Consider the following 49,730-nt stretch of genomic DNA (forward strand, 5'->3'; position numbering starts at 1 on the left):
GATATACCGTCCTCGGAATCGGAATCAAAATATGAACAATATTTGAATGCCCTCTTTAGCACTTGGGCTGAGTGATGGGACGGTACAATCCTAATTACACAGAAAACATAAATGAGAGCAATATGTGCGCTAGACGTCTGCGTGGAATCGTCACGGTTCTCGTTCTGTTATTCGTGGCGGGCTGTGCCGGCCAGTCACAACCCATAAAACCTGAGACGCTGGGGCCACCGACGGACGTCTATTTACTACCCATAGGTGACTTTCCATATAAATATACCGTGCAGCTGGCGCACGAATTAAGTAAGGAACTGAAGATTCACGTACGCGCATCGCTGCCGATGGGAATCGGAGATATGCATCCGCTTCCAAATCAGTCTCAACTGGCGGTCCGGGATATCCTGGCGCGAGCACATGAGGTCGGGCTGCGGCTGCCGGATACGAGTAAAAAGCTTGTCGTCATCGCGCTCACGACGCGTGACATAAATGACTCGTCTCAGTCACTTCGTTTTCTGTTTGCGAGGAATGACCGGATAACGCGCACGTCCGTCATTTCAATCGCTCGAATGTTCGGATCAACCACGCTTGCGAAGAGTACTCGAGCACAAGTCGGACTTCGTATATACAAGATGGTAAAACGAGCCATAGGGGAGCAGTACTTCGGCCTTGCACGTACGTCAGACATTTCGGAAATTATGTACGCTCCGATCATGTCCCTAAAGGATATTGATGCGATGGGGCTCGATTATAAACGATCGCAATCCGCTGGGGCCGCGCCCCCCGAGTTCCCGAGCGAGACACGGGAATTGGAAAGTGCGGCCAGAGCAGGGGATGCGATGGCGCAGTACAGCCTCGGCCTCGACTACTACAATGGGACCGGTGTACCACAGGACGCTGCGCGTGCTATTCATTGGTGGAAAATGGCCGCGGCGCAAGGATTTCCGGAAGCGCAGTACAGTCTTGGTATCGAATATGAAATGGGGCGGGGCGTACCACGGGACTATGCCAAGGCCGTCTACTGGTGGAGAAAGGCTGCGACACAGGGTGTTGTCCGAGCACAGTACAATCTCGGAGTCGCGTACCACGAGGGGTTAGGTGTACCCAAGGACTACGAGAAAGCCAACTACTGGTACAGGAAGGCTGCCACCCAGGGTTTCGATCAGGCGCAATTCAGTCTCGGGGCCGATTATCACGATGGGCTCGGTGTGCCGCAGGATTTTGGCAAGGCAGCGCATTGGTCCAAACAGGCCGCGGAGCAGGGATTCGCTAGAGCGCAATTCAATCTCGCGCTCATGTACTACAATGGGCAGGGTGTACGGCAGGATTTTGGCAAGGCGGCGCATTGGAACCAACAAGCCGCGGCGCAGGGACTCGCTGCAGCGCAATACTACCTAGCGGTCATGTACTACAGGGGCCAGGGGGTTCCGCAGGACTATGGAAAGGCCGCGCATTGGTGCCAACAAGCCGCGGCACAGGGACTCGCTGCAGCGCAATATTACTTAGCGGTCATGTACTACAAAGGTCAGGGTGTGCCGCAGGACTATGGCAAGGCTGTCGACTTGCTTAAGAGGGCCGCGTCGCAGGGCTTGGCTGCGGCACAGGACTCCCTCGCGGTTACCTACTACAAAGGCGCCGGCGTGGCCCAAAACCGCGCCCGCGCTTTGTATTGGTGGCGCAAGGCCGCGGCGCAGGGTGACCTAAGAGCGCAGCGAGCTATTCGGTTGCTGAAGAACGGTACATTGCTCAATCACTAGGATGCCTGAGCGGACCAAAGCGAACGCCCATTAGCCGGCCCTGTGTCAAGAGCGAACAGCGTCCAATGCCGCTGGTTGTGGCAGCGGCGAGGTCATGGGAAAAGGGGTCGGCGACAAACGATTCTTATTTTTCACCGACCATTTTTACAGTTGCAGGCAATCGTTAGATTGCATAAAGGATCGCGCTTTGAGGGACTACAGCGGCGACACGGTCCCCATCCTCCAGTTCGACACCGGCGAGGTCCGTGAGGCGCTGATCTTCGTTGCCGTGCTTGGAGGATCCGACGTCTACGCCGAGGCGACCTAGCCCCAGCAGTTGGTGGACTGGATCGGCCCCAATGTTCGCACCTTCGAGCACATGCGGTGCGCGGCCGTGCTCCTGGTCCCTGACAACCTCAAGAGCGCGATAGCCAAGGCGTGTCGCTTCGAGGCCGAGGTGTCCCCCTTATTTCTCAAAAAGAAACCCCGGTGACCGACGATGTTCGTCCGTCCCCGGGGCGCTGTGCAGCGGACTCGCGTAAAAGCCGCTGATCTAGTCGTCTGTGCCTACGTTGTATACCTTAAGATCGTGCGCTTCGCTAATTTTTCCAGTGTATCCCTGCGCCCGAATGATTTTCTTGATTAGTGGCACGTTTGGCGCGCTGATCGGGGTCAGGTGCGAAAGCACGAGTTCGCGTGGATTGGCCATAGCCGCCACTTGTCCCATCCGGGTCGGCGTAGTGTGCCGCTTGGCGAATGGCGAGGAGGGCGGCGGCTGGTTGTCGAGGATCGACGTGTCGTAAATCAGAAGGTCAGCGCCCTGAGCTAGCTTCACCATATTGTCGGTAGTAGAGTGCGTATCGCCCGAGTAGACGATGCTGTACCCCTTGTACTCTATGCGGTAGGCAACGGCTGGGGCTTCCAAATGGTCCACCGCGATTTCTTTGATCACCAACCCGTTTTCGTTCACGATCGTATTGACCGTGGCGCCCTGGAACACTGGCGAAAGATCGTGAGCTTGATAACCGAACACCCCGAGTGCGGGAGGACCGTCCGCACCATCCACGAAGGAACGGAGGTAGCGGAACAGACCCGTCGGCCCGAACAACCCGTCCATGAACTGGGTGGTGGATGGGAACATCGGGTTATCCGTGCCCGGGCCGTAGACCTGGATTGGTGCCGTGTGAGGATCGCCCTGTTCCCGGCCGTCGAAGTATATGCCCTTGATCACCCCGGGAAGATCTGCGGTGTGGTCAATGTGCAAATGGCTGAGCAGGATATAGTTTACTTGCGCGACATGGGTACCGCTCATGGCAAGGCTCTTGAAGGTACCGCTGCCCAGATCCATAAACACCCGTGGCTGACCGTCCGTAAACACCAGGTAGCCGGCGCTCGCCCTACCGCTCGCCTGCAGCATAGGGCCACTGGACCCCAGCACCATGACAGAGAGTGGACCGTGGACACGGTGTACGGCGGGACCCCCTTCGGTGCTGTCCGCACGAGCGGCGACTCCAAGTACACACGTCAGCAGCCCGAGCAGCAGCGCCAGGGCGGTTCGTGTTTGTCTTCTAATCATGATTCACCTCCTCTGATTAGTTGATCTACTTTCTTCACGCTATGGGAAAGCGTCGTGCAGTACGTTGCGGAACTGGACCACTGGTATCGGCGTTGCATCCTAGCCTAACTGCCCGCCTGCCATCGTGGATGGCCGCGAGCCCCCCTGTCAAAACACTCTAACACATGGGGCGCGCTAGTGTGGTGTTGCATTCTTGATGGAACCGATATGAACTGTGTGTCTTCAATGCCCACGAAAGGCAGGGTGTCATGGGCGTAGCGTATTTCCGCGCACGGAATCCGTAGCTAGGCATATCCGTACTGGCCCGGTCCAACGGCCGTGCTTTCGGTTCGGGCCGTAGTCACGTGCAGGCTATCCGCAAGCGGTGTTGGAGGTGATCGTTGATCGGCGGTTATTGTTGTTGGTCAACCGGCACGGGATGCCAGCGAATCGAAGACGCCGAGCGTGCGCTCGGCGGTCTTTGCCCATGTGAACTCCTGTATCCGTCGTAGTCCGGCGTCGCGCATTCGTGACCGCAGATCTTCGGAGCCGGCCAATTCGGTCATTGCGTTTCCGATGTCATCGACGTCATGGGGATCGATATAACGTGCTGCTTCCTGTGCCACACCCCTGCAGCCGCCCGTGGTGGGCAGGATGGCTGGGCACCCGCAGGCCATGGTTTCGGTAACAGGCAGCGGGAAACTTTCATACAAGGTGCAGAGGATGAAGAAGTCCGCGAGGTTGTACGCGTGGACGATTTCCTCGTTGGGGATGAACCCGGTGAAATATACGCCTTCCAGGGCGGTTTCATCGAATCCGCGTCGGTGCAGATAGGCATCGATGTCCCGCCCCACGACCACCAGGGGGAGTCGGCCGCCGGCGGCCCGGTATCGTCGGTAGCCGCCGATGAGGTTCTCGTTGTTGCCGCCCGGGTATTCGAGAACCCCACCGTGCCCGGTGTGGTAGGCCCGTGCGACGGTAAGGATGAAGCGCTCCGGAAGGTGATGGCGCTGTGCGAATGCCTGCAGCGCGGTACGATCATTGATAGGCCGGAAGTGTGGTCCCGGTGCGGCGTAGCTCGGAGTGACCTTAGTGGCGTCGATGTTGGCGTACTTAACCATGTCCGCCAAGGCGATATCGGATATCGAGAGCAGTTTGGCCGCCTTGCGACAGTACAGAGGCAACATTACCCGAATGTAGAGGTTGTCCCACCACGTGTAGTTCCCGGGGTTAACATACCAATCAGATCCATGGAGGACGAAGACACTTGGGCGCATCGATAGGAACGGGATGGAGAATTTCGGGTTGAAGATGATGTCGGCGCCCACTGACCGAGCCGCCCTGGCTACGCTGATCTGATCCCACCACAGCTTTACACGGGCCGGAATCACGCGGGTTTCTGCATTGGGATACGATTGGAATGTAGCAGCGTGCTTCGGTGTTCGCAGCAGTATGACGTAGCGGCTGGCAGGATCCAGTTGCAACATGTTGCGCAGCAATTGCAGGGTGTAGACGCCGATCCCGTCATCCTGATCCAATGGCCGGCCCATCACGCAGATCACTCGGCTTCGGATTTGTTTTGTGCTCATGGGGATGTTTCCATAGGCGTAAAAATACCGGTGTTGGGATCCGACGGTTAGCCGTGCCAGGCTCAGTGCGCGAAGTGCTGGGATCGGATGAAGCTGCGGACTTTTTCCGGGATCACCTCGCGCAGATGCCGGCGTCCCTCGCCCGGCAGGAATCGTAGCCACTCTCCCTTGATGCGCGCAATCGCGGGGACCGGCGTACGGAGTCGGCGGATGCGTCTGAAGTCCAACCCGACGCCGAATACCGACCTCAGCCCGGCTTCGTGTGCGAGTTCCAGAGACAACTCCGAGCCTAGCTGCCAGGGGTAGGCCAGATGCCTGGGGCGGGTGCCAAGCTCCCGGGCGAAGAGCGCCGCGGCCTGCTCAAATTCCGAGGCGACGAAGGAGCGCAAGGCGCCAGGGGGAATAGGTGTCATCGCGCCCCGGTGCTGTTTGATGACGGCCCGTAGCTGGGCTGCCCAGCCCGGCCGCTCGAAGAACATCGCACCGCCTGCCTCCGATACCATGCGTCCGCAGGCATCGGCGGCGGCCTCGTCTTCGATGATGCGGTGATGAGCGCTGAGCAGGGGCTGCGCTTCATAGATCGGGGTGCCCAACGCGGGACGGCCTAGGGCGTCGCATTTGGCTTCGCGCCGCATCGGCCAGTCGAAGATGTGGTGCCGGCGCAGCAGCTCCGGGGAGGCGAATCCGACTAGGCGGTTCGAGGTGAAGACCAGGGCGTGACGGTGCCCATGGAGTTGGACGTCGACCAACCCCGATTCCAGACAGGTACGCAATCCATCCCAGGACATGAAGCCATCGCGCCCCGACGGCGCTACGGTGGCCGTTTCGGATTCGGACGCCGCGCCGCGCATCCAGAATGTGGGGACGAACAAAGTCGCTGGGCATTCGTATTGCCGCAGCAGAGGGAGAGTAACGTCATAGAAGTTTTGAACCGCGTCGTCGAATGTCAGCAGTACAGCTCGCTCGGTGCACGGGCGCCCCTGACGTTCCAAGTACTCATCTGCGCTGAGGCACCGATAGTGATTTCTGCGCAGAAACTCCAGGTCGGCCGCGAATTCGTCAGGCCGTACGTCATGGAAGACGAAGATCGGGATCTCACCCGGATGGAGACCGGCACCGAAAAGAAATCTTGGGTAATGGGTTTGACCCAGCCGCCGCAGGGAGCGGGACAATCTCCGAAGTGACGACAGATCAGGCACTGTGCGGACTCCCCATGGTGGTGTGTACCGCAACGCCACGGAGCGGCGGTGGGTGCGACACTACACTAGCGGGGCAGCTGCGTTTCAGTCCCGCGCGGAGCACCACGTGTTTGGTGCATCTTTTGAAACTTGCCCCGGACTGTTGGTTCCCGCACGTTACGGTTCGCCCGCAATGCGATCGACACGAGCCTTTAGGACTGTTTCCCCTGGGATCATTATAGCCACGCCCATGATTTCTGCATAGGAGGTGGGGCCATGCCGATGCCCAGCTTGGAGTCCGGGCCGCGCCCGGTGCGCGGTATGGCGACTATGACCCTCGTTGGTGCGTGTTTGTTTGGAGGAATAGCCTGCTATAGTGGCCAACGGAGTCACTATGGGAGTTTGGCGCGTGCATAGCCGGATTGGACACCGTTTTCGGGGGAGTGACCATGGACGGTGGCACCGCCACCGGGTCCTGTGTGCCCCGATGGTGGTCGTGGCGGGGGTAGGGATGCGGCTCTCGGCTGCGCGCGGCGCCGTTTCCGCGGCGGCTTGCTGAGGCGCGCGGCCCAGTGTCCATTTCCAGGCCCACACTGGCTCGTCTACTGTTCTCGTTTGTTGCGGTTGGGATTCTGGCCTACGTTGTCAACTGGGGCCAGTTCTACGATACCGTACGCCATGCGCGTGGTGGCCTTATTCTCCTGGCCTATTCCCTGTACGTGTTAGATCGGTTCCAGATGAGCTACAAATGGGGTCTATTGCTGCGTGCCCAAGCTTTGCGGGTGCCGTTCTTGGAAAATTGGAGTATCTATTCACTCGCGTCATTGTGGGCCACCATACTCCCTGCAACCGTTGGCGCCGATGCCCTGCGCGCCGTCTGGCTGTGGAGGCGCACCGGGTGCGGTGCCGTAGGAACCGCATCCATTGTTCTGGAGCGGCTGGTGGGTTTTGTGGTGGGCCTGTCGGTCGCGGCGATCTCAGTACTTTACCTGATTTCACGCCACCAGGAGTCTACAGAGCTCCGGGACCTCCTGATGACGGTGGTCGTGGTACTCGGGTTGACTTTGGTGGGGACTGGTCTGTCGTTCAGCGGCGTTTTTCGAGGCTGGCTCGCGGCTTTTTTCCAGAAGAAATCCGATTCCAGAGTAGGCCGGTTACTCGTCCGCGTGGGCGATGCCTATCTTGCTTACCGCGCAACGCCCGGGGTACTCATGGTATTTACTCTGCTGACCGTGGTTGAGCAGCTGACCTCGCTGTTAATGGGGTACTTGATTGCCCTCGCGGTTGGGGTGCACGTCGGTGCACTGGAGTTCGTCGCTGCGCTATCGGTGGCACTCCTGGTGTCACGTTTGCCTATCGCGGTGGATGGCATCGGCGTGTTGGAGGGTATTCTGGTGCTGTTGTTAGCCATGGCCGGGATCCCGCCCGCGCAGACCGTGGCCTTCGCGCTGATTGGCCGTATCATGAACGTGCTGGGGTTTGCACCGGGTGCGGCGGTGGCGCTGTTCGTTCTAGACCTGCGTCCGCGAGATCTGCGCACTGAGATCAACCAGAATCTCCCTGCGGGCTAGCTGGCCTGTCTCATCGATCTCCTGCTGCGGCGTTTTCTTTGCCATGACAGAGCGTAGTCCCTGTGCCCGTCTTTGATGTGGCGTCGAGTGTATCGTCGGCGTCGGTGGGTGCGCGACTGCCACCTGGGCGGTGCGCCTAGGCACCGGTGCAACGAACACCCGTGAGTAGTGCGGGGCGAGCGGAAATAGCACTTAGTTTCAGTGCTGCATCGCTAAAATTTAGCGCGGAACCCACTGATCATGGCGCGAAGTTTTCGTGCATTTCGCGGATGAACCCAACGCTCTGGTCCGGCTTCAACGGCTGGGATTTATGCGAGTGCCACGGCCTAGGGGGAAGTAGTCAGGCGCACGTCGGTGGGTATCGGGGGCGCGGACGCGGCGGGGACGGCACTAACCACAAAGGTCCCGCTGACGGTGTTCCAGCCGTCATAGGGGCCGGTGCCTGAGAAGACCATGACGAAGCTGCGCCCGTCGGGGCTCAACCACTTCTGCGGAAAGCTGAAGCCGAACTTCGGCTGATTGTCGATCCATTGCGCGTAGTAGGCGACCGTGGTCCAGGGTCCCCAGGGCTCTGGGGCATCGAAAATTCCCCAGGATCCGTCCCAGCTGTGCCAAGTCGTGAGCAGATAGCGCTTAATGCCGGGATCGTAGTCTACGCGTACTGCCCAGCCTACACCGTTAGGGTCGCTGAACACGGGTTTGCGCGCGTTTATGGCCGTTGTCCAGATGGGGTTGCCGCTGGCGTCCAGGCCCGCGAAGTATTCGTAGGCACTCCGGTTCATGACCTGGTCCTTCGGTACCCGGGCCATGGCGATGGTGTTGGTGCGCCATACGTTGTCGTGGGTGGCGCGCTTGTCTTGCGAGTAGGCGTAGACGTAGCTGTCGCGTGCCCCTTGGTAATCCTTGCCGAAGTTCAGGAAGCTCATGTCGCTGAAGGCACCGTCCGGCTCGTCGAAGTCCCAGCTGGTCAGTGAGTTGAACTGCCAGGTCTGACCGTGGTCAGTAGAGCGCGCGAGCTTCAGTTTGAGCCATTGATCCTGCAGCTCCAGGGTCATGTATAACACGCCGTTGACTGATAGCATGCCGCCCGCCTTGCCGACGAAGGTAGCCGACGTGAGCGCGCTCACGCCACCAAATACATTCGTGGCGCTGAGGCTGCTGGGTGTCCCAGTGATGCGCGCGAACCCGATACTCACACGTCCTAGGCTGTTGGTACCACCGAAACCGCCCCCGTCGCCCCAGGAGGTGTACAGATTGCCGTCGTCCGCCCAGGTGACCGGCCAGAGGTCGCTACCCGGGGCGGCACTGCGCAGACTGGAGAAGTCCCAGTTGACGCTGGTGACAACGGGGCTGGGCGCGTACGGGGGCGAGGCGGCGAATGCCGCTGTGCAAACGCCGCAGACTGCGGCGAATGTGACGGCCCGGATCAGATTCTGCAAGCGCTGTGTCTCCCCGCGATTCCCTGGCTTGCGCCGTGCCAGATCATAGGCCGGCACACACGGGCGCTGAGTATCCTGACTCGCCTGTATTGTTATACGCCGTCACCCGGAAACACACTTGGTCACCGGTCCGCAGCCGCAGGTCGTTCCAAGCGTTGAACTTCACGCTGGGGGCTGAGGCATTGAAGCCAGTGGAGCCCGTGGTGAGGTCTGTGACCCGCTGGGTCGCGGTAGTGGCCGTGCTTCCATAGTACACCCGGTAGCCCTGCACCGCTTGGGCGCTCGGGTCCCACGCCAAGGTCAAGGTCGCGGTAGCGCAGGTGGTGCAGTTGACGGTGACGGTGACGGTGGCGGTCGCCATGTCGCCGTTTGCATCCGTGACCTTGTAGGTAAAGAGGTCCTGCCCCGCGAAATCGGTTGCGGGAGTGTAGGTAATGGACTGGTCGGCATTGATGGTGGCGCTACCGTGGGACGGGCTGCCCATCAGGCTCAAGGTGATCGGGACATCCTGAAGGCCGGAGTCGTTGGCCAGCACGTTGATCGTGATCGGCGTATTGAGGCCGGTGGTGGTGGTGTCATTTGCGGCCACGGGGATGTGGTTCACGGCGGGTGGCGGGGTCGTGCCGCCGCCCGTGGGGATGGGTGTCGGCGTCGGGGCCGGCGTCGGCGTCGGCGTCGGCGTCGGGGCCGGGGCCGGGGCCGGGGCCGGGGCCGGGGCCGGAATTGAGTTCACGGTCACGGCTACCGACCGGGCGGTGCTGCCACCTGCGCCGTTGCAGGTCAGGGTGTAGGTGGCAGTGGCGCCCAGAGCGCCGGTGCCCGTGCTGCCCACCGCGGCGCGGGCCCCGGACCAGGCGCCGGCCGCGGTGCAGGAGGTGGCCCCCGAAGCGGACCACGTCAAGGTCGCGGAGCCGCCCGCGGTCACCGCGGTCGGCGTCACGGACAGGGCGACCTGGGGCGCGGGTACGGTGAGGGGAGCCGCGGCCGCGGTGTTGATGGCGTCGAGGGTATTCTGGGAAGCGCCGGCCACTTGGACGATTGCGTTGGCTAATGCTGTGTCTACGCCCGCGGGCAGGGCCGCGGCGACCTGCTGGGGCGTTGCGCCTGCCGGCAGGCCCTGAAGGGCCGTTTCCAGGGTGCCCAATATGGGAGCCGAAGAGACCGCCCGGGCGGCGCGCACCGCGCGTTGGGCCTCGGCCAGAATTCCATCCGTGGTGGCCACGTTAGTGATCACCACGGACGCCGGCGCCGATGGCATGGTGAGTCGCAGGGCGTTGTCGAGGGCCGGCATCGCATTGACCCCATCGACCTGAAGCTGATTCGACAAGGTTTGCACCAGGATCTGGGCAGATACCACGTTGGCGGTGGCCGAGATCCGGGGATTGACACCGGCAGGTCCGCGGCCGTCCAGGCTCCCGTCCGCGGCATCCGCGGCCAAGGCCTGCGCGATCTCGTCCTGGCTGGCGGTCATCCCGCCGACCTGGAGGGCCTGTTGAGTACCCTTGATCAGCTCCGCTACCGCTTGGTTGGCTCGCAGCACGCCGGCCACGTTCAGCGGGGTCACCGGAGTGGAAACGGGGTCCGCGACCTGGGCGGGATCCAGGCCGAAATTCAGCGCTTGCAGGACGCCCTGACGCGCCTGGGTCAGGTTGGCAGCCGTCAGGCCACCCGGCAGAGCCTCGGCGGCCCGCACAATAAAGGTAGTGATGGGGTTGAGGTTGGCAGTGCGCTGGTCCGCGGACATTGCAGCGGACATCAGGGTGAATCCCGGCGCCGTCTGACTCACCATGTCGGTGCCGCCGAGGGCGGTGATCCGGATCGGGTAGACGGTTCCGGTAGGAATAGTAACGGTATATTTGGCGGTGGAATCGCTGAGCGTCTGGGCCGAATGTGCGCCCGAGGCGTCGGTCACCGTGACGGTCGCGCTTTGCACCGGTCCGTCCCCGACGCTACCGCCGATCTGGGTGGGGGCCAGGGTGGGTCCGGTGCCGGGGCCGCCACCACTGGGTACGCAGGCGGATGTTAAGAACGTTATTGATATCAATAGTATAAAATAAATATCTTGTCTCAGGGCGCGACCTGTTGGGGGAGGCACGCGGCGCGTTGCCGGCTTTCCGTTCGATCCCAGGGGATTCATGGCAGGCGTTCGACCTCATGGTCGGTAGGATGGCAGGGGCCAGGGTTTGCCGGCCGGACGAGAGTCATCATAGAGACGATCGGTGTTGGTGTTTGGGAGGGTGTTCACAAATCCTGTCATTGCCGGGCCGACGGGATTCGGGGTGCGGGATTACCACCCGCGTTGAACCCGAGCCGCTGGTTGTGTAAAATCCGTACACCGAAGCGGGGCTAGCAAGCGGATTGGGGCGGTCTGAACGACGTTCCGGTTTCCCGCGACCATCTAGAGGTAGACGGTGGCAGGCCCCGGTGAGGGCCTTTTTTGCGCCCGTGTCTTTCGCAGGGGCGCAGCCCGCGGGGACGCGTGTGGAGTGCGGTGTCGGCGGTTTTGTAGCGTAAGCCGATTTAGGGTGTTGGGTTTTTGGAGTGGGCCTCGTGCCCACTTTTTGTTTGCGGGGTCGTGAGGGTGCGCGGCGCAACGAATGACTTGCAGCAACTGCTGGAGCCGGTGGTCGGCACCATGGGCTACGAACTGCTGGGAGTGGAAGTTCACCCGCACGGTGGTGGTACGCTGCTGCGGCTCTACATTGATCAGACTACCGGCATCACCTTGAGGGACTGCCAGCGGGTGAGCGAACAGGTAAGTGGGGTATTGGACGTGGAAGAGCCTATCGTCGGGCACTATGTTCTGGAGGTGTCGTCGCCGGGAGTGGACCGGCCGTTGTTCAACGCACCTCAGTTCGCACGCCACGCCGGCAGCCGCGTTCGGATCCAAGTGGAGGCCGCGCTCGATGGGCGGCGCAAGTTCACCGGCCGTCTGCTGGGTATGCGTGACGACCAGGTGGTGATCGAGGAAGACGGGAACGAGATCGGCATACCGTTGGAGCAGATCGAGAAGGCGCGTCTGGTTCCGGAGCGGTAGACGAGTGGTTCGGAGGTCGTGGTCATGAACAAAGAAGTACTGCTGGTCGTGGACGCCGTCTCCAATGAGAAGGGTGTTGGCAAGGAGGTCATCTTCGAGGCCATCGAAGCCGCGCTCGCCTCGGCGACCAAGAAGCGCTACGGCGGGGAGATCGAGGTGCGTGTCGCCATTGACCGGGATACCGGCAATTACAGCACGTTCCGCTGTTGGGCGGTTCTTGATGACGGCGCCGAGATCGAGCAGCCCGAGGCCCAGCTCCCGCTGACAGAGGCCCGTGGGCGTGATTCACAGGTGGAAGTGGGGCAGTTCATAGAAGAGCCGCTGGAATCGATTACTTTCGGCCGCATCGCCGCCCAGACCGCGAAGCAGGTCATCGTTCAGAAGGTCCGCGAGGCGGAGCGTGCGCAGGTCGTGGAGTCGTATAAGGACCGCACCGGAGAACTGGTGAGTGGGATCGTCAAACGCATGGAGCGCGGCGGGGTGGTTCTGGACCTGGGGAGCAACGCGGAAGCATTGATTCCCCGCGAGGAGATGATTCCTCGGGAGGCTCTGCGTCCGGGTGACCGGGTGCGGGGGTTTCTATATGAGGTTCATCCAGAGCCGCGTGGGCCACAGCTGTTCGTCAGCCGTACCCGTTCTGAACTGCTGCTGGAATTGTTCAAGCTGGAGGTGCCGGAAGTCGGGCAAGGCCTGATCGATATCATGGCGGCGGCTCGCGATCCGGGCCTGCGGGCGAAGATCGCGGTGCGTTCCAACGATGCGCGGATCGATCCGGTAGGCGCCTGCGTGGGTATGCGGGGTTCCCGGGTCCAGACGGTGTCCAATGAGCTCACGGGGGAACGTATCGACATCATCCTGTGGAATGAGAATCCGGCGCAATTCGTGATCAACGCCATGTCGCCGGCGGAAGTGCTATCGATAGTCGTTGATGAAGATTCGCACAGCATGGACATCGCGGTGGCGGAGGACCGGCTCGCGCAGAGCATAGGCCGCGGGGGTCAGAACGTCCGGCTCGCCAGCCAGCTTACCGGTTGGGAACTCAACGTAATGAGCGAAACCCAGGCCGAGGAGAAGAGCGAGGCTGAGGGGCAGGCACTACAGAAGATGTTCATGGACCAACTCGACGTGGACGAAGAAGTGGCCGTTATCCTTGTGCAGGAGGGTTTCTCCAGCATCGAGGAGGTCGCTTATGTGCCGGCCGGAGAGTTGGTCAACATCGAGGAGTTCGATGAGACGATCGTGGAAGAGCTGCGCAACCGCGCTCGAGACGTTCTGCTGATCAAGGCGATTGCCGACGAAGAGAAGTTGAGCGCGGTGGAACCGGCGCAGGATCTGCTCGAGATGGACGGCATGGATCGTGAGCTGGCTTATCGGCTCGCCAGCGGCGGGGTGGTGACGATGGAGGATCTGGCCGAGCAGTCCGTCGACGAGTTGAAGGATCTCGCCGGCGTGGAAGATGAGCGGGCCGCGCACCTTATTATGACCGCGCGTGCGCCCTGGTTCGAGAACGAGCAGCAGCAACAGAACTGAGATCGAGGATCGTTATGCCGGAGGTTACCGTAAAGCAGTTCGCCGAGGTGGTCGGGATACCCGTCGAGCGCCTGCTGGATCAGTTGGGCGAGGCGGGCCTGCCGATCTCTACCCCGGATGAGACCATCAGTGACAAAGACAAGGTGCGCCTTCTGACTTTCCTGCGGGAGGTGCATGGCAAAACCTCCGTGGTCGCCGCGGAACCGAAGAAGGTCACGCTCAAGCGCAAGGTGCAGAGCGAGTTGCGGCTCAGCAGCGGTGGGCAGGGGCGCGGTGCCACCAAGACGGTGGTCAACGTCGAAGTCCGTCAGAAACGAACCTACATCAAACGCAGCGAGATCCTGAAGGACGAAGCCAAGCGGCGCGAGGATGAGGCCGAAGAGCAGGCCCGTCAGGAGCAAGAGCGCGCCGCCGCCGAGCAACGTGCCCAGGCGGAGGCCGAGGCGCTTCGCCAGGAGCTGGAACGCAAAGCTGCGGAGGAGCAGGCCCGGCTCAAGGCTGAGGAGGAAGCGCGGCTTGCCAGTGAACAGCAGCGGGTGGCCGTGGAGCAGGCGCGTGCGGCGCCCGCCCCGGCGGCAGCCGCGCCCGAGCGCCCGTCCAAGCGCAAACCGGCCAAGGACGACCGCGAGACCCGTTACGGGCGCCAGGAACTCCACGTTGCGGTGGACAAGAGCGGGCGGCGCAAGAAGCGCTCCCGGTCCCGGCCCGTGGCCCTGAGCGGTACCGCTCAGCACGGGTTCGAACGTCCGACTGCGCCTATCGTGCGCGAAGTGACGATTCCGGAGACGATCACCGTTGGTGACCTCGCCCAAAAGATGGCGATCAAGGCGGCGGAACTGATCAAGGTCATGATCGGCATGGGTATCATGGCGACCATCAACCAGATAATCGACCAGGAAACCGCGGCGCTGGTGGTGGAGGACATCGGCCACAAGCCCAAGTTGCTCAAGGATACCGATCTGGAAGCGGAATTGGTGCCGGGGCATCACGCCAACGTCGACGCCGTGTCGCGTCCTCCGGTGGTCACGATTATGGGCCACGTTGACCATGGCAAGACGTCCTTGCTCGATTATCTGCGCCGTACCAAGGTGGCGGCGGGTGAGGCGGGTGGGATCACACAGCATATCGGCGCTTACCATGTGCAGACCACCAAGGGTGTGGTCACTTTCCTGGATACGCCGGGCCACGCGGCGTTTACCGCCATGCGTGCGCGCGGCGCCAAGGTGACCGACATCGTAGTACTGGTGGTGGCTGCTGACGACGGTGTGATGCCTCAGACCATCGAGGCGATCACGCACGCCAAGGCCGCCGGAGTTCCGATCGTGGTGGCAGTCAACAAGATCGACAAACCGGACGCGGACCCGGATCGTGTGAAACAGGAGCTTACTCAGCACGCGGTGATCCCGGAAGAATGGGGTGGCGACGCGATGTTTGCCAATGTCTCTGCCAAGACCGGTGACGGGGTGGACGGCCTGTTGGAATCCATCCTTCTGCAGGCGGAGGTCATGGAGTTGATGGCTGTTGCTGAGGGTCCGGCCAGTGGCGTGGTGCTGGAGTCCAGCCTCGACAAGGGGCGTGGACCAGTGGCGACGATACTGGTGCAGAGCGGGATACTGCACAAGGGCGACGTGGTGCTATCCGGCAAGGAGTTCGGTCGGGTACGTGCGTTGTTCGACGAGGCCGGAAAGCCGGTGGACGCAGCTACGCCGTCGATACCGGTGGTGGTACTGGGGCTCTCGGGCCTGCCCAATGCCGGGGACGATGTCACGGTGGTGTCGGATGAACGTAAGGCCCGCGAAATCGCCTTGTATCGTCAGGGCAAGTACCGTGACGTCAAACTGGCCCGCCAGCACGCCGCCAATCTGGAGGACGTGATCTCCCAGATGGGCGAGGGTGAGGCCAGCAGTCTGAATCTGATTATCAAGGCGGACGTGCAAGGTAGCGCGGAGGCGCTTGAGGAAGCGTTGACCCAGCTGTCCACGGACGAAGTGAAGGTGAAGATCGTCGCCAGCGGCGTGGGGGGCATCACTGAGTCCGATGCCAACTTGGCGGTGGCGTCCAACGCGGTCGTGGTCGGGTTCAACGTGCGGGCGGACGCCGCAGCGCGCAAGGTTATCGCAGAGGCCGGCGTGGATCTGCGTTATTACAGTGTCATCTACCATGTCATCGACGAGGTCAAGCTGGCACTGAGCGGCATGTTGTCCCCGGAGATGCGCGAGCAGATCGTCGGGCTTGCGGAAGTCCGGGACGTGTTCCGGTCATCCAAGATCGGAGCGGTTGCCGGGTGCATGGTGCTCGAAGGTGTGGTACGTCGCAATAACCCGATCCGGGTGCTGCGGGACAATGTCGTGGTGTTCGAGGGTGAACTGGAATCTTTGCGCCGCTTCAAGGATGACGTCAACGAAGTGCGCTCCGGGATGGAGTGCGGAATCGGCGTGCGCAATTACAACGACGTCAAGTCCGGCGATCAGATTGAGGTGTACGAGCGTGTGGAGGTGGCCAGGACCGTTTGAGGTCGCGCATCGGGCGGTGCATTGCCCCATCATCGGGGCCGTGTCCCGGGTCGATGGCCGTTCGGATCCCAGCGCCCCACGGACCACAACCCATGCCTAGGGAATTCAGTCGAACCCGGCGCGTTGGCGAGCAGATCCAGCGCGAGCTTTCCGGGATGATTCAGCGCGAGGTGAAAGACCCGCGCGTGGGCTGGGTGACGGTTACCGGGGTGGAAGTAAGCCGTGACATGGCCCACGCCCGCGTATATGTATCGGTGCTGAGTTCCGACCCGGGCCCAGGTCAGGATGTGGGCCAGGTGGTGACCGCGTTGAACCATGCCTCCGGTTTCCTGCGCCGGCGCCTTTCGCAGACGCTGGTGATGCGTACGATCCCGCAGTTACATTTCCAACATGACGTTTCGATTGAGCGCGGTTCCAGACTCAGTTCCTTGATCGATCAGGCGCTGGCCGAGGACGAGAAGAAGGGCGGCCGATAACGCTGACTGGGAGACCGGTTGGCGAGGCCACAGATGAATGTTAGCGACACGGCAGCGATAGGGAATGGCCCGACTAGGTAAGAAGCGTAGAAACATCAGTGGGATCATCCTGTTGGATAAACCGACCGGCTTGACGTCCAACGAAGCTCTGCAGATTGTCAAACGTCTGTTTTGGGCGCAAAAGGCGGGGCATACCGGCAGCCTCGATCCCCTGGCCAGTGGGTTGCTCCCGGTGTGTTTGGGGGAAGCCACCAAGGTCTCGGGGTTCCTGTTGGATGCCAACAAGCACTATTGGGTGCGGTGCCGGCTCGGAGAGCGCACTACCACCGGGGACGCCGAGGGGGAGGTGGTGGAGCGCCGCCCAGTGGTGGGCCTGGATCGGGCCCGGGTCGAACGGGTTCTGAAGGGCCTCATCGGGACCCAGGACCAAATACCCCCCATGTACTCCGCGGTAAAACACCAAGGCCAGCGCCTCTACAAGCTTGCCCGGCAGGGAGTGGAGGTCGAGCGTGCGCCGCGTACCGTGGTGATACACACCATGACCCTGTTGGGACTGGAGGCGGAGACTCTGGAATTTGACGTGCTCTGTTCGAAGGGGACCTATGTCCGCACGTTGGCGGAGGATATCGGCGAAATTTTGGGTTGCGGAGCCCACGTCAGCGCGCTGCGCCGGCTGGGTGTGGGGCCCTACGAGGCCGCCGGGATGGTGACCCTGGACACGTTACAGTCTCTCGCCGACGAGGATCCGGGCCGTCTCGACAGCGTGATCCTTCCCATGGAGAGCGCCTTGACCGATTGGCCACACGTGCGTTTGTCCGATGATGCGGCCTATTACCTGCGTATGGGCCAACCGGTATTGGTGCCCCACGCGCCGACTTGCGGTTGGGTGCGCCTCTACGCGCGGGACCAGCGATTCATGGGGGTAGGGCAGATTTTGGACGACGGGCGGGTTGCACCGCGCCGTCTGGTGGGCGGCGCTTGAGGGGGTCCTTGTGCGCCTCGAGGCTGGAGACTACAATAGCGGATTGCGATTAGCCGGAGTCCGAGTCGGGAGCCATTTCATGATCAACAGCGAACAGAAGTCGCAGATTGTACAAGACTATCAGCGCGGGGCTGATGACACTGGATCCCCCGAGGTCCAGGTTGCGCTGCTCTCCGCCCGCATTGACCATCTGACCGGTCACTTCGCTACCCACAAACACGACCACCATTCCCGCCAGGGTCTGTTGCGGCTCGTCAACCAACGGCGCAAGCTGCTGGATTATCTGAAGCGGACCGAGCACGCCCGCTATCAGGAGTTGATTGGCCGCCTTGGTCTGCGTCGCTAGGTCCGCGGGCGGGTAGCGCGCCCCTTCCTCTCCAGTTTTATATCCGATACAGGAATGTTGAACGTGAAACCCGTGAAGAAGAGCTTCCAGTACGGTGATCATATGGTCACCCTGGAGACCGGTGAGATTGCCCGACAGGCGAGCGGCGCAGTCGTAGTGAATATGGCCGATACTGTGGTCCTGGTGACCGCGGTTGGGTTAAAGGAAGCACGCGAAGGGAGGGATTTTTTCCCCCTGACGGTGAATTACCAGGAGCGGACCTATTCCGCGGGCAAGATCCCTGGAGGGTTTTTCCGGCGTGAGGGGCGACCTTCCGAGAAAGAAACCCTGACCTCCCGCCTCATTGATCGTCCGCTCCGCCCCTTGTTCCCGAAAGGTTTCCGCAACGAAGTACAGATCATCGCGACGGTAATGTCGCTGAACAAGGACGTGGATCCCGAGATCCCTGCCATGATCGGCGCCTCGGCGGCGCTGGCGATTTCCGGGCTCCCGTTCAACGGTCCGATCGGGGGTGCCCGGGTCGGCTACAAGGACGGCCAGTACCTACTGAACCCGTCCATGACCGCCCTCAAAGACTCGCAGCTGGACTTGGTGGTCGCGGGTACCGCAAACGCGGTCCTGATGGTGGAGTCGGAGGCCAAGGAGCTGGCCGAGGACGTCATGCTGGGGGCGGTGGTGTTCGGCCACGAACAGATGCAGATCGTGATCCGCGCTATCCAGGAACTGAAGGCCGAAGTTGGGGCGCAGCCTTGGACGTGGCAAGCCGTTTCCGAAGATCAGTCCTTGGGCGCCGCGGTGGCAGAGGCCTGCGAGGCGGCGCTGACCGAGGCCTATCAGATCAAAGAGAAGCTCACGCGTCAGGATCGCGTCGCCGAGATTCGAGCGGACGTGGTGGCCCGTCTCGCCGCGACCGATGGTGCCGGCTGGACCGCGGAGGCCATATCAGGTGGCATCGACCGGCTGGAGAAGCGCGTCGTCCGCCGGCGGGTGATCGCTGGCGAGCCGCGCATCGATGGCCGCGACACGCGCACCGTGCGCCCGATCACCATTCGTACCGGTGTGCTGCCCCGTGCCCATGGCTCGGCCTTGTTCACTCGGGGCGAGACCCAGGCTTTGGTGGTAACGACGCTGGGTACCGGCCGTGATGCCCAGATCATTGATGCCATCGAAGGCGAGCGCCGCGACCCGTTCATGCTGCATTACAATTTTCCACCCTATTGCGTCGGAGAGACCGGCATGGTGGGCTCCCCGAAACGCCGTGAGATCGGCCACGGCCGTTTGGCCAAGCGCGGGATCCAGGCGGTGATGCCGACCATGGAGCAGTTCCCCTACGTGCTGCGCGTGGTCTCCGAGATTACTGAATCCAACGGTTCTAGCTCCATGGCATCGGTATGCGGGACCAGTCTCTCGCTGATGGACGCCGGTGTGCCCATCAAGGCCCCGGTGGCCGGTATTGCCATGGGCCTGATCAAGGAATCCGACGGTTTCGCGGTGCTGACCGACATCATCGGTGATGAAGATCACCTGGGCGACATGGACTTCAAGGTCGCGGGGACCCAGGCCGGTATTACCGCCCTGCAGATGGATATCAAGATCGATGGGATTACACGCCAGATCATGGACACCGCCTTGCAGCAGGCGCGGGACGCGCGGATGCATATCCTGGACCGCATGCAGGAGGCGATCGCCGTGCCGCGTGCCCAGATGTCCGAATACGCGCCGCGTATCATTTCCTTCCGGATTGATCCGGACAAGATCCGCGATGTCATTGGCAAGGGTGGCGTGACCATCCGGAGTATCACTGAAGAGACCGGCACCACCATCGACATCACCGATGACGGCACGGTCAAGATCGCGTCGGTGGATAAGGCCGATGGCGAGGAGGCACGACGCCGCGTCGAGCTGATCACCGCTGACGTGGAGGTGGGCAAGATTTATGATGGACGCGTGGCGAAGCTTATGGACTTCGGTGCGTTTGTGACGATCCTGCCGGGCAAGGACGGTTTGGTGCATATCTCCCAGATTTCCGAGGAGCGGGTCCAGAAGGTCAGCGACAAGCTCTCGGAGGGTGACCTGGTGAAGGTTAAGGTCCTGGAGGTGGATAAGCAGGGCCGCATCCGTCTCAGCATCAAGGCGGTGAACGACTGAATGTCACTCTCCCGCCGCTCAAAAAGGGGCCTATGGCCCCTTTTTTGTGGTACCCGGGTGGGTGAGCAACAGGCTCTTCCCCCGGTGGGATAGCCCGCTTATAGTGTAGCCACCGTGCGCGTTCGCAAGGGGGTTGGAGGTTGATCATACGGCGCTATCTAGTCCGCGAGATCGCGCTTCCGTTCCTGGTAGTCACGGCCATCCTGTTAGTGATCTTCGCGAGCCATCGCATCGCCTTGCTGCTGGCCGATGCGCTGTCCAGCGGCTTGTCCGGTCGGGTGGTTGCCATTCTGCTCGGCCTGAAACTCATCGCGTCGCTGGATATCCTGCTTCCGATCTCCCTGTATCTCGGCACGCTGATCGCGTTTGGACGTCTGTACAGTGACCGGGAGATGACCGTACTGGCGGCCTGCGGCCTGTCGGAACGCCAGATCCTGGGGGCTGTGCTGGGCCTCGCGGTGGGCTTTGCCATTCTGGTGGCGGTCCTGTCCATGTTCGTAAAGCCGTGGGCGGCCCACATGGCCGATTCGGTGCGCCACCAGGCAGAGTCGTCGGCAGGCGTGGCGGGGATCTCGCCGGGCCGCTTCCACGAGCTTATCGGTGGACGCGGTGTGGTCTATGTGGCAGGGCTCGGCGCCCAAGAGCGCGAGATGCGGGATATCTTCGTGCACATGCGGAGCAAGGGCATCGACCAGGTATACGTGGCGCGCAAGGGATACCACTATCTCGATGAACAGACCGGGCGTCATGCCATTGTGCTGGAGAACGGTCATCGCTATGATTCGGACGCGTCCGGATCTGTCTACCGCGTGGTCCGTTACGACAAGCTCACCACTTGGTTGCAGCGCGCCTCGCAGGACTCATTCGTACACCAGCGCATCGCCGCGCCCACCTTGAAACTGCTGCGTTCCACCAATCGATGGGATATCGCCGAGTTTCAATGGCGCCTCTCGATGCCGTTGGCCACGGTGATCCTGGTCTTGCTGGCAGTGCCACTGAGCCGCATGAACCCGCGACAGGGCAAGTATGCACGGGTGTTCACCGCGATTCTGGTGTACGCGGTTTACTACAATTTGCTTGGTGTTGCTAAATCCTGGGTGGAACGCGGAAAACTCCCGGTGGACCCTGGTCTGGGGGTGGTGCATGGGTTGATGTTGCTGGTAGCCATTGTGTTGTTGTTGCAACCGTGGCTGTCGCTGCGCTGGAGTCGGAGCGGTAGCACGGCATGAAGCTTCTGGACCGCTATATCGCCGGCAAAGTGGTCGAGAGCGTTCTACTGGTTCTGCTGGCGTTGGTGGTTCTGTTCGCCTTCACCAATTTCCTGGGGGAACTGGGAGACGTGGGGAAAGGGCGTTACGATTTGCCTCTTGCCCTGATCTATGTCCTGCTGCTCACGCCGCGCCAGATATTGGAGCTGTTCCCGGTCTCCGCGCTCCTAGGCTCGGTCGTAGCCCTCGGATTGATGGCCAACAACAATGAATTGGCGGTGATCCGCGCTGCCGGGGTGTCCGTAGCCAGGATCACCTGGCCGGTGTTGAAGGCGGGTGCGCTGCTCATGTTTCTGGCGCTGGTGCTCGGGGAAGGCTTGGCACCGCCCGCGGAACGATACGCTCATGATTTGCGGGTATCGGCCATCACCGGGGAGCCGGCGCTGCGTACCTCTAGGGGAATTTGGATCCGCTACCAGGAGGGCTTCATCCACATCGGCGATGTCGTTGCAGGTGATGCCCTGCGCGACGTTACTGTCTACGAGTTGGACGACCAGTACCAGTTGAAACAAACCGAGTCCGCGCCGCAGGCCCGTTACCGAAACGGCCAGTGGGTGCTGCTGGACGTGCGCCAAGTGATCTATACCGGTGATGGACTGCAGGTCCACAAACTGCGGCGCATGGTCGGCCCTCTGCGCCTCGATCCACGGCAGCTCAAACGCCTGATCATCCCGCCGGAGGACCTCTCCATGGTTGGGCTTTACAAGTACGTCCGCTACCTGGAGCGTACCGGTCAGAACCCGGGACGCTATGCCTTGGCCTTTTGGCACAAACTGAGTGTGCCGTTGGTGACCGGATTGATGGTAGTGCTGGCGGTCCCCTTCGTGTTCGGCTCGCTGCGCTCGGTCACTATCGGCCAACGTATGGTCGCCGCGGCGCTGGTAGGGATTGGGTTCCAGTTGCTGGATCAGACCGCCGGTCAGGTCACCCTGCTGTACAATCTGCCGCCGGCCCTTGGCGCATTCCTGCCCGCGGGCCTGGCGCTGGTGTTGGCGGTGGTACTGCTGCGCCGGGTGTATTGATCGGCGTTGCCCTGGAACTCCTGGGCCGACTTCCGTCCACGCTGCGCAACGGTTTTGTGTCGCGGGCGCCGGTGGGTAGGTCCGCCCGCTGCGCAAGGCGCGGTCGGTCCGGGAATATGCGCCGCTACGGTGGTTCCGAGCCGGCGGTATCCCGGGAAGACGAACGCGCGAGTTCCACCTTAACGCGGATCCGGCGCAGGTCCTGGTCGAATTCCCGGGTCTGGTAGACAACCCCGGTCGCGCTGCTGTCAGAGTGGCGTGCCGCGCCACCGAGCTCGATCCATTTGCCCAGGGTGCCGGTGACTGTAGTCTGTGCGCGTTGCACGTCGATTTCGCCACCACCGCGCGGACTCAGTGTCGCCCGCTGCGGCTGGATTTTCAGGATTACCTGCTGACCAGCGGTACGGGCCACCACCTGGAAGCCTACGGTGAGATCGCGGTAGCGCAGGGTATTCAGCACCTGCGGCTGCGGTCCACCTACCACGAGCGAGGAATCGGCCACTGGAACCGAGCGGCCCAGATCTATGTAGGCGGGACGACCCTCCAATACCTGAATCTGTTGGGTGTCTTCGCGCCCGGAACCGGGTTCGGTCCGGTAGACCCGCGCCCGGAGACCGTTATCGATTGTTCCGCCGCCGGCGTGGTCGCCGATCTGGGGGGGAGCCGTGACCCGGTAGCGGTCTGTTCCGCCGCCGCTGTTGATTTCGACGTCGCTGCGTGAACCCGTGGTGCTGGACTCCTGCTCCACCGTGATTCGCAGCAGGCGTGGTTGCGCATCGATCTTACGGAGCAGGGCGGTCAGCTCGTGCAGATTTTCTGGTGTGGTGCGCACGATGAGCCGGTAGCCGTCACCGGCTAAGGTCCCGGTGGACGCGAGGAACGGGCGCAGCAGCGGCAGCACTTCGGCGGCAGTGCGGTAGTGCAGGGGGATCACCTCTATGGGTTCGGCACTGGGTCCCGCAACGGCGCCGATCGCGAGCGCCAGTCCCGACAGACCAACGAATACGCGCGCGGTCCAGGTTCCGGCATGGCGCAAGGTGATTTTTGGGTTGTCAGGGATCATTTTATCCGTTCCTATAGATATAACCGTTGCAGTTCTGGGTCCGGTTCGCTGCCGGACCAGGCCTCGGCGAAGAATTTAAGCCAGACACGCGCTGCCAGCGGCGCGCGGAACGACGCCCAGCCCTCATAGCGTTCCTCCAGCGGCCGGAACAGAAGGCCGGTCTCATCCGCGATCAGGAAGTGTTCGGTGTGGTCGCGATACTCCGGTTGCGGGCGGCGCAACTCGATCCCCGTGGTAAGCCGTCGGCTGAGCTCGACTAGCCGGTGGCCGCGCCGCACGACCCGTTGCGGTTCCAGGATCATGATCTGTACGCCGGACAGACGGCCGCGGGTGGCCAACCGGCGCACCGCTTCCAAGAACGGAAGGTGATCATAGAGCGCGGGGTCCAGATCCCGGGTGAACAGGCGCAGGGTGTGGCGGGCTTGGTTCACAAGGGCCAGCGCCGCATTGCGGCTGTCCTCACGGAGCGCCAGCGGGATCTCCCTGGCCGTGGCGTCCAGGGCCAGAACATCCCACTGGTGGTTTGCGATGGATTCCGACACTTGGACCTCCGGTGACGGGCGGGTGCGGACCCGCAGGGATCATTATGGCCCATGGCGCCCCGGAACGCCTATGGCCGGAGCGCTCGTGCACCGCATTGGCGCGCGGAGTGGTCCCGGATAGTGCGCTCCGGCCTCGCGCCGGTCGGACGCCGCGCTCGTTGACCGTTTATGGATGGCCTGAAACCTGCAGGCCTAAATAAGGGCAAACGAGGGGCGAGTGGGTCGCGGCGCTCGGGGATGGGAGGTGACGTGTGCGCATTGAAGGCTTGAAGAGCGGGGCAGTACGCGTAGCTCAGGCGATCCACCCGGGTCGGGAGGGGCGGGCCGCTGGAACTTCGATCCCGGGCCCGTGTTATTTCGGGCCCCAGGGCCGGCGTCCCCGGGTGTTGCTATTCACCGGGGACGGCGTGGGGGACGTCAATGGGAGTTTTGTCCTGGCACGGCTCGCCGCGTTTCTGCATTTCTGTGCCCAGGCGGATTCCGCTACCTCCCTGCGCCTACGCGAACCGGTCGTGATATTTCCGGCCGGCGCCGGTAGTCATCCGACCCGGGCCCTTGCGGCGGGAATCCCGTACCGGATCCGCATCCGCTCGCCTGACCCGGGGCTGGAAGAACTGCCGCAGGTTCGACTCTACGGGCCCGCGGACGACGAACGTGCCGATGCCTGCTTGTTCGGCTTGCCCGCGGTGGTGGAATACCCGCCCATCCAGCCGGATGGTAATCCCCGCTTTGAGATTATCCTGGGCAGCGCGGGGCGGCTCCACAAGGGGTACTGCGAGCGGTTGTTTCGGAGCCTGGTGGCGTTCCTGTTGCGTGCCAGCGTGCTGGAAGGGGAGTCTCTGTCCGAAGATGAGGAAGACGATTTGCACTATTTCACCGCGGAGCGGGAGCGCCGCGCCAGTGCCGGCGTCGCCGGGATCCTTATCGCCCTGCATGAACCGGGGGCATGGGTCCAGGCGGGAGAGACCCTCGGAGATATCTATGATCGCTACGATGGCGGTGTACGGGAGTCCATTCCGGCATTGGTTTCCGGGCTGCTCACGGGGGTCCGTTGCAGCGGGCTGGTGGATCGGGGTGACCCCCTGTTTTGTATCCAGCCCCGCCCCCCTCAATCGGCGGGGCGTGGTACCGGCCGACGCTGACCCGGGGCCATGCGATTTCCCACTGCGTGGATCAGTGTTCGGGCGAACCGCACTCAACGTTCCTACAGGTCGCGGATCATGCGCAGGTGCGGGATCCCAGCGTCCGTGAATGGGTCTCCGATCACGCGGAATCCGTGCCGCCCATAGAACGGGACCGCGTGGGTCTGGGCGTTGAGAAACACCCGGTTCAGCCCGCCATCACGGGCATCTTTGAGGAGTTTCAACAATAGCGTCGAGCCCACGCCGCGGCGGCGCCACGCAGCCAGTACCGCCATGCGTCCAATGTGTCCGTCAGGTAGCATCCGTGCGGTGCCGATGGGGGTCTGGCGGTGGTCCGCCGCCAGGACATGAATGGCGGATACATCGCGACCGTCCCATTCCAGCTCCAGGCTGACGCCCTGCTCCCGCACGAACACCGCTGTGCGGACCGCCCGCAGTGCGGCCTGCTCGGTATTCCAATCCGCGGCGCGGACCTGGAAGTCAGCCGGGTTCATGGCCGACGTGGAGCGCACCGTGGTGGTACAGCTCGGTCAACAACGCGACGAAGGCCGGATCGTCCAGAAAGGGTGCGAACACGCCCGCGGGAACAACACCTCCGGCACAGAGTGGGCGCAGGGCGGAATGCCATGCGTCGGGATAGGAATAGCTGCGCCCGTCCACCGCCAAGTAGCGGTATCCGTTGCGGGCGCCGGTGACCGCGAAACGGCAGGCGGGCTCCGGGCGCAGCGCAGCGCCGTTGCGGATCCGTCGGTGCACGGTTGCTGACTTGAGCGGGCGTCGCGGCGGGACGCCGCCCAGACCGGGTTTGGGCTCCGTCACGAAGGCTGTGAACCAGCGCGCCAGGGTGTCTTCGTCCCAACGCAGGGCTTCCGTCAGGATCTCCCGTATCCGTTCCAGGGCGTCTGCGCCGATTTCCACCGGGTCGGCGGATGACCGCAGGGGCGGATCGCAGTAACGCGACTCCGGATCTACCGCGAGTACCTGCTGTTCCATCCACCCGCTCACCAACTCGCGATGGGTAGGGGCCCGGAAGCCGATCGAATACGTCATGCAGGGTTCCAGCGCGACCCCGTAATGGGCCACGCCGGGTGGTAGGTACAGCAGGTCACCGGGCTCCAGTACCCATTCTTCCTCTGCTTCGAAACGCGCCAGGATGCGCAGATCCAGGCTTGGTACCCATTCCAGGGACGGGTGGCGCTGGATTTGCCAGCGTCGGCGCCCGAGTCCCTGCAGCAGGAACACGTCGTAGTGGTCCACGTGGGGCCCCACGCCGCCCGCTTCCGGCGCGTAACTCACCATGATGTCATCGATGCGCCAGTCCGGGAGGAAACGAAACGCTTCCCGGAGCGCGCCGACCGGCGCGACCCGTTTGTCCACGTCCTGTACCAGCAGGGTCCAGTGGGTCTCCGGCAAGGTGGTGAAGTCCCGCTCCTGAAATGGGCCATGGCGCACCTCCCAGGGGCGGGCTCCGGCCCGCTCCAATACGAGTCGCGCCTCCACTTCGTCCGCGCAGGCGAGACCCGCCAGTTCCTCCGGGCTAAGGGGATTGCGGAAGCCGGGGAGGGCACCCGGTATCCGAAGCGGCGCTTTTTGCCAATATCGATCCAGGAATGCCTGGGGATCGGTGCCGAGCTCGATCTGGCTCGGGGGCTTGGGTTGAGTCAAGGGCGGGTCTCCAGGGGTGTGGCGTTCAGCCATCGGGGGCAGAAGAACCGATCCGCGTCAATGTAACTCACTATTCCTGCGCCGTAACCGGCTGGGTGCTTGCCGTGGGCGTAACAACCCCGAGCCGGGGCGCTAAGCTGCTGAAGTTTTGAATCTTCCGGCCGCTATGACCGATTGAGCGGTCGTGCGCCGCCGGGTGCATGGGCGGCAGCACGACCCGGTGCCCCATCCGGTAACCAGGCCACCGGCATATGTATCTCAGTAATCACATTAAACTCTTTATCTTATTAGTTGACCAAATAGAAACGACCCAGGTACGGTGCTGAATTCTTCCCATGCCCCTTCCATTCGCATCCGCAAGCTCCGGAGCAATCCCAACGGGCGATAGGTTTCGCAAGGAGAGAAGCCTCGTTCCGCGCATGAGCGAATATCTCTGCGCCACGCGGATCCCGCGCCCGCCAGGTGGACTCCTATGGCGTTCCTGACCCGGGTCTGGACCTTTTGGAGGCGGGCCCCCCTCGCCCTTCAGGCGCTGATTCTGACCGCCACGCTCGGGTTGTTGGTGTGGACTGCCTCCGGCTACCTCTATGCTCACGACTTGACGCGGGTCTTTGAGCGCCGTCTCGGGGACCAGGCCATGGCCCAGTCCCGCCGGGACTGGGCAGTCTTCGACCGGCGGCTGCGGACCTACCATCAGGCCGCGGTACTATTCGCCGACCGTGAGGCGGTACACGATTATTTGGCATCCACGAGCTGGCAGGGAGCGCTGGCACCTGCCGCGCCCGTCTTATACCACGACTTGCCGCCTCCTTGGCTTCCGAGCCCGGCGGTGATGGGCGCCGTGGCCCGTCCCGAGTACGCGATGCTCGTGGATCAGCATGGGCGGGTCCGGGAGCTGTACGTCGGGCGCGCCGCAGCACCTCCGCCAGCCCTGGTGGCGATTGACCAGCGGTTACTGCGTCTGAGTCAGGGGCAAACCTATCTCACCTCCCTGGACGGCCAACCCTACTTGGTGTCCAGCGCGCCGGTGGACCAGGGCCGCGCCGTGCCGGAAGCGTTCCTGGTCCTGGCCTCGCCATTGGACGGCAGCTTTCTACGCAATTTGGAGGAAAATGAGCCGTCCGGGGACATCCTTGCCCTGCTGAGCCCGGACGGGCGCCGCATCCTGGTCAGTGGCCGGCCCGCCACGCTTCCTTCGAATACCTTGGTGTCCGGGTTGGGAAACCGGTACCTGCTGGTTGACCAGGGACCGATCCATGCCGGCGCGTCCGGTTTGACGGCGCACTTCGCCACCCTGTATTCCACTACGGAGACGCGCCGGTTGATAGGCCGGGTAATGGCGCACGAACGGGGGCAGCGGTTGCTCACCGCCCTGGCCTTCGTGGTGGCCTTCGGCCTGCTCCTGCTTTGGACCACCTACCGCATCCGGTTCATGAGCTTGCGGGTCGGCGAATTTTCCCGCCGCCTGGGCTTGTCGCAGCTGTCCGGGGGCGGCGGGGACGAATTGCAGGGCCTGGAGAGAAAGTTTCAGCACCTGATGGAACAAGTCGTGCACGAGACCTCCAGCCTGGAACATCAGACCCTGCACGATGCGCTCACCAATTTGCCAAACCGGATCCTGCTGTATGACCGTCTCGAGCATGCCGTCCTCAGTGGCCAGCGCGATAAGCGCCCGTTCGGGCTGCTGATGATGGACTTGGATCGTTTCAAGGAGATCAACGACACTCTGGGTCATCACATCGGCGACCAGATGCTGAAGCAGGTGGCCCAGCGTTTGTTGGGGGTTTTGCGGACCACCGATACGGTCGCGCGGCTCGGCGGCGATGAGTTCGCAGTCCTGTTGCCCGCCGCTGCACAGGACCATTCCATGCAGTTGGCGCGCAAGATCGCCGACGCCATCGACCAGCCGTTTTCGGTAGAGGGCCACAACCTCAGTGTGGGCATCAGCATCGGTATCGTGCATTTCCCGGTGCACGGGAACGATGCCAATACCCTGCTGCAGCGTGCCGATATCGCGATGTACATGGCGAAACGCCTCGACAGCGGCTTTGCGATCTATGACCCTGGCCAGGACCAGCACAGTGTGGAACGCATCGCGCTCATGAGCGATCTGCGCGAATCGATCCAGAAAGGAGAGTTGGAGCTCTATTTCCAACCGGAGTTTTGCATGAAAACCGGGCGTGTGCTGCGCGCGGAGGCATTGTTGCGCTGGTCGCATCCCCGGTTCGGACAGATCCCGCCGGATGATTTCATTCATATCGCCGAACAGACGGGCCTGATCAAGCCCCTTACGGTATGGGTGCTCGACAACGCCCTGCGGCAATGCACGCGCTGGGTTCAGGAGGGTATGGACCTGGACGTCGCAGTGAATCTTTCCGTGCGTAATCTTCAGGATCCCAAGATGGCGGATGTGATTGACCAGTTGCTGCGCAAGTGGCAACTTCCGCCCCGGCGGCTGATCGTTGAGGTGACCGAAAGCGCCATCATGTCTGATCCTGGAAACGTGCGGGAAAACCTTCTGCGCTTGAACGCCATAGGAGTGCGGAGCTGCGTGGACGATTTCGGGACCGGATATTCGTCTCTGGCATATCTGAAACAACTTCCATTGAATGAGATCAAGATCGACAAGTCGTTTGTCATGGAGATGGTTCGCAATGACAACGACGCGGTCATCGTGCGGGCCACTATCGACTTGGCGCACAACTTGGGCCTGGGTGTGGTGGCGGAGGGGGTGGAGCTGCGCGAGGTCTGGGAGGTGTTGGAGATTTTGGGCTGCGATGTGGCCCAGGGCAACTATCTCGGCATCCCGTTGCCGGCTGCGGACTTCATCGGCTGGCTTAGTGTCGCCAAGCTGAATCCGCTGGTATCCAATCTGATCCGCGCGCGCGCGCGGTCCGGTCCATAAGGCCGGTAGTCTGGATAATTCCTGGTGGTGATAGAGCCCGTGATTTAGGCGCGCACTGAACGGCGCCTCTAAGCTTGAAACGCCATGCTAAATCTCGTCGGCCTGCTCGCCGGCGTTGCCGGTATACGTCGCCGGCGTAAGGGCCGCAAGCCTGCGCTGGGCGTCTTCCGGGATGTTCAGATCCGCGATGAATCGCTGTAAGGCGGCGCGGTCTACGCGCCGCCCGCGGGTCAGCGCCTTCAGTTGTTCATAGGGCTCCGGCACTCCATAGCGTCGCATCACGGTCTGTACCGCTTCCGCCAGGACTTCCCAGTTCCCGTCCAGGTCCGCGTCCAGGCGTGCGTCATCCACCTCCAGTTTGCCGAGTCCCTTGAGACAGGAACGATACGCGATGAGCGAATGGGCGATGCCCACGCCCAGGTTGCGCAGCACCGTAGAGTCACTGAGATCGCGCTGCCAGCGTGACACCGGGAGTTTGGCGCCAAGGTGCCTGCACAACGCGTTGGCCAGTCCCAGATTGCCCTCGGCATTCTCGAAATCGATAGGATTGACCTTGTGTGGCATGGTGGAGGAACCGACCTCGCCGGCCACGCTCTTCTGGCGGAAATAGCCGATCGACACGTAGCCCCAGAGGTCGCGGCACAGGTCCAGCAGGATGGTGTTGAGGCGCGCGAGGGCGTCGAAGAACTCCACCATGTAGTCGTGAGGTTCGATCTGGGTCGTATAGGGGTTCCAGTCCAGGCCGAGGCCGGTGACGAAGTCCGCGCTGAACGCGCGCCAGTCGAGCTTTGGGTAGGCCGCGAGATGCGCGTTGTAGTTGCCGACCGCACCGTTCATCTTGCCGAGCAGCGGGACCGCCGCCAACTGATCGCGCTGACGCTTGATCCGGTGGACGACGTTGGCCATCTCCTTGCCTAGGGTCGTGGGGGATGCGGGCTGGCCATGGGTGCGCGAGAGCATGGCGCGGTGGGCGTGGCGCCGGGCGAGTTCCCGCAGGGTGTCCAGCAGCTCATCCAGGGCCGGGAGCAGCACTTCGATGCGGGCCGCCCGCAGCATCAGGGCGTAGGCGAGATTGTTGATATCCTCCGAGGTGCAGGCGAAGTGGATGAACTCGGCCACTGCCCCCAGTTCCGCATTGCCGGCGATCTTCTCCTTCAGGAAGTACTCCACTGCCTTGACATCGTGGTTGGTGGTCCGCTCTATATTTTTGACACGCTGCGCGTCCTCCAGCGTGAACTGTTCTACGATGCCGTCCAGAATCTGGGTCGCATGCTGACTCAGTGATGGCACCTCCGGGATACCGTCGGAGCCCGCCAGGGCCTCGAGCCAACGCACCTCCACCAATACCCGGTGATGGATCAACGCGTATTCCGAAAACAGTGGACGCAACTCCCCGGTGGCGCCGTTGTAGCGTCCGTCAATGGGGGAAACGGCGGTCAGTGGTGTCAGTTCCATCGCAGCTCTCGCATGCCGAGGGGTGCAGCCGTCGTCAGGCGGCATCGCGCGCCAGGAGCTGGCGCAACACGTACGCCAGGATGCCTCCGTGGCGGTAGTATTCCCACTCCTGCGGGGTATCGATCCGGACCCGTGCCTGGATTCGTATCGGCGGCCCGTCGGCTGGTGCCGCAGTCACCGTCACTGTCCCTGGCGAACCCTCGCTCAGCCCACTGATAGCGTATTCCTCGAGACCGGTAAGGCCCAGGATCTCGGCGTTCTCGTCGTCCCGGAATTGCAGGGGTAGAACGCCCATTCCCACCAGATTGGAACGATGGATGCGCTCGTAGCTCTCGGCAAGCACTGCACATACTCCTAGCAGGCGGGGCCCCTTTGCGGCCCAATCGCGGCTGGAGCCGGATCCGTATTCCTTGCCGGCCACTACGAGCAGCGGTACACCATTGTCCCGGTAGCGCATGGCGGCGTCAAAGATCCACATGGGCGTACCCTCGGGCACGTACACCGTCCAGCTGCCCTCGGTGTCCGGGGCGAGTCGGTTGCGCAAGCGTATATTGGCGAAGGTGCCGCGCATCATGACTTCATGATTGCCGCGTCGCGAACCATAGGAGTTGAAATCCACCGGTTGGACCCCGTTCTGGATCAGGTATTGGCCGGCGGCGCTGTCGACCTCGATGGCCCCCGCCGGGGAGATGTGGTCGGTGGTGACGCTGTTCCCCAGCAGGGCCAGCACTCGAGCGCCGTGGATGTCCGCCAACGGGGCGGGTTGCGGGCTCATGCCCACGAAATACGGGGGTTGCTTGATGTAAGTGGAATGATCGTCCCATGCGAAGCGTTCGCCCTCCGGCACCGTCAACCCGTTCCAGTGCCGGTCGCCGGCAAACACGTCCCGGTAAGCCGCCTGGAACATCCCGGTACGCACCGTCTGCTCGATGGTTTCGTGAATCTCCCGCTGGCTGGGCCACACGTCCCGCAGGTAGACCGGCGCGCCCGCCGGATCCAGGCCCAGAGGTTCGTTCAGCAGATCGATGTCCATGCGCCCGGCGAGGGCGTAGGCCACCACCAGGGGTGGGGATGCCAAGTAGTTCATCCGCACCTCCGAGTGGATGCGGCCCTCGAAGTTGCGGTTGCCCGACAATACGGAGCAGACCACCAGATCCCCGGCGCGGATCGCCGCGCTCACCGGTTCCGGCAGCGGCCCGGAGTTTCCGATGCAAGTGGTGCAGCCGTAACCCACCAAATGGAAGCCGAGGGCCTCCAGGTGGGTTTGTAAGCCGGCCTTGTTCAGGTAATCAGTCACTACCCGTGAGCCCGGCGCGAGGCTGGTCTTTACCCACGGCTGTGTGTCCAGGCCGCGCGCGCGGGCCTTCTTGGCCAGGAGGCCGGCGCCGATCATGACCGCGGGGTTGGAGGTGTTGGTGCAACTGGTGATGGCGGCGATCACTACGGAGCCGTCGTGCAACTCGTGGGTAGCGCCTTGCAGATTTACGGGCACCATGCCGCGCGTGCGCGGGTCTTCTATGCCCACCGCGGTGTGACCACCCTCGCCCTCGAAGCGTGCTGCCTCGGCGTCGGCGTCGGCTCGCGCCCGGCGTTCCGCCACCAGCCCGCCCAGCTCCTTTTGGAAGGCCTGCTTGGCCGCGTGGACGGCGATCCGGTCCTGGGGCCGCTTGGGGCCTGCGATGCTCGGTTCCACGGCGCTCAGGTCCAGTTCCAGGCCGTCCGAATAACATGGCGCCGCCATGCCCGACTCCCGGAACAGGCCCTGGTCCCGGGCATAGGCTTCCACCAGCGCTACCTGCTCCGCGCTGCGCCCGCTGATACGCAGATAGCGCAGGGTCTCCTGATCCACGGGAAAGATCCCGCAGGTGGCACCGTACTCCGGCGCCATGTTGGCGATGGTGGCCCGGTCCGCGAGGGGCAGGTGATCGAGCCCGTCTCCATGGAACTCCACGAATTTTCCCACCACGCCCTTGGCGCGCAGCATCTGGGTCACCGTGAGCACCAGATCAGTGGCGGTGGCCCCTTCGGGGAGCTTTCCGGTCACATGGAATCCCACCACATCCGGGATCAGCATGGACACGGGCTGGCCCAGCATGGCGGCCTCCGCCTCGATGCCCCCGACGCCCCAGCCCAATACGCCCAGCCCGTTGATCATGGTGGTGTGGGAGTCGGTACCGACCAGGGTGTCGGGGTAGGCCTGGGGCATCACGGCGTCCTCCCGGACAAATACCACCCGGGCCAGATACTCAAGGTTCACCTGATGGACGATGCCGGTATCCGGTGGCACCACCTGGAAATTGGATAACGCCTTCTGGCCCCAACGCAGGAAGGCATAGCGCTCACGGTTGCGCTGGAATTCCAGCTCGGCGTTGAGCCGGAACGCCTTGTCAGTACCGAAGGCATCCACTTGCACCGAATGGTCGATCACCAGTTCCGCGGCCTGCAGCGGATTGATATGGGACGGGTCGCCGCCCATGGCGTGCATGGCATCGCGCATCGCCGCCAAATCCACCACGGCTGGAACGCCGGTGAAGTCCTGAAGCAGTACACGGCTGGGCGTGAATGAGATCTCCCGCGCCGCGCCGCCGTTTGCGCACCAGCCGGCGAGGGCCTCGATATCATTGGCGCTCACATTGACCCCGTCTTCGTGGCGCAGCAGGTTCTCCAGCAGCACCTTGAGGGAATAGGGCAGCCGCGCCACATCGAAGCGCCCGCTCAGGGGCGCGAGGCGAAAGACTTCGTATTCGCGGTCTCCAACCCGCAGGGTGCCGCGCGCGGAAAAGCTGTTCCTCATGAAATGCATCCCCTTGCCATGGTTGGAATACCGCCGGATATCCTGCGCCTGAAACACCCGGTCAGCGATCGCCACAGGAGGTCACGACCGGCCTCGCCCGGATATCAGCCCGGTCGGAAATAATATCATTCTATTCAGACGTTTAAAAGTAAGACTCGCGCCGATGGGTAGCCAGTAACCGGGTCACGATGACCGCTAAACGCTGCCCAGACCGCCGACCGCCTCTAGCAGCGCCGCGCGGGAGAATAGCAGCTTCAGCCGCCCGCCGCCGCACTGGCGCCAAAGTACCGCGGAACGGATCGCCGCCAGTAACAGGGCGCGCACCCGATGGATGTTGTCCGGCATTGCCAATTGGGCCGCGGCCCCGGTGATGAGGATTCGGTCGGGCAGGGTGCTCACGGTCTGCGTGTAGGTCTCCGCAAGGGCGGCGCTCACCTCAGGATGGGTGAGCGGAAGGCGCTGCCCTTCGGTTGCGGCGTGATCGATCCCCGCGCGTATCGCTTTCAGTAGACGTGGGCGGCGGGATAACTGACGTTCCGCATGCAGTACCGCCACCGTATACCGGGTGAGTTCCAGGTCCCGGTGCGGGCCCCGGAGGGTGAGTTGGCGTTCGAGCAGGGACAGTCCCCGGGCCAGGCCGCCGAGGTCGCCGTAGACGTCTTGGGCGGTGCGTGGGTCGGTCTGGAACAGGCTGCCGAGGCACACCGTCAAGGCCCGGGGATCCAGGGCGTGTCCGCGGGCGGCGCGCTGCACCAGATCCAGGGCCTGAAGGACGCCGGACAGTGCCAGGGCTTGGTCCCGACGGCGAGCGATCATCGACCGCTCGCGGGCTGCGCTGGTCCGCGGGCTGCCGGACCACGGTTCATACGGTCTCCAGCGCGGCCTCAATGACACCCCCACCCAGGCATTCCTCGCCACGGTAGAGCACCACCGACTGCCCGGGTGTAATGGCGCGCTGCGGGTGCGTGAAGCGGACGACGTAGCCGTCGTCGCTGGATTCCACGACGCAAGCCTGATCGGCTTGGCGGTAGCGGATGCGCGCCGTGCAGGACAGAGGCAGCAGTGGCGCCTGTTCCGCGATCCAGTGGAGCGGGCCGGTGCGCAGCGCGGGGCGCGCGAGGCGTGGGTGATCATGCCCCTGGGCCACCACCAGCACGTTGTGCGCCAGGTCTTTGTCGACCACGTACCAGGCCCCCTCGGCGGCGCCGCTGTGACCGCCGACGCCGAGGCCGCGCCGCTGTCCCAGGGTATAGAACATCACGCCTTCGTGACGCCCGAGGAGTTCACCATCCATGCCACGGATCTCGCCCGGCTGCGCCGGGAGATAGCGGCGCAGGAATCCGCGGAAATCCCGCTCGCCGATGAAACAGATTCCGGTGCTGTCCTTCTTGGCATGTATGGCCAGGCCCGCTTCCCGGGCCAGGGTACGCACCTGGCCCTTGTGCAGTGCCCCGAGCGGAAACCACGCGCGTGCGAGTTGTTCCTGCCCGAGGGTATGGAGGAAGTAGCTCTGATCCTTGGCGGCATCCGCCGCCTTGAACAGGTGCACGCGCCCATCCCGCGTTTCCAGGCGCGCGTAGTGACCGGTGGCGATGCGCTCCGCACCCAGGCGCAGTGCATGATCCAGAAACGCACGGAACTTGATCTCCCGGTTGCACAGCACGTCGGGGTTCGGCGTGCGCCCGGCGCGGTGTTCCGCGAGGAAGTGGGCGAACACACGCGTGCGGTACTGGTCCGCGAAGTTAACCGTATGCAGCGGGATCGACAGGTGTTTGCAGACCGCCTGCGCGTCGTCGAGATCCGCCGCCGCAGCGCACACCCCGTCGGTGTCGTCGTCCTCCCAGTTTTTCATGAAGAGACCCTGCACCTGATAGCCCCGCCGCGCCAACAGCAAGGCCGCCACCGAGGAGTCGACGCCTCCGGACAGGCCCACGGCCACGCGCCGCACGGCGGTGTCGGGGACCGGAGGAGTGGGGGGCAGGGTGACGAGCGGGCTCGCGGGCATGGTGATCCGGGGTTGCAGGGCGCAGCACTATGTCCCTGCCGGAGGTTGAGGGAAGGCGCGTGCCGCGCCGGTTCAGTTTAGCGGATTTCCGCGCCATCCCCCAGGTCCTGAAGCAGCTCCAGGGGATAGCGGTGGCCCGCTTGGTAGTCCTCGAGACAGCGCAGCACCAGAGGACTGCGGTGCCGTGGGCCGTGGGCCTCCAGCTCCGCGCGGGTCAACCAGAGGGCGCGGTGGATCCCGGCATCGAGGGTCCGTCCCGGCTCCTGCCGGTCGCAGGTTCCGGCGAAACAGAAGCGCAGGAAAGTCACGCTGCGGCTGGGTTCCACCCAGCGGTAGATCCCGGTGAGCCAGCGCGGCTGGAAGTGCCAAGCAGTCTCCTCCAGGGTTTCCCGGATGGCGGCCTGGACCAGGGACTCTCCCGGGTCCAGGTGTCCAGCGGGCTGGTTGAACACGAGGCGGCCTCGTATTTCCTCCTCTACTACCAGAAACCGCCCGTCCCGCTCCGCCAGGGTGGCAACCGTCACATGGGGTTTCCAGGTCATTGCTTCGTCTCCCAGGGCTTCGATCGGCTCAAGTTTCACATTATCGATCCGATACAAACCAGTGATATTCTGAGTGAAATTTAGAAAGCAAACTAAAACCGCAGCACCGGACACCGGAGCGCTTCCCGTCCCATGCGCAGGCCTTGGCAAAGTTTCCGTGGGCGTTTCCTGGTTACCGCCGGCGTGGTGATGTTAGCCCTTCTGGCCCTTTCTCTGTATACCGACGCGCGGGTACGGTCCCAGGCCCGGGACAACCTCGCATTGGTCCGGAACCACGCATACTTGCAGCAGACCGTGCACGTCTTGCGCGGCCAACTCCGGGGGCTCGAGTCCGCCCTGCGTCGGTACGCGGTACGGAAAGACCCGTACGCACTCCCGGGCCTGGAACGCCGACTGAACGGACTCCAACAGGGCGCCCAGCGCCTCGTGGACCCGCCGTTTGGGGTTTGGTCGCCAGAGATTCGGACCCTCCTGGCGGAATCCCAGGATTTGCTCGATCAGATAGACCATCGATTCCGGGGGGTGTTGGAGGTCCTCCCGACCCCGGAATTGCGGCGCCGCGCTGCGGCGATTACGCGCGATGGGCTGGCCCCCGCCAACCGTGACTTCCTGCAGGCCCTGCAGCGGACGTTGGCCGAGGCACGGGGATCGGAACGGGGCGGATCCCGGGTGCGCCGGATGCGCGCGCAGCTGCGCGCGGACTGGCAGGCCCGTGCCCGCGCCGTGCAGGCCTTCGCGGCGCGACTGTCCGGTGCCGCCGCGCCACAATCCCGACGCGCGCCGTTTCCGGACCACCGGGGCGCCAATCGGCACCGGGTGCAAGCCGACCTGGACGCCCTCTACGGGCCGCGCCGCGCCGGGCTGGATCATCCTGCCGGTGCCGGGTACGTCGCGCTGCAGACCGCCCAGCGCCGCTACGATGCGGCCCTCGCAGCACTGCTCCAGTTGTGGCGCCGCCACCCGCCGGTCCTGGATTCGCGCTTGCTCCAGCAGCGCGTGCAACCACTGCTCACCAGGACCCGGGGCCTGTTCGATGTCATCGAACGCCGCTCGAGCGCGGAGATCGCCGCGGGCCTCGCGGATACCAGCCGTACCACCGGGGCCCTATCCCGGTTGTTGTGGGGCTACACCCTGCTGGGTCTGCTGCTGTTCGCTGCGGCCTACCGAATTTTCGACCGCCGAGTTCGGCGGCCGTTGCGGGAACTCACCCACGCGATCGATGCCGACGGACGGGGAGGCGCCTCCCTCCAAACGCGGCGTCCCCCCCTGGCTGAGGCCGAGCAGGTGCTGAGCGCATTCGGCCGGATGAAGGAACAGGCACAGATGCGGCAACGGCGCCTGCAGGCGATACTCGACCACGTTCGGGACGGGATTCTCACGTTGACGGAACACGGCGCAATCGAGACCTTCAACCGCGCGGCACAGACCCTGTTCGGATACCGGGCAGAGGAAGCAGTGGGCAGGAACTTTGCGTACCTGCTTGCCGGACCAGGCCCATTCGACCCCGTGGCCTGTCTCGCAAGCGCCGGGGGTTCGGACTGCCCGGGGCAGGAGCTTTCCCTGGAGGCCCAGCGCAAGGACGGGCGGCGGTTTCCACTGTCCCTTAAGCTTAGCGAGATGATGGTCGATGGCCAACGCTGTTTCACGGCGATCGTCGCCGATGTCAGTGGGCAACAGCAGATGGTCCAGCGGCTCACGGATCTCGCGGAACATGATTCGCTCACCGGATTATACAACCGCTATTACTTCATGGAGGAACTGGTGCGCGTGTTCGACCAGGCGGTGCGCAGCGGCGCCGGGCGTTACGCGCTGCTGTATCTGGATCTTGACAATTTCAAATATGTGAATGACACCCTCGGGCACCACGCGGGCGACCACCTGATGGTCGAGGTTGGGGCGCTGTTAAGGGAGAGGGTCCGTAGCAGCGATCTGCTTGCGCGTGTCGGGGGCGATGAATTCGCGGTGCTGCTCTGCGACGTCGATGAGGATACCAGCCTGCGGGTCGCGGAATCCTATCGTCTCCAGCTTGCGGACTACGTCTTCGACCTTCAGGGAGCCCGTGTCGACGTTGGATGTTCCATCGGGGTGGCGCCGTTTACGGAGCGTGTGGAGACTAAAGAGGAATGGCTGGCTCACGCGGATATCGCCTGTCACGCCGCCAAGCGCTTGGGCCGCAACCGGGTGCATGTCTTCCGCGGCGCGGATCGCGAGAATGTGGCGGAGATGACCTTGGATATAGGTTGGGCGCGGCGGATCAAACGCGCGATCGACGAGAACCGCTTTGCCATCGCCTGCCAGCCGATCGTGGCTGCCGGCAGCGGCGTGGTGCACGGCTATGAAGTGCTGTTGCGCATGCTCGGTGACAACGATGAGGTGATCCTCCCGGCGGGTTTTCTGGCTTCGGCGGAGCGTTTTGGGCTCATGACGGAGATCGACAAATGGGTGGTGAGAAATGCGATTTCCACGCTAGCCGAACAGCGTAGTGCGGGCGGGGACGTACGCTATTCGTTGAACCTTTCGGCCGCTTCCATCAATGATCTGGGGGCGCGGGAGTTGATCATCCGGGAGGTGCAGCGCAGCGCCGTCGATCCCGCAGCCCTGACTTTTGAGATCACGGAAACGGTGGCCATCGCCGATCTGACCGTCGCGGCGCAGTTTCTCTCGAGTCTGCGTGCGCTGGGATGCACCACGGCGCTGGACGATTTCGGCGTGGGATATTCCTCCTTCACCTATCTTAAGGACCTGCCGGTGGACTACGTGAAGATCGACGGTTCCTTCGTTCGCACGATGGACACGGACCCGGTTAATTTGACCGTGGTGCGTTCCATGAACGAGGTGGCCCACGCGATGGGAAAGAAGACGGTGGCGGAGTTCGTCGAATCCCAGCAGATCCTGCATTTGCTCCAGGAAATTGGTGTGGACTATGCCCAGGGCTTTTACCTGGGACGTCCGGATATGTCCTTTCCCTGCCGGGCAGTTGCCCGCTCGGCGGGCGTCCCTGGGATCTGTCCGACCTGAATTCGCGGCACCGCCGTGCCGGGGCGCGCCGCAGTTGGCCGCGCGCGGGGCGCGAGTGCTAGAATCGCGGCCGGATCATGCTCAAGCCCCGGAGTCTTCATGCCCTACGACAAGATTACCGTCCCGGCGGACGGCGTACCCATTGGCGCGGATTCTGGGGGCGGTCTCGTGGTGCCCGATCGGCCGATCATCCCGTACATTGAGGGAGACGGCATCGGGGTGGATGTCACGCCGGCTATGCACCGCGTGGTCGATGCTGCCGTGGAGACGGCCTACGGAAACCGGCGCCGGATCGCGTGGATGGAAATCTACGCAGGCGAGAAGGCGAACGCGGTCTACGGATCTGCGGTCTGGCTTCCAGACGAAACCCTGGATGCCATGCGGGAGTTCCGTGTCGCAATCAAAGGACCCTTGACCACGCCGGTGGGTGGTGGGATCCGGTCCCTGAACGTCACCATGCGCCAGCAGCTCGACCTCTACGTATGCCTGCGTCCGATACGGTATTTCCGCGGCACGCCTAGTCCCCTGCGGGAGCCCGGCAACACTGATATGGTGATTTTCCGGGAGAACTCGGAGGATATCTACGCAGGTATCGAATGGGCGGCGGGCAGCCCCGAAGCGCAGCGCTTGATCGAGTTCCTGCAGCGCGATCTCGGGGTTACGCAGATCCGTTTTCCGGAGACCTCCGGCATCGGTATCAAGCCGGTGTCGCGGGACGGTACCCGCAGGCTGGTACGTAAGGCCTTGCAGTACGCGGTGGATAACCACTGTCCATCGGTGACCCTGGTGCACAAGGGAAACATCATGAAGTTCACCGAAGGTGCCTTCAAGAACTGGGGGTATGAATTGGCCCGCGAGGAATTTGGCGCGCGGGAGCTGGACGGCGGACCATGGTGGCACTTTCCGAATCCGGGGGGCGGCGGGGACATCGTGGTCAAGGATGTGATTGCGGACGCGTTTCTGCAGGAGATCCTCCTGCATCCGGCCGACTACAGCGTGATCGCCACCCTGAATCTGAACGGTGATTACATTTCCGACGCCCTGGCCGCCCAGGTGGGTGGGATCGGCATGGCACCGGGGGCGAATCTCTCGGACCATGTCGGGTTGTTCGAAGCAACCCACGGAACGGCGCCCAAGTACGCGGGGAAGAACCAAGTCAACCCGGGTTCGCTGATTCTGTCGGCGGAGATGATGTTGCGCCACATGGGTTGGCACGAGGCGGCCGACCGTGTGCTGCAGGGCGTCGAACGGGCCATCGAGGCGAAGACGGTGACCTTCGACCTCGCGGAGCAGATGGCGGGCGCGACCCGGGTGAGTTGTTCGGGCTTTGCCGACGCGGTGATCCGCAGCTTGAAGGACGCCTGACGCGACGCTGTCGCCAGGCGGCTTTTGCGGCGGTGGATTTTACCTCTTGGGGGGGCTGCCGATACAGGGCATATAGGCGTGGGCGAGGGTGTTCCGCCGGTGTGGACGCGGTGCCAGAACGGCCTTGGAACGCGCCGGTATGCGATATAATCGGCAGGTATTCAGATGAGCCACTTGTTCCGCTACACCCGCCCGTCGCGTTGCACCGGTATTTGGAATATGGTAGCTCTAGTGCTGAGCGGTAAAGCGCGGTGCGGCGGGCTGGGAACGGCGGTTGGATCCGCGGGGTGGCCGATACCAAACGCGGTGGGCCGCGCCGGCAATCCGGGGCCTGTATCGGGTACAATGGGTAACCATGGAGCACAAACGTGGGTCAAATCAGGACGACGGACTGGCGGTCGAGGAGGCGAAGCCGAAGCTCAAGCGCCCGCCCCTCTACAAGGTCGTTTTGCTGAACGACGACTACACGCCCATGGAGTTCGTCGTGCAGGTGCTTGAGGAGTTCTTCGCAATGAGCCGTACCAAGGCTACCCAGATCATGCTACACGTACATACGCGGGGCAAAGGGGTGTGCGGGGTGTTTACCCGGGAGATCGCCGAGACCAAGGTGGCCCAGGTGAACGAGTTCTCGCGCCGCAATCAACATCCGCTGTTGTGTACCATGGAGGAGGCCTAGGGCCGTCTCCCACGTGAGGTAAGTGCCATGTTGAGCAAGGAACTGGAATTTACCCTGAATCTCGCCTTCAAGGAGGCGCGGGAGAAGCGGCACGAATTCATGACGGTCGAGCACCTGCTGCTCGCGCTGCTCGATAACCCCACCGCGGCGGAGGTCCTGCGGGCATGCGGCGCCGACCTGGAGCGCCTCAAGAAGGATTTGGGTGGATTCCTGGAAGAGACCACCCCTTTGCTGCCGATCCATGATCCACGCGAGACCCAGCCCACGCTTGCCTTCCAGCGGGTGCTGCAGCGCGCCGTGTTCCATGTGCAGTCCGCGGGCAACAAGGAAGTGACCGGCGCCAATGTGCTGGTTGCGATCTTCAGCGAGCAGGAATCGCAGGCGGTCTACTTCCTGAACAAACAGAACATCACCCGTCTCGACGTGGTGAATTATATTGCCCATGGCATTTCCAAGGTCCATGGCGACGATGACAACATGTCCGCGGCCCCGGCCGAGGAAGAGCACGGCGCCGAGAGCCCCAGCAAGCGCCCGCTCGAGACCTTCGCCACGAATCTGAACCAGCTTGCGCGGCAGGGCAAGATCGACCCCTTGATCGGACGGCGTGCGGAAATCGAACGCACGATCCAGATTCTGTGTCGGCGGCGCAAGAATAATCCGCTATTTGTCGGCGAGGCGGGTGTCGGAAAGACCGCTATCGCCGAGGGTCTCGCCAAGATGATAGTGGACGGCGAGGTGCCGGAAATACTCAGTACCAGTACTATTTACGCCCTGGATCTCGGCACGCTGGTGGCTGGGACGAAGTATCGCGGAGATTTCGAGAAGCGCCTGAAGGGTGTCCTGGCGCAACTGCGCAAAGAGCCGGGCGCGATCCTGTTCATCGACGAGATCCATACCGTCATTGGGGCCGGCGCGGCGTCCGGCGGCGTTATGGACGCATCCAATCTGATCAAGCCCATGCTGGCGTCCGGCGACCTGAAGTGTGTCGGTTCCACCACGTATCAGGAGTACCGTGGCATTTTCGAAAAGGACCGGGCCCTGGCGCGCCGATTCCAGAAGATCGATATTTCCGAGCCTACCGTGGAAGAAACAGTGCAGATTCTGCGCGGGCTCAAGAGCCGCTTTGAGGACCATCATGGCGTCAAGTACTCGGTGCGGGCATTGCGCGCCGCGGCTGAACTCGCCGACCGCTACATCAACGACCGGCACCTGCCGGACAAAGCCATCGACGTGATCGATGAGGCGGGCGCCCGTCAGCGTCTGCAGCCACCGTCGCGGCGCAAGAAGACCGTCGGGGTGGGCGATATCGAGGATATCGTGGCCCGGATCGCCCGCATTCCCCCCAAAAGCGTATCGGCCTCCGACAAGGACGTGCTGCGCACGCTGCAACGTGACCTGAAGATGGTGATCTTCGGACAGGACATCGCCATCGAGACGCTGGCGGGCGCCATCAAGATGGCGCGTTCGGGCCTCGGAAATCCTCAAACGCCGATCGGCGCATTTCTGTTCGCGGGGCCCACCGGAGTTGGCAAGACGGAGGTTACCCGGCAGCTTGCCCGGATCATGGGGATCGAACTGATCCGTTTCGATATGTCGGAGTACATGGAACGGCATACGGTTTCGCGCCTGATCGGCGCGCCGCCGGGCTACGTTGGATTCGACCAAGGTGGATTGCTGACCGAGGCCATCATAAAAAATCCCCACGCGGTGTTGTTGCTGGATGAGATCGAGAAGGCGCACCCGGACGTTTTCAATCTGCTGCTGCAGGTGATGGACCACGGGACTCTCACGGACAACAATGGCCGTAAGGCGGATTTCCGCAACGTCATCATCGTGATGACCACCAACGCGGGAGCGGAGCAGATGAGTCGCCCGTCGGTGGGGTTCACGCACCAGGATCATACCGCGGACGGGATGGAGATTATCCGCAGGACCTTCAGTCCCGAGTTCCGCAACCGGCTGGACGCGGTCATCCAGTTCCAGCCCCTCGACGCCGCAACCATCGCCCACGTGGTGGACAAGTTCATCTTTGAACTCGAGGCCCAGCTTCAGGAAAAGGGTGTGGCGCTGGAGGTGGATCAGGAGGCCCGCGCGTGGCTGGCGGAGCGCGGTTACGATCCGAAGATGGGTGCCCGGCCCATGGCTCGGGTGATCCAGGAACACATCAAAAAGCCGTTGGCCGAAGAATTGCTGTTTGGTCGGCTCTCCGAGGGAGGTTACCTGAAGATCCGGGTGGAAGGGGGTGCGCTTGCCTTCGCGATCGAGGAGGAGGAAGCGGTACCGTGAGGAACGCCGATCCCCTGTCTTCGCGTTGACCAACGCCGGTCGGTTTCATCGCGAACGCAGGCAGGGCCCATGTGCCGCCGGGTGATCATGGGTGCCGTTTACGCCGCTGTCGGTCCGGTCTGTAGTGACTTCCATCCACCCTTGCCACTATCCGCGATGCGAACGGCCTGGTCCGGTCACAAGGTCCGGATCTCGAGACAAGCGCGCTATTCGGCTTAACAAGGGGTTGGACGGATTGATGCGCGCCGCGGGGCGGCCAGGGGTTTACTTGGTCCGGTAGACGATCCGGCCCTTGGTGAGGTCGTAGGGAGTAAGCTGCACCGTCACCTTGTCGCCGGTCAGGATCCGGATATAGTGCTTGCGCATCTTGCCGGAGATGTGCGCGGTCACCCGGTGACCGTTTTCCAGTTCGACTCGAAACATGGTGTTCGGCAGGGTTTCGACTACTGTCCCTTCCATTTCGATGTGATCTTCTTTCGCCATGGTGTCCCGCTTCAGGGCGGCCGGCCCGCGTGGATCGGGTTCGGGCCATCCGCTGGTGAGTGAATCCGGCCATTCTATGCGAATTGGGCCCGGGAACCAATACAGTCGGTGGGAAAAGACCTCACGCGCAAGGGATAGGACGCTGCCACGAGCCGCCGCGGTACACCTCAAATGGACGGAATTGATCCTTGTAGCGCATCTTGGCGCACTCTCGTATCCAGTAGCCCAGGTAAAGCCATCGATAGCCCCGGTGGCGCGCCTCCTGGATCTGCCACAGGATGGCATAGGTGCCCAGGCCGCGGGCGGGGCAGTCGGGGTCGTAATAGGTGTAGACCGCTGAGAGGGCGTCGTCCAAATGATCCACCACGGCCACCGCCAATAGTTCGTTGGCGTGGCGGAACTCGTAAAAGCGCGTGTCGCTCCAGGCGCTGGTGAGGAACCCGGTGTAGCGGCGTGGGTCGGGGTCGTCCATGCCGCCCCCGGAGTGGCGGTGGGCCATGTAGCGCCGGTAGAGGCGAAAATGCTCGTCATAATGGCCCGGCTCAACGGCCCGTACCCGCAAGTCCTGATTGTGTGCCACGCAGCGGCGATGGTTACGCCGGGCGTGGAATTCAGCCACCGGGATGCGCACCGGCACACAGGCGTCGCAGCGGGGGCAGGCGGGGCGATACAGATAGGGCCCACTGCGTCGGAAGCCATAGGGCGCCAGTTGACTGTAGAGCGTGTTGGTGACGGTGGCGGTGGGGTCGGCGAACAGCGACAGGGACTGCCGTCCTGGAAGATAGCTGCAAGGGTGCTCCGCACTGGCGTAGAACGATAGCTGGCGCAAGTCAGAGGCTTGAGGTGCGGTTCCGGTCATGACGCTGCCTATGACAGACTTCAGGGCCGATGGCCGGAACCAGCGACGCCGAGTTGGAAAAGGCAACGCTTCCAGCCCCCGCCCCCGGTGCCAGTAAGCCTGCGGCACGTTTAAAAGCCTAACACAAGGCACCCCCGGGCGCTCCCCCGGTCATATGGGTGCGGTCCCGGGTGCGCCTCAGGCTTGTCCCTGCAATCCGATCCCCGGATCCAGGTGCCAGGGCGGGGGTTGGCCGGGGATCGCGCACCAGTGGTGCAGCAACTCGATAAAGCGTCCGCGTTCCAGATCCTCGGCACCCAAGCTGTAGAGATGCTGTGAGGGGACCTGGCCGTCGATCACGGCGTAGTCCCAGGCCCGCAACTGTTGCACCAAAAAATAGAACGCGACCTTAGACGCATCGGGTCGGCGGCTGAACATCGACTCGCCGAAAAATACCCGGCCCAGGGCGACTCCGTACAGTCCCCCCACTAGTTCGCCGTCACACCATGCCTCGGCGGAATGGACGACCCCGCTGCGGTGCAGCGCGCAATAGGCGTCACGCATCTCGCGCGTGATCCAGGTGCCGTCCTGTCCCGGACGGGGCTCCGCGCAGCGCGTGATCACCGCTTCGAAGGCCTGATCCAGGGTCACCCGATAGGTCCCTTTGCGCAATGTCTTGCGTAGGCTGCGCGAGACCCGGAGCCGGTCCGGGAATAGCACCGCGCGTGGATCCGGAGACCACCATAGGAGAGGCTGGCCTTCGCTGTACCACGGAAATACACCATGCCGATAGGCGCGGATCAGGCGCCTGGGCGAGAGGTCACCGCCCACCGCCAGGAGACCCTCGGGTTGGCGCAATGCATAACGCACGTCCGGGAACGGGCTCTCGGTGTCGTTGGGATCCAGCCAAAAGAGGTTCAGTGCCATGCCCGCCGTGAGCGCGCACCGCCCAGCGGCGTCCGCGCGCCGGTCATGGAGCCGCCTTGAAAGGGGTATGAGCCCGCATTTCCGCAATATAGCACGTCATTTCCTGACGCTCGTGTTCGAGGAACCGGGCGATGCTCTGACGGAACCCCGGATGGGCGATCCAGTGCATGGAGGCGGTCGCGGTGGGTTCGAAGCCCCGCCAAATTTTGTGTTCGCCCTGGGCGCCGGGTTGGAAATGCCGCAGGCCGTGGCGAATGCAATACTCGATACCCTGATAGTAGCAGGCCTCGAAATGCAGCCCGTCGTAGGTATCGTCGCATCCCCAGTGGCGTCCATACAGGGTGTCGTCCGAGCGGAAGCACAGTGCCCCGGCCACGTCGCGGCCGCCACATGCAGCCAGCACCAGTACGACCCGGTCTCCAAGGGTGCGCGCCACTTCCGCGAAGAACCCTTCGCTGAGAGTGGGTACGCCGCCATGGCGGTGAAACGTGGCCGCATAGAAACGGTGGAAGGTGGACCAATCCGCGCCGCAGGTCTCGTGCCCATGGAGTACGCGGACCTCTACGTTCTGCTCCGCCACGCGACGCCGCTCCCGGCGGACTTTCTTGCGTCGTTCGGAGTTGAACGTAGCGAGGAAATCATCGAAGTCCCGATAGCCGGGATTGTGCCAGTGGAACTGGCAGCCGGTCCGTAACAGCAGACCTTGATGCGTCAGCAGTGCGTCGTCCGAACTGCTGGTAAACAGCCAGTGCAGGCTTGACACGCGCAGGCGGCGCGCCTCCTCCACGGCTGCTGTCACCAGCGCTAGCCCAGCAGTCTCGTGATGTCCGGGTGCGGTGAGCATCCGCGGACCGGGCGCCGGTGTGTAGGGGATCGCGGCCACCAGTTTGGGATAGTAGGGCATCCCCGCCCGTTCGCACGCGTCGGCCCAGGCCCAGTCGAATACGAACTCGCCGTAGGAATTGTCTTTTAGATAGAGCGGAGCCGCCCCGACCAGGCGCTGATCCGCGTCGTAGCAAGCGAGGTGGTGGGGCAACCAGCCGAAACGCCGGCCGACCGCGTCGTGGTGCTCCAACGCGGACAGAAACTCGTGGCGCAGGAAGGGATATCCGCCTTCCACCAGGCCGTTCCACTGGTCGGCGGGAATTTCATCCAGACAGGCGTGTGTTTGGGTGTGCATTGGGGACAGCTATGCCGTAAGCCCGTCGTTGGCTGGGTCCCGCGGCATCGAATCGGACCGGACCGCCGTGACGCTGGCGCCGATCTCCCCGGACCGCAGAGGCCCAGAACCGCGGCGCTAGTTCCCCGGCTCGGCGTCGAGGAAGCGTTCCGCGTCGAGTGCCGCCATGCATCCGAGTCCGGCCGCGGTGACCGCCTGGCGATACACGTGGTCGGCGACGTCGCCCGCGGCGAACACACCGGGCACTTCGGTGGCGGTGGCGAAGCCGTCGCTGCCGCCGCGTACCTTGAGATACCCGTGCGCCATGGGGAGCTGGCCCTCGAAAATCGCGGTGTTGGGTTTGTGGCCGATGGCGATGAATACGCCTTGGACGCGGAGCTCTTTGGCGGTCGCGTTGCGGGCATCCTTGATGCGCGCCCCGGTTACACCACTGTTGTCACCGAGCACCTCGTCGAGGACGTGGTTCCATTCGATGGTGACCTTGCCTTCCGCAACTTTCTTGAACAGCCGGTCCTGCAGGATCTTCTCGGAGCGCAACTGGTCGCGCCGATGGACCAGGGTGACGTGGGAGCAGATGTTGGCCAGGTACAGTGCTTCTTCCACCGCCGTGTTCCCGCCGCCGATGACCGCAACGGGTTGGTCGCGGTAGAAGAAACCGTCGCAGGTGGCGCAGGCAGATACGCCGCGTCCCTTGAACTTCTCCTCTGACGGGATGCCCAAATATTGGGCCGATGCACCGGTGGCGATGATCAGGGCGTCACAAGTGAAGACGGTGTTGTCGCCTTCCAGGCGGAACGGGCGCCGGCTGAGGTCCGCCTTGTGAATCTGCTCGAACACGATTTCGGTATGAAATCGTTCCGTGTGCTCGCGCATGTGCTCCATGAGGGCGGGCCCCTGCAATCCCTCCGCGCCAGCGGGCCAATTTTCCACGTCGGTCGTGGTCATGAGCTGGCCGCCCTGCTCGACACCGGTGACCAGCACGGGGCTGAGGTTAGCCCGTGCCGCATAGATGGCGGCAGTGTAGCCGGACGGGCCGGAGCCCAGGATCAACAGTCGGCAATGTCGGGGGTTGCTCATGTATAATCACTCCACCGTGTATGGCGAAGGTGCATCAGCCCAGGCCAACGGCCCTGCGGGCGTGCGCCGCCGAAGCAGTGTCCTACGGTCCCTGGGGGTTGGACACGCGAGTGGATCGACTTGCTCCGGGGCCGACTACGGGATGTGCGCCGGAGGTGCGCGTCAGGCAGGGCGATTGTACGGAATCGGCCGCGTTGGGTCAAAGGAGAGGCGATGCGTATCGGCGTTCCACGGGAGCGCAAGGTCCTTGAGGGCCGCGTAGGACTGGTTCCGGATGCCTGCGCCGAACTGGTACGTGACGGACACGCCGTATACCTGGAGCGCGGCGCGGGTGTACTCAGCGGATTCGACGACGCCGCCTATCGGGACGTGGGAGCGCAGATCGCCGCCGACGCTTCGGTGCTGTATCGCAGCGCCGAGCTGATCGTGAAGGTCAAGGAGCCCACCGAACCGGACCTTTCCCTGCTGCGCCCCGAACACCGATTGTTCTGTTATCTCCATCTGGCCGCCAATGCCGAGCTCGCCGAACGCCTGTGCCGGATCGGTCTCACCGCCGTGGCCTTCGAGACCGTGGAGGCCCATGGCGGGCTGCCCTTGCTGGCGCCCATGAGCGAGATCGCGGGGCGGCTCGCAGTCCAGATCGGCACCCAGCTTTTGCACCACCCGCAGGGAGGCAAGGGGGTGTTGTTGGGGGGATTACCCGGGGTCGAGCGCGGTCGTGTCGTGATCCTCGGTGCTGGGGTGGCGGGGGGCAGCGCGGCGGCGGCCGCTGCGGCGCTGGGGGCGGAGGTGACCGTGTTTGATCGGGTGCCCGATAAATTGGCGCGGATGCGCGCCCTGGGCGCTAATGTGAACGCACTGTATGCCTATGGTGGGGCGGTGCGCCAAGCGGTGACGGGCGCGGACCTGCTGATCGGCGCCGTCCTGGTCACCGGGCGGCGGGCACCCCACGTAGTGGACGCGGCGACGGTGGGCGCCATGGCCTCCGGCAGCGTAGTGATGGATATCTCTGTGGATCAGGGGGGGTGCATTGAGACCACCCGCGCTACGGATTACGAGAACCCCACCTATCTGTGGGAGGGAATTGTGCACTTCGCGGTAACCAATATGCCCGGTGCCGTGCCGCGCAGTGCCTCCCAGGCCCTGTCCGCAGCCCTGATCCCGTATGTGCGGGCCATCGCCCGCGAGGACTGGGAAACGGACCCCGTCCTGCGCGCCGGCGTCAACGTCCAGAGGGGCGTCCTGGTCCACCCCGCGTTGATTGATTAATTGCAATAAATTCATGGGCGCGCTCAAATCCCAAGTGCAACAATTTTAGGGGATAATGTTGCATGGGAAAAATCTACGAGCAATTGAGTATTGAAGAGCGGGCGATGATTCAAA

41 protein-coding genes are annotated in these 49,730 nt (G+C 63.2%); 22 read left to right on the top strand and 19 right to left on the bottom strand.

Going from position 1 to position 49,730, the window contains the following annotated elements; genetic code table 11:
- Positions 1-74 precede the first annotated feature (74 nt).
- Positions 75-1,751 carry a hypothetical protein gene (locus tag B7Z66_10170; protein ID OYV76053.1) on the top strand — a complete coding sequence of 559 codons (1,677 nt, stop codon included), beginning with the start codon at positions 75-77 and terminating at the stop codon, positions 1,749-1,751.
- 94 nt (positions 1,752-1,845) lie between these two features.
- Complete coding sequence (locus B7Z66_10175; protein ID OYV76054.1) at positions 1,846-2,058, top strand: hypothetical protein; 213 nt, start codon at positions 1,846-1,848, stop codon at positions 2,056-2,058.
- Positions 2,059-2,283: 225 nt separating this feature from the next.
- Here the strand turns inward: B7Z66_10175 and B7Z66_10180 are convergent, their stop codons facing one another.
- From B7Z66_10180 to B7Z66_10190, 3 genes are all read right to left on the bottom strand, one after another.
- Positions 2,284-3,306, bottom strand: coding sequence for a hypothetical protein (locus B7Z66_10180; GenBank protein ID OYV76055.1), 1,023 nt, complete (start codon positions 3,304-3,306; stop codon positions 2,284-2,286).
- Positions 3,307-3,710: 404 nt separating this feature from the next.
- Positions 3,711-4,874: a hypothetical protein gene (locus B7Z66_10185; protein OYV76056.1), complete on the bottom strand. Its 1,164-nt coding sequence runs from the start codon at positions 4,872-4,874 to the stop codon at positions 3,711-3,713.
- 62 nt (positions 4,875-4,936) lie between these two features.
- Complete coding sequence (locus tag B7Z66_10190) at positions 4,937-6,112, bottom strand: hypothetical protein (protein ID OYV76057.1); 1,176 nt, start codon at positions 6,110-6,112, stop codon at positions 4,937-4,939.
- A 464-nt stretch (positions 6,113-6,576) separates the two neighbouring features.
- Here B7Z66_10190 and B7Z66_10195 point away from each other — a divergent pair, with 464 nt between their 5' ends.
- Positions 6,577-7,623 carry a hypothetical protein gene (locus B7Z66_10195; protein ID OYV76058.1) on the top strand — a complete coding sequence of 349 codons (1,047 nt, stop codon included), beginning with the start codon at positions 6,577-6,579 and terminating at the stop codon, positions 7,621-7,623.
- Between the two features lie 326 nt (positions 7,624-7,949).
- Here the strand turns inward: B7Z66_10195 and B7Z66_10200 are convergent, their stop codons facing one another.
- On the bottom strand, positions 7,950-9,119 hold the full coding sequence (locus B7Z66_10200) for a hypothetical protein (GenBank protein OYV76059.1): 1,170 nt from the start codon (positions 9,117-9,119) through the stop codon (positions 7,950-7,952).
- A complete protein-coding gene (locus B7Z66_10205) occupies positions 9,106-9,651 on the bottom strand; it encodes a hypothetical protein (protein OYV76060.1) in 546 nt (181 codons plus the stop codon). The genes B7Z66_10200 and B7Z66_10205 overlap by 14 nt, the downstream gene beginning before the upstream one ends.
- A gap of 4 nt (positions 9,652-9,655) precedes the next feature.
- Between B7Z66_10205 and B7Z66_10210 the strand changes: the two genes are divergently transcribed.
- The 12 genes from B7Z66_10210 (at position 9,656) to B7Z66_10265 (ending at position 22,384) form a co-directional block, all read left to right on the top strand.
- Positions 9,656-9,853, top strand: a complete 198-nt coding sequence (locus B7Z66_10210) for a hypothetical protein (protein OYV76061.1) — start codon at positions 9,656-9,658, stop codon at positions 9,851-9,853.
- The gene (locus B7Z66_10215; protein ID OYV76062.1) at positions 9,854-10,183 is read left to right on the top strand and encodes a hypothetical protein; all 330 of its coding nucleotides are present in this window, start codon (positions 9,854-9,856) and stop codon (positions 10,181-10,183) included.
- Positions 10,184-10,248: 65 nt separating this feature from the next.
- Positions 10,249-11,088, top strand: a complete 840-nt coding sequence (locus B7Z66_10220) for a hypothetical protein (GenBank protein ID OYV76063.1) — start codon at positions 10,249-10,251, stop codon at positions 11,086-11,088.
- A 609-nt stretch (positions 11,089-11,697) separates the two neighbouring features.
- Complete coding sequence (locus B7Z66_10225; GenBank protein ID OYV76091.1) at positions 11,698-12,099, top strand: hypothetical protein; 402 nt, start codon at positions 11,698-11,700, stop codon at positions 12,097-12,099.
- A gap of 24 nt (positions 12,100-12,123) precedes the next feature.
- Positions 12,124-13,629 (top strand): transcription termination/antitermination protein NusA, encoded by a 1,506-nt coding sequence (nusA, locus tag B7Z66_10230; protein OYV76064.1) that lies wholly within the window; start codon positions 12,124-12,126, stop codon positions 13,627-13,629.
- A 14-nt stretch (positions 13,630-13,643) separates the two neighbouring features.
- Positions 13,644-16,142 carry a translation initiation factor IF-2 gene (locus B7Z66_10235; GenBank protein ID OYV76065.1) on the top strand — a complete coding sequence of 833 codons (2,499 nt, stop codon included), beginning with the start codon at positions 13,644-13,646 and terminating at the stop codon, positions 16,140-16,142.
- A gap of 92 nt (positions 16,143-16,234) precedes the next feature.
- Entirely contained in the window at positions 16,235-16,618 is a 384-nt protein-coding gene (locus B7Z66_10240) for a ribosome-binding factor A (protein OYV76066.1), read from the top strand.
- A gap of 64 nt (positions 16,619-16,682) precedes the next feature.
- Entirely contained in the window at positions 16,683-17,600 is a 918-nt protein-coding gene (locus B7Z66_10245) for a tRNA pseudouridine(55) synthase TruB (GenBank protein OYV76067.1), read from the top strand.
- 79 nt (positions 17,601-17,679) lie between these two features.
- A complete protein-coding gene (locus tag B7Z66_10250; protein ID OYV76068.1) occupies positions 17,680-17,946 on the top strand; it encodes a 30S ribosomal protein S15 in 267 nt (88 codons plus the stop codon).
- A gap of 54 nt (positions 17,947-18,000) precedes the next feature.
- Positions 18,001-20,094: a polyribonucleotide nucleotidyltransferase gene (locus B7Z66_10255; protein OYV76069.1), complete on the top strand. Its 2,094-nt coding sequence runs from the start codon at positions 18,001-18,003 to the stop codon at positions 20,092-20,094.
- A gap of 140 nt (positions 20,095-20,234) precedes the next feature.
- The gene (locus tag B7Z66_10260; protein ID OYV76070.1) at positions 20,235-21,323 is read left to right on the top strand and encodes an LPS export ABC transporter permease LptF; all 1,089 of its coding nucleotides are present in this window, start codon (positions 20,235-20,237) and stop codon (positions 21,321-21,323) included.
- Positions 21,320-22,384, top strand: a complete 1,065-nt coding sequence (locus B7Z66_10265; protein ID OYV76071.1) for an LPS export ABC transporter permease LptG — start codon at positions 21,320-21,322, stop codon at positions 22,382-22,384. Before B7Z66_10260 ends, B7Z66_10265 begins: the two co-directional genes overlap by 4 nt.
- Positions 22,385-22,508: 124 nt before the next feature.
- Here the strand turns inward: B7Z66_10265 and B7Z66_10270 are convergent, their stop codons facing one another.
- Positions 22,509-23,447 carry a hypothetical protein gene (locus B7Z66_10270; GenBank protein OYV76072.1) on the bottom strand — a complete coding sequence of 313 codons (939 nt, stop codon included), beginning with the start codon at positions 23,445-23,447 and terminating at the stop codon, positions 22,509-22,511.
- 11 nt (positions 23,448-23,458) lie between these two features.
- Positions 23,459-23,989, bottom strand: coding sequence for a hypothetical protein (locus B7Z66_10275; protein OYV76073.1), 531 nt, complete (start codon positions 23,987-23,989; stop codon positions 23,459-23,461).
- Between the two features lie 383 nt (positions 23,990-24,372).
- Here B7Z66_10275 and B7Z66_10280 point away from each other — a divergent pair, with 383 nt between their 5' ends.
- Positions 24,373-25,131: a hypothetical protein gene (locus B7Z66_10280; protein ID OYV76074.1), complete on the top strand. Its 759-nt coding sequence runs from the start codon at positions 24,373-24,375 to the stop codon at positions 25,129-25,131.
- Positions 25,132-25,193: 62 nt separating this feature from the next.
- On the opposite strand, the gene B7Z66_10285 is transcribed toward B7Z66_10280, so the two are convergent.
- Together B7Z66_10285 and B7Z66_10290 are read right to left on the bottom strand one after the other, a co-directional pair.
- A complete protein-coding gene (locus tag B7Z66_10285) occupies positions 25,194-25,625 on the bottom strand; it encodes a hypothetical protein (GenBank protein OYV76075.1) in 432 nt (143 codons plus the stop codon).
- Positions 25,612-26,829 (bottom strand): hypothetical protein, encoded by a 1,218-nt coding sequence (locus B7Z66_10290; GenBank protein OYV76076.1) that lies wholly within the window; start codon positions 26,827-26,829, stop codon positions 25,612-25,614. The genes B7Z66_10285 and B7Z66_10290 overlap by 14 nt, the downstream gene beginning before the upstream one ends.
- A gap of 439 nt (positions 26,830-27,268) precedes the next feature.
- Between B7Z66_10290 and B7Z66_10295 the strand changes: the two genes are divergently transcribed.
- Complete coding sequence (locus B7Z66_10295; protein OYV76077.1) at positions 27,269-29,701, top strand: hypothetical protein; 2,433 nt, start codon at positions 27,269-27,271, stop codon at positions 29,699-29,701.
- Positions 29,702-29,788: 87 nt separating this feature from the next.
- Here the strand turns inward: B7Z66_10295 and B7Z66_10300 are convergent, their stop codons facing one another.
- From B7Z66_10300 to B7Z66_10320, 5 genes are all read right to left on the bottom strand, one after another.
- Complete coding sequence (locus tag B7Z66_10300) at positions 29,789-31,156, bottom strand: adenylosuccinate lyase (protein ID OYV76078.1); 1,368 nt, start codon at positions 31,154-31,156, stop codon at positions 29,789-29,791.
- Between the two features lie 34 nt (positions 31,157-31,190).
- Complete coding sequence (locus B7Z66_10305; protein OYV76092.1) at positions 31,191-33,950, bottom strand: aconitate hydratase 1; 2,760 nt, start codon at positions 33,948-33,950, stop codon at positions 31,191-31,193.
- Positions 33,951-34,145: 195 nt separating this feature from the next.
- Positions 34,146-34,766, bottom strand: a complete 621-nt coding sequence (locus B7Z66_10310) for a lysogenization regulator HflD (GenBank protein OYV76079.1) — start codon at positions 34,764-34,766, stop codon at positions 34,146-34,148.
- A gap of 46 nt (positions 34,767-34,812) precedes the next feature.
- Positions 34,813-35,955 (bottom strand): tRNA 2-thiouridine(34) synthase MnmA, encoded by a 1,143-nt coding sequence (locus B7Z66_10315; GenBank protein OYV76080.1) that lies wholly within the window; start codon positions 35,953-35,955, stop codon positions 34,813-34,815.
- A 77-nt stretch (positions 35,956-36,032) separates the two neighbouring features.
- Complete coding sequence (locus tag B7Z66_10320; protein OYV76093.1) at positions 36,033-36,497, bottom strand: NUDIX hydrolase; 465 nt, start codon at positions 36,495-36,497, stop codon at positions 36,033-36,035.
- A gap of 132 nt (positions 36,498-36,629) precedes the next feature.
- Between B7Z66_10320 and B7Z66_10325 the strand changes: the two genes are divergently transcribed.
- The 4 genes from B7Z66_10325 to B7Z66_10340 all read left to right on the top strand — a co-directional run bounded on the left by B7Z66_10325 (position 36,630) and on the right by B7Z66_10340 (position 43,842).
- The gene (locus tag B7Z66_10325; protein OYV76081.1) at positions 36,630-39,515 is read left to right on the top strand and encodes a hypothetical protein; all 2,886 of its coding nucleotides are present in this window, start codon (positions 36,630-36,632) and stop codon (positions 39,513-39,515) included.
- 99 nt (positions 39,516-39,614) lie between these two features.
- The gene (locus B7Z66_10330) at positions 39,615-40,880 is read left to right on the top strand and encodes an NADP-dependent isocitrate dehydrogenase (protein ID OYV76082.1); all 1,266 of its coding nucleotides are present in this window, start codon (positions 39,615-39,617) and stop codon (positions 40,878-40,880) included.
- Positions 40,881-41,235: 355 nt separating this feature from the next.
- Positions 41,236-41,556 (top strand): ATP-dependent Clp protease adapter ClpS, encoded by a 321-nt coding sequence (locus B7Z66_10335; protein OYV76083.1) that lies wholly within the window; start codon positions 41,236-41,238, stop codon positions 41,554-41,556.
- A gap of 27 nt (positions 41,557-41,583) precedes the next feature.
- Positions 41,584-43,842 carry an ATP-dependent Clp protease ATP-binding subunit ClpA gene (locus tag B7Z66_10340; protein OYV76084.1) on the top strand — a complete coding sequence of 753 codons (2,259 nt, stop codon included), beginning with the start codon at positions 41,584-41,586 and terminating at the stop codon, positions 43,840-43,842.
- 264 nt (positions 43,843-44,106) lie between these two features.
- On the opposite strand, the gene B7Z66_10345 is transcribed toward B7Z66_10340, so the two are convergent.
- The 5 genes from B7Z66_10345 to B7Z66_10365 form a co-directional block, all read right to left on the bottom strand.
- On the bottom strand, positions 44,107-44,325 hold the full coding sequence (locus tag B7Z66_10345; GenBank protein OYV76085.1) for a translation initiation factor IF-1: 219 nt from the start codon (positions 44,323-44,325) through the stop codon (positions 44,107-44,109).
- Positions 44,326-44,446: 121 nt separating this feature from the next.
- Positions 44,447-45,184 carry an arginyltransferase gene (locus B7Z66_10350; protein ID OYV76086.1) on the bottom strand — a complete coding sequence of 246 codons (738 nt, stop codon included), beginning with the start codon at positions 45,182-45,184 and terminating at the stop codon, positions 44,447-44,449.
- 177 nt (positions 45,185-45,361) lie between these two features.
- The gene (locus B7Z66_10355) at positions 45,362-46,090 is read right to left on the bottom strand and encodes a leucyl/phenylalanyl-tRNA--protein transferase (protein OYV76087.1); all 729 of its coding nucleotides are present in this window, start codon (positions 46,088-46,090) and stop codon (positions 45,362-45,364) included.
- Positions 46,091-46,133: 43 nt separating this feature from the next.
- Positions 46,134-47,270, bottom strand: a complete 1,137-nt coding sequence (locus B7Z66_10360) for a GNAT family N-acetyltransferase (GenBank protein ID OYV76088.1) — start codon at positions 47,268-47,270, stop codon at positions 46,134-46,136.
- Positions 47,271-47,387: 117 nt separating this feature from the next.
- Positions 47,388-48,347, bottom strand: a complete 960-nt coding sequence (locus B7Z66_10365; GenBank protein ID OYV76089.1) for a thioredoxin-disulfide reductase — start codon at positions 48,345-48,347, stop codon at positions 47,388-47,390.
- A gap of 213 nt (positions 48,348-48,560) precedes the next feature.
- Here B7Z66_10365 and B7Z66_10370 point away from each other — a divergent pair, with 213 nt between their 5' ends.
- Complete coding sequence (locus B7Z66_10370; GenBank protein ID OYV76090.1) at positions 48,561-49,616, top strand: alanine dehydrogenase; 1,056 nt, start codon at positions 48,561-48,563, stop codon at positions 49,614-49,616.
- The last annotated feature ends 114 nt before the right edge of the window (positions 49,617-49,730 follow it).

This window comes from Chromatiales bacterium 21-64-14 (assembly GCA_002255365.1).
Lineage (GTDB): Bacteria > Pseudomonadota > Gammaproteobacteria > 21-64-14 > 21-64-14 > 21-64-14.

Coding starts and splice junctions, on each gene's coding strand:
- B7Z66_10170 (OYV76053.1), top strand. CDS start 75: ATGGGACGGTACAATCCTAATTACACAGAAAACATAAATGAGAGCAAT.
- B7Z66_10175 (OYV76054.1), top strand. CDS start 1,846: ATGGGAAAAGGGGTCGGCGACAAACGATTCTTATTTTTCACCGACCAT.
- B7Z66_10180 (OYV76055.1), bottom strand. CDS start 3,306: ATGATTAGAAGACAAACACGAACCGCCCTGGCGCTGCTGCTCGGGCTG.
- B7Z66_10185 (OYV76056.1), bottom strand. CDS start 4,874: ATGAGCACAAAACAAATCCGAAGCCGAGTGATCTGCGTGATGGGCCGG.
- B7Z66_10210 (OYV76061.1), top strand. CDS start 9,656: ATGTGGTTCACGGCGGGTGGCGGGGTCGTGCCGCCGCCCGTGGGGATG.
- B7Z66_10225 (OYV76091.1), top strand. CDS start 11,698: ATGGGCTACGAACTGCTGGGAGTGGAAGTTCACCCGCACGGTGGTGGT.
- nusA (OYV76064.1), top strand. CDS start 12,124: ATGAACAAAGAAGTACTGCTGGTCGTGGACGCCGTCTCCAATGAGAAG.
- B7Z66_10235 (OYV76065.1), top strand. CDS start 13,644: ATGCCGGAGGTTACCGTAAAGCAGTTCGCCGAGGTGGTCGGGATACCC.
- B7Z66_10240 (OYV76066.1), top strand. CDS start 16,235: ATGCCTAGGGAATTCAGTCGAACCCGGCGCGTTGGCGAGCAGATCCAG.
- B7Z66_10245 (OYV76067.1), top strand. CDS start 16,683: ATGGCCCGACTAGGTAAGAAGCGTAGAAACATCAGTGGGATCATCCTG.
- B7Z66_10250 (OYV76068.1), top strand. CDS start 17,680: ATGATCAACAGCGAACAGAAGTCGCAGATTGTACAAGACTATCAGCGC.
- B7Z66_10255 (OYV76069.1), top strand. CDS start 18,001: ATGTTGAACGTGAAACCCGTGAAGAAGAGCTTCCAGTACGGTGATCAT.
- B7Z66_10265 (OYV76071.1), top strand. CDS start 21,320: ATGAAGCTTCTGGACCGCTATATCGCCGGCAAAGTGGTCGAGAGCGTT.
- B7Z66_10270 (OYV76072.1), bottom strand. CDS start 23,447: ATGATCCCTGACAACCCAAAAATCACCTTGCGCCATGCCGGAACCTGG.
- B7Z66_10285 (OYV76075.1), bottom strand. CDS start 25,625: ATGAACCCGGCTGACTTCCAGGTCCGCGCCGCGGATTGGAATACCGAG.
- B7Z66_10290 (OYV76076.1), bottom strand. CDS start 26,829: ATGGCTGAACGCCACACCCCTGGAGACCCGCCCTTGACTCAACCCAAG.
- B7Z66_10295 (OYV76077.1), top strand. CDS start 27,269: ATGGCGTTCCTGACCCGGGTCTGGACCTTTTGGAGGCGGGCCCCCCTC.
- B7Z66_10300 (OYV76078.1), bottom strand. CDS start 31,156: ATGGAACTGACACCACTGACCGCCGTTTCCCCCATTGACGGACGCTAC.
- B7Z66_10305 (OYV76092.1), bottom strand. CDS start 33,950: ATGAGGAACAGCTTTTCCGCGCGCGGCACCCTGCGGGTTGGAGACCGC.
- B7Z66_10310 (OYV76079.1), bottom strand. CDS start 34,766: ATGATCGCTCGCCGTCGGGACCAAGCCCTGGCACTGTCCGGCGTCCTT.
- B7Z66_10315 (OYV76080.1), bottom strand. CDS start 35,955: ATGCCCGCGAGCCCGCTCGTCACCCTGCCCCCCACTCCTCCGGTCCCC.
- B7Z66_10320 (OYV76093.1), bottom strand. CDS start 36,497: ATGACCTGGAAACCCCATGTGACGGTTGCCACCCTGGCGGAGCGGGAC.
- B7Z66_10325 (OYV76081.1), top strand. CDS start 36,630: ATGCGCAGGCCTTGGCAAAGTTTCCGTGGGCGTTTCCTGGTTACCGCC.
- B7Z66_10330 (OYV76082.1), top strand. CDS start 39,615: ATGCCCTACGACAAGATTACCGTCCCGGCGGACGGCGTACCCATTGGC.
- B7Z66_10335 (OYV76083.1), top strand. CDS start 41,236: ATGGAGCACAAACGTGGGTCAAATCAGGACGACGGACTGGCGGTCGAG.
- B7Z66_10340 (OYV76084.1), top strand. CDS start 41,584: ATGTTGAGCAAGGAACTGGAATTTACCCTGAATCTCGCCTTCAAGGAG.
- B7Z66_10345 (OYV76085.1), bottom strand. CDS start 44,325: ATGGCGAAAGAAGATCACATCGAAATGGAAGGGACAGTAGTCGAAACC.
- B7Z66_10350 (OYV76086.1), bottom strand. CDS start 45,184: ATGACCGGAACCGCACCTCAAGCCTCTGACTTGCGCCAGCTATCGTTC.
- B7Z66_10355 (OYV76087.1), bottom strand. CDS start 46,090: ATGGCACTGAACCTCTTTTGGCTGGATCCCAACGACACCGAGAGCCCG.
- B7Z66_10360 (OYV76088.1), bottom strand. CDS start 47,270: ATGCACACCCAAACACACGCCTGTCTGGATGAAATTCCCGCCGACCAG.
- B7Z66_10365 (OYV76089.1), bottom strand. CDS start 48,347: ATGAGCAACCCCCGACATTGCCGACTGTTGATCCTGGGCTCCGGCCCG.
- B7Z66_10370 (OYV76090.1), top strand. CDS start 48,561: ATGCGTATCGGCGTTCCACGGGAGCGCAAGGTCCTTGAGGGCCGCGTA.